Below are 56,280 nucleotides of genomic sequence, written 5' to 3'. Positions count from 1 at the left end.
GATCGCCGGCTTCGAGCGCCAGCGCCAGCGCCTCGTATTCGCGCCCCATCGGCCGGTCGTCATCGAGGCGGGCGACGTGACGGCGCACGAAGGCGTGCGCGGCCTTAGTGCCGCGCCCCAAAGCGATCGCACCGCGCAGATCGACAGCCTCCGCTGCAACCACGAGTTCGATGGCGGCCAGCCTGGTCAGGCGTCTCGCGATGGCATGGGTCTTTTCCACGACGGCCGGGGTCATCGGCGCATAATCCTCGACGCCATCGGCGACGGGCAAGGTCATCGCGCCGAGGGGCAAAGCGAGGTGGCGGATTTCGGCCTCCAGGGCCGAGACCGTCTTCTGCGAGGTTGCAAAGCCCGAATGCGACCCGCCATGCCGCGTCAGGAACCGAGGCAGGTCGCTCATCGAACATGACATCAGCTTGACGATGCGCGCGGCCGAGGTCGCCGCCAGATGCGAGAGTGCGAGCCCGGCGGCTTCAAATGTCAGAGCCAGTTCCGTGGTATCGAAATTGACGCTCGAGAGCATGGCGTCGCGCCCGATCAGCACGGCGGGGCTGTCGGGCGCGCTGGCGAGTTCATCTGCCACCGCCAAGCCCGCAGCCGTAACGGCGTTGGCTGCGTGGCCGCCGACGGGGGCAAGGCAGCGAAACGACAGGGGGTCCTGAACCCGTCGCGCTGCCGCCGGCTCGAACAGGTCGCTGCCATCCAGAACGTTGCGCAGCCATTCCGCTCCCGCGCGGTGGCTTTTCACGGCCCGCAGCCCGCTCAGTCCCTCGTCGAGCGGGGAGAGATTGGCTCGGAAGGCTTCGAGCGACAGTGCCCCGGCCAGGACGCCGGCATGAAGCGCCTTGTTCAACGCATCAGCGGCCAGCGCGGCCAGCCCGACGCATTGCGCGTTGGCATTGAGCAAAGCCAGCCCGTCCTTGGGGCCGAGCGCAGGGAGCGCGATGCCGGCTGCCGCCATGGCCTCGCCGCCCGGCAAGACGACCCCGTTGAATTCGGCTTCACCCTCGCCCGTCAAAGGCAGGAAGGCCTGTGCGAGCGGGCTGAGATCGGCCTCGCCGAGAGACCCTATCTTGCGGACGACGGGATGGACGCCGGCATTGAGCATGTCGGCGATCGTCCCGGCCAGCGCCGGCGACAGTCCCGACGCGCCGTGGCAGATGGCGACGAGCCGCGCGGCCAGCATGGCGCGCACTTCGCAAGTCGAAAGGGCATCCCCGACACCCACGGCCCGCGCGCGGATCGCCCGGGCTTGGAACGCCGGTATGGCATCGACAGAAAGCCGGGTATCGACGGCCGCGCCCAGGCCGGTGGTCAGCCCGTAGACGCGCTCGCCGCGATCGAGCACACGCATGACCACCGCCCGCGCCGCTTCGAGACGCGCGGCAACGCCCGGATGCAGGCACACAGGCGCCTGATCCAGAGCGATCGCCAGAATGACGTCGATGCCGACCGGGCCATCACCAAGAACGATGGTTTTAAAGCAGTCGCCGGCACCAGCCGAGGGAACCTTGTTCAGTTGGCTAGCCCCTTGGCCTTGAGGAAGGCAGCGGCGACCACGCGCGGCTCTTTCTTGTCGACCTCGACCTGGCGGTTCAGCTCCTGCATCGTCGGGTTGTCGAGCGCGGCGCCGACCTTTTCCAGGATACCGACGATTTTGGCGTCCTTGGCGATCTCGGGCCGCACGACCGGGCACAGATAGTAGGGGGGAAACAGAGCCTTATCGTCGTCGAGCGCGACGAACTTTTCCGCCGCGATCTGCCAGTCGGTCGAGAAGCCGTTGGCGACTTCGATCTGCTTCTGGTTCAGTGCCTCGTAGCGAAGCCGCAACGCGGCGAACTGCTTGAACTCAGCGAACTCGGCGCCATAGACCTCCTTCAGCCCGGCGATGCCATCGCGGCGGTCGACGAACTCCGTGCCGGCTCCAAGGCGGAGCTTCGACGAGGCCTTGCCGAGATCGCTCAGCGTTTTGAGGTTGAACTCCTTGGCGGTCTCGGGCCGCACGACGATCGCATAGCCGTTGTTGATGCCGGATGGTTTCAGCCAGGTGAGGTTGAACTCCTTCTCGTAGAAGGCTTTGACAAGGCCGCGCACCTTTTCCGGATCGGTCTCGGTCACCCCTTGCGCCTTCATCACGGCGTTGAGGCCTGTTCCGGTATATTCGGGATAAAGATCGATGGCGCCGCTCTTCAGCGCCTCATGGGCGACAAGCGTGCCGCCGAGATTGATCTTGCGCTCGACCTTGAAGCCGGCGGCCTCCAGGGCGGCACCGTACAGCTCCGCCACGATGAACTGCTCGGTAAAGTTCTTCGATCCGATCTTGATCGTCTGGGCGGAGGCCGCTGAGAGGCCTGCCGCCATCATCGCCGCAGCCGCAAGGACGGTTTTGAAAAGGCGCATGGCTGTGGTCCCTCGGTGGCAGATGGCGGCAGGCTAGCAAGCGGAGCGTCCGATGCAAGTCGCGTGCGAGACAAAGAATAGTGATGTCCCGGACGGCCGACCAGCAGGCAAACCTTGTTCTTCGCGGGGCTTAAGTCAGGGCATCTCGTTCGCCGCCCCTGATCGGAAGCGGGAGACGGTTCTCGGTCGGAGACAGCGGGCAGACCCACGCTTCCGAATAGGCGCAAGAAGGATAGTAGGAGAAATTGAAGTCCAGGATCAGGCGGCCGTCATCGGCGCAACCGAGATCGGCGCTCTTGATCGTGTCGAGCAGATAACGCCCGCCTGCGAAGCTTTCTCGGCCATTCGTCGCATCGCCGAACGGGAGGAACACCCCGCCGCCATAGCCTTCGATCCAGTACAGGGTGAGCTCCTTCCCGAGCGCCGTCTCGAGCCCCCGGGTGAGTGCGAAGGGCGATAGCGACATCAGTCCGTCTCTGCCCAGATCGACACTGATCGCCTCCCGATCGACAGGGGCCGCCAGTTCGACAGTAAAGCGGAGCGCGGGATCGTAAGGAAAACAATCGATCCCCTGAAATTGCGCGCGGCGCGTGGGCGCCAGCGGCGATTGCGCATGGCCGCAGAACAACTCGTCGCGAGCACTTCGCCAGTGCAGCCACCCTTCGGGACCCGGCATGGCCCGCACCGCCGCATAGAGATCGGCGATCCGCCGACGCCAATCATGCAGGCTCGAGAATCGCTCGAATCTCGTGATCTCGGCCTGGCCCGGCTGGGAACTCTTGAGGAGCTGATCCGCCATGATGATCCCAAGCGATTTGCGAGAACAGAGTTACATCAACGCTGCAGACCTCGCCGGGTTGCAGCGGGGGCATCGATGATGTCCCGCCCCGTCATCGGGTGTCAGGGGAGATGCGGATCTGACGGCTCATGCGACTTGCCTCCAAAAGTGGCGCTTTCGACGAGGTCGATGATGTCGCCTGCTCACGAAGGCCTCAGCGGGCTTGGACCGGCGCGATGACCACGGCCTCGCACACGCCGCCGGGCGCGGCCGGCCGGTGTTCGACGCCATGCGGGACGACGATGAACTCGCCTTCCTGAACGGTCTCCTCGCGATCCCGGAACTCGACGACCAGCTCGCCCCTGTGAACGAAGACGAGCTTGTCGTCGTTTAGTTCGAACCGCCAGGCGGAAGGTCCGTCGAAGCGCACGAGCGTGATCGCCATGCCGTTGACGCTGCCGGGGACTGTCGCCTCGCCGGAAGCCGGCAGACCTGCGAAGGAGGCGGCGAGGTTGTTCTTGCTGAACGGCGAGAGGTGGTTGTTCAGCTTCGCGACGTCGCGGATGATCGCCGAAAGCTGGTCCGGCACGCTCTTGCTGTCGGCCGGATACTTCCCGTCCAGCGCTGCGGTGCCGATGGTGAAGCCGGCGGCGCCCGCCTGCTTGACGATAGTGATGCGTTCCGGCGTATCGATCGAACCGGCGATATAGACGGGTTTCGAGACGGCGGCGCAGACCGCTTTCATCAGCGCCGGCACGTCGCCTGTCGAGCGATAGGCCAAAAGGTCGAGGCCATGGACACCGTCGCGCGCGGCCAGTGCTTTGGCGCTTTCCACGATCTCTTCGATGCTGCCTTCCAGCACGCTGGGATGACCGACGATCCGGCCGGGGAAGGGGCAGTACTGGAGCGGCGAGCCGGCGATGACCGGCAGCACGTCCTCGGCGCGGGTGCCGCCGAGCAGCACGTCCACCCCGATCTCGATCGCGGCGCTGGCCGAGGCGATCTCGCTCTGGCGGTCGAGCGAGACGACCTCGAGATAGGAGGTGGCCCCGCCCGCCTTGATCGCGCCGTTCAGCGCTTTCAGCTGCGGGATCGGCAGGCCGATATCCTTGAAACCGATATGCCGGACACCGAGCCCGAGTGCGGTCTGCAACTGTTGCGCGGCGTCCTCGACGGTGCGGTCGTTGCGCGTCAGCATGAAGATGAAACGAAGTCCCATGGCGCGGCCTTTCAGGTCGTGGCGATTGCGGCCCGTGCGGCGACGAGGCGGCGCGCATAGGCCAGAGCGGTTTGAAGCGAGGCGGGGTCGGCAATGCCGCGCCCGGCGATGTCGAAGGCGGTGCCGTGGTCCGGGCTGGTGCGGACGAAGGGCAGGCCCAAGGTGATGTTCACCCCCTTATCCAGGCCGAGATACTTGACCGGGATCAGGCCCTGGTCGTGATATTGCGCGACCACGACATCGAAGCGGCCGTTGCGCGCCTGCATGAACACGGTGTCGCCTGGCCAGGGCCCGCTGGCGTCGATGCCCTCGGCGCGTGCGGCTTCGATGGCGGGTGCGATGATCCTGATTTCCTCGTCGCCGAAAAGCCCTCCTTCGCCGGCATGCGGGTTGAGACCCGCGACCGCGATGCGGGGGGAGGCGATCCCGAGCGCGATGCCACCCTCATGGGCCAGCCGGATCGCCGACATCTGCGCGGCGAAATCGGCCTGCTCGATCGCGGTTCTGAGGGAGGTGTGGATCGTCACTAGCACGGTCCGGATGTCGTCATTGGCGAGCATCATCGCGACGCGCTCGGCGCCGCCGTAATCCGCCAGGATCTCGGTGTGGCCGGGATATTTGATCCCGGCGCGCGACATCGCCTCCTTGTGGATTGGCGCGGTGACGATGCCGGCGATCTCGCCGGCCTTGGCGGCGGCGATCGCGGCCACGATGGCATCGAAGGCGGCCTGCCCGGAAATGGCGCTGATCGTGCCCAGCGGGGGTGGCTCGGCGATCTCAGTGACCTCGATCACGTCGATGCATCCGCTTTTGGGCGCGTCGGTCATCGGACCGTCGACCCGGCGAATGTCGACCGCGAGGTCGAGACGACGCACGATGTCGGTCATCACGGCATGGCTGCCGTAGACGACGGCCTGTTCATCTCGCGTGGCGAGGATTTTGGCGACGATCTCGGGGCCGATGCCGGAAGCATCGCCCATGGTGATCCCGAGCGGTGCGGGTCTGGTCATGATGGCTCTCGTCCTGATGACGGGGGCTGGCGTAACTGTACGATGGCACGCCGCAGGGTTCCGTCGTCGCCGAAGCCGCCGGCCTTCATGCCGAGCAGCAGCGGTGTCGCGCCGAGCACGGCCCGGCCGAGCGGGAAGCCGGGCTCCAGCTCCCGCAGCACCTCGAATTCCCGGATGCCCAGGCGCTGCATGATGGCTTCCATCGTGTCGCCGCCCGTGGCCATGACCGCGCCGATCGAGCCCGCGCGAATCCGCCTGACGGCTTCGTCGGCGATCCGATTCAGGAGAGCGGCGGGGTCATCCTCCCGCTCGCCGGGGCCCTGCAGGACGGAGACGCCGGCCATGCCGCGTAAGGCGGCGGCCTGGCGGTGGCTGCGCGGATTGGCCGAGCCGATGACGACGAGGATTTCCGCCGTGCCGAGACCGACCGCCCCTGCCGGCCTCTCCCCCGGAGCCAGCAGCCGGGACAGCGCGCCGGCCATGCCGGGAGAGCCGACCCAGAGGATCGTCTCGGGATCTCGCTGGGCGGCAATCTTCGCGTCGAGTTCGTCCTGCGTCGAGGCATCGAGCATCACGACGCGCCCGATAGAGGGTAGGATTAGATCGGCGAGTGCGGACCGGCGGGCAGGATGAAGGGGGTCGCGCCCATAGACCGTCTCCGCCACGGGGACGCCGTCAACCAGCTGAATGCCACCGACAGTGGTGCGGCCGGCTGCCGGAAACGCGGGAGCAAACACCAGCGTCTCGCGCCTGCTGGCCTTGAAGGCCGCTTCCAACTCGACCGCGACATGGCCGCGCAAGGTCGAGTCGACCGTCTTGTAGAGAATGTCGCGCGAGGCGAGCTGCGCGGTCAGCGCTGAAACGCGCGCCGCAGCCTGCGATGCGCAAACGGAGCGGGCGCCGCTGTCGACGGCGCAGATCGCCCGTTCCAGCGTCGGCAGCTGACCGCATCCGATCGACGCCGCCAAGCCTCGCATGACGAAGGGGCCGGCGCCGTCCGCGGCGCTGGTGAGATCGTCGGCAAGAATGCCGACCGTCGCCTGTCGTCCGTTCCGCATGGCTCGATGATGACGGCCCGGAGCCAAGCGGAAAAGCGATAGTTTCAGAGCTTTATTGGTGATATGAAGTCACCAATGAAGCGTTCCGATATTCCGTCGCTGGACGACCTCAGGGCTTTCGAAACGGTGGCTCGGCTGGGCTCCGTTCGGAAAGCGGCGGATGCGCTGGCGCTGACGCATGGGGCCGTCAGCAGGCGGGTCTCGAAGCTCTCGGACGATCTCGGCTTTCCGCTGTTCGACAGGGACGGGCGGGGCATCAGGCTGACCGCGGCGGGAGAGATGCTTCACCTGACGGTCGGGCGTTGTTTCGGCGAGATCGCCGCGACCGTCGAAGGGTTGCGCGCGACGCATCAGCCCTCCAACACGCTGGTCCTCTCCTGCGAGCCATCGGTCGCGATGCGCTGGCTCATTCCCCGGCTGCCGAGCTTCCATGAGGGCCATCCTGGCATCGCGGTGCATCTCTCGGTCGGCGGCGGCCCGGTCGATTTCCGGCGCGAGCGCATCGACCTTGCCATTCGCAGGCTGGATTTCGCCGTGCCCGAGCCATGGCACGTGCAAAAGCTCTTCGCCGAACAGGTTGGTCCGGTCATGAGCCCACGCTCCATCAGTGGCTTTTCCGCGGGCAATTACATCGCGCTCGCGTCGCGCACCCGCCCGGACGCCTGGCATCACTGGCTCTCGGCCCATCCTTCAGCGCCGCATCCCAGCGAGATACGGTATTACGACCATCATTTCCTGATCACCGAGGCCGCCGCTGCCGGTCTCGGCGTTGCGTTATGCCCCCGCATCCTGGCGATCGACGACATCGCGCGCGAAAGGCTGGTCGCACCGGAAGGTTTCGACTTCGACGGCAGCGATTATGGCCTCATCTGGATGGGCGAGCAGCCATTGACCGGACGAGCACGGTCGCTGCTGGAATGGCTGCAGGGGCAGGTGCGAGGGCTGGATGGGACCGGTGCATTATAAAAGCGAAATCAGAACGATCTCGCCTTCTGTACGAATAGAAGAGTCCGTCGGATGAGTGAGTTCATCGTGCCGAAGGAATTGGTCCTCGGCGCACTTCCGTAAAATGCACGACAGGCTCGACTGTCTTGAAATACCATGGATAGCGGCCCAATATCGCGATGCTAAGCTTGGCCACCTATCGAATTCAGTGAGGAAACCGAATGTCGGACGCCCTGCGCATTGCGCACGGAGCTTTCGGCCGAGTGGCGCTGCTCGACATGGATCGCAGCCTCGTTCGGCATGCGCACCCGCATTGCCATGTGCTGTTGAAGGTCGATGGCGACGACACGCAGTTTTTGGTCGGGGACCATGTCGCGCCGCTGTCGAACGACCTCGCGGTGCTGGTCAACGCCTGGGAGACGCATGCCTACATTCATGATCCGCGCCGCAAAAATGCGTTGATCCTTGCGCTTTATATCGAGCCGGACTGGCTGCGCGGTTTTCGGCCGAACTGGGCCGCGAGCGGCACTCCCGGTTTCTTCGAGCATTCGGCAGGCGAGGTCACCGCCCATATTCGCCAGACGGCCCTCGATCTCGCCGCCGAGATGGTGCATGCGCCTGGCGCATCGCGAAGGCAGGAAGAGCTGCTCTCCGCGCTGATGATCGCGGTGATCGAGCGTTTCACACCGTGGCGCTCGGTCGGTGCGACCTTGCGGGAGGTCGCACGGTCCAACGCCGTCGATTTCCGGGTGCGCCGCGCCATCGCGCTGATGCGCGCTAACCCGGCCGCCTCGCTTTCGATCGAGAGGCTTGCCAGCGAGGCCGGTCTGTCGCGAGCGCATTTCTTCCGGATGTTCGAGGCTTCGACCGGGGTGACGCCGCATGTCTTCCTCAACGTGCTCAAGGTAGAACTCGCCGTCGGCGCCATCGTCGACGGCGACGAGAGCTTCAGCGCGATCGGCGACCGGCTCGGCTTCAGCGCGCCGGCCCATTTCACGCGGTTCTTCCGGGACCACTGCTCCGTGGCGCCAAGCGAGTTTCGCAGCACGGCCCGCCTCGGGCGCTGACGCCGCTCCGTTATTTGAGACTTTTCGGTAAGTCGCGAGACCACGCGGGATCGAACCCGGCCGCCTGATGACTGAGGCTTGCCCTCAGGCGCCTCTCAAGAGCGCCTTGGGAGCAGAACGCCGGTGAAGGCCGAAACCATCTCGTGGACGGGGCAGTCCGTGGAGCGCGTCGAGGACGCCGCCCTGCTGACGGGTCGCGGACGGTTTATCGACGATCTCGGCGTCAAGCCGGGCACGCTTCATGCCGCGATCCTGCGCTCGCCCCACGCGCATGCCGATATCCTTTCGATCGAAACAAAAGCGGCAGCGGCTTTGCCAGGCGTCGCCGCGATCGTCACCGGGCGCGACCTCGCCAGGCTGACCACGCCGATGCTGGCGGGCCTGAAGATCGCGGCCGAAAACTGGCCGATGGCAGTCGAGCGGGTGCGCTATGTCGGCGAGCCCGTGGCCATCGCCATCGCCGAAAACCGCTACCTCGCCGAGGACGCGCTCGACGCCATCGAGGTCGAATACGGGCCTCTGAAAGCCGTGGTCGACCCGATGGCGAGCCTGCGCGACGACGCGCCGGTGCTGCATCAGACGGTCGGCACCAATCTCGTCAGTGACCGGCATTTCCGCTACGGCGATCCCGAGGCAGCGTTCGCTGATGCCGCCCGGACCGTCTCGGTCAGCATCGCCTATCCGCGCAATACGGGCGCGCCGATCGAGACCTTCGGGGTGGTCGCCGAATATGATCCCCATGAGGACGTCTATGACATCCTCGCCAATTTCCAGGGACCCTTCAGCATCCATACCGTGCTGGCGCGGGCGCTGAAGGTGCCCGGTAATCGGCTGCGACTGCGCATGCCCCCCGAATCCGGCGGCAGCTTCGGCGTCAAGCAGGGCGTCGCGCCCTATGCGGTGCTGATCGGCGTCGCGGCCCGGATCACCGGCCGCCCCGTGAAATGGATCGAGGACCGGCTCGAGCATCTTGGTGCCGCGGTCGCAGCGACCAACCGCGTTACCACGCTCAAGGCCGCCGTCTCCACCGAGGGACGCATCAGCGCACTCGACTGGGACCAGGTCGAGGATTGCGGCGCCTATCCGCGTGCCCCGGAGCCGGCGACGCTCTACCGGATGCATGGCAACATGACCGGCGCCTACGACATCCGGCATGTCGTGATGCGCAACCGTGTCGTGCTGACGAACAAGGCCCCGACCGGGCTGGTGCGGGGCTTCGGCGGCCCTCAGGTCTATTTCGCCCTGGAACGGCTGATGCAGCGCATCGCCATCGAATTACAGCTCGATCCGCTCGATGTCATCCGGCAAAACCTGATCCCGGCCGGCGCCTTTCCCTATCGCACCGCGACCGGTGCGCTCTACGATTCCGGCAACTACCAGGCGGCGGTCGACGGGGCCGTTGCCGGCCATCTCGCCGATCTCGAACGGCGCCGCGACGAGGCGCGAGCGGCCGGCAGGCGTTACGGCATCGGCTTTGCCGCAGCGGTCGAGCCCAGCGTCTCCAATATGGGCTATATCACCACGGTGCTGACCGCCGGGGAGCGGCGCAAGGCCGGGCCGAAGAACGGCGCGCAGGCGACGGCGACGATCTCGATCGATCCGACCGGCTCGGTCAGCGTCCATGTCGCCTCGACGCCGCAAGGCCAGGGGCACCGCACCGTGCTGGCGCAAGTCGTCGCCGACATATTCGGCTTGCAGCATCGCGAGATCAGGGTCGTCGCCGATCTCGACACCGGCAAGGACGCCTGGTCGATCGCGTCGGGCAATTATTCCAGCCGCTTCGCCGCGGCGGTGGCGGGTGCGGCGCATCTCGCGGCGACAAGGCTGCGCGACAAGCTGGCACAGATCGCAGCCCGACAGTTCGAGGTCGAGCCCGAGGAGATCGGCTTTGCCGCCGGGGCAATATTTGCCAGGGGCACGCCGGAGAAGGCCATCCCGTTTGGCCGCATCGCCGGGTTGAGCCATTGGTCTCCGGCGCTCCTGCCGAACGGCGTCGACCAGACCATTCGCGAGACCGCCTTCTGGACGCCGCCGGAGCTGACCGCGCCCAGCGACAGCGACGAGGTCAATTCCTCGCTTTGCCACGGCTTCATCTTCGACATGGCTGGCGTCGAGGTCGATCCCGTCAGCGGCAAGGCGCGGATCGATCGTTACGTCACCATGCATGATTGCGGGCGGATCCTGCATCCGGGCATGGTCGAGGGCCAGATCAGGGGCGGTTTCGCCCAGGCGCTCGGCGCGACCTTTTTCGAGGAACTCGCCTATGCGGAGGACGGCGCCTTCCTGACCGGAACCTTCGCCGATTACCTGCTGCCGACCGCGACCGAAACGCCAGATGTCGAGATCCTGCACATCGAGACGCCATCACCCTTCACGCCGCTCGGCGCCAAGGGCGTCGGCGAGGGCAACTGCATGTCGACGCCGGTTTGCCTGGCGAATGCGGTCGCCGATGCACTCGGCATCGCCGAGATCAACCTGCCGCTGACGCCTGCCAAGCTCGCCGCGCTCGTCGCCGGACCGGAACCCGTCCAACCGAAGACGAGCGGCTCCGCAGCCCCAGCGGCCAAGGCCGGCGACCGCGCTTTGCGCGGTGAAGGTCAGGCCAAGGTCGCGGCAGCACCGGAAACGATCTGGACGATGCTGCTCGACGTCGACGCGCTCGCTTCGATCATCCCGGGCTGCCACGGGGTGCGGAAGCTTTCCGACACGCATTTCAAGGCCGAGGTTACGCTCGGCGTGGGCCCGGTGAAGGGGCGCTACAAGGCCGAGATCAAGCTGTCGGACCTGGACGAGCCGAGCGCCGTGACGCTGACCGGCTCGGTCTCGGGGGCGCTCGGCACGGGCGGCGGGGCCGGCCGCGTGACCCTGACGCCGGACGGGGCAGGCGGCACCGTGATCGGATACACCTACGAGGCTGCGGTCGGCGGCAAGGTCGCGGCCATCGGCGGGCGCCTGCTCGATGGCGCGGCCAAGGCGATCATCGGCCAATTCTTCGCGGCGCTGGCGCGCAAGGCGTCGCCGGCAAAGCCCGGCTTCTTCGCAGGACGTCTGGCCCGCCTGCTCGGGAGGCGCGCATGAAGCCCGCGCCCTTCGACTATATCCGAGCTGGTGACCTCGACGAAGCCCTGGCTGCGCTGGCCGAGCACGGCTCCGAGGCGCGTATCATCGCAGGCGGACAGTCGTTGCTGCCGATGCTGAACATGCGGCTCGCCAAGCCCGCCGTGCTGATCGACATCATGGGCATTGCCGGGCTCGATCAGGTCCGCCGCGAGGGCGAGATGCTCGTCGTGCCCGCCGGCATGCGCCAGGCCGCGTTGCTCAGGCGGCCCGGACTTGGCCGCGATCAGCCGCTGCTTGCCGCCGCCCTGCCTTGGCTTGGCCATTACCAGACCCGTGCGCGCGGCACCGTCTGCGGCTCGGCCGCCCATGCCGATCCGAGCGCGGAGATTCCGCTTTGCCTCGTCGCGCTTGATGGGGAAATCCGCCTGCGCTCTCGGCGCAAGCGCCGGACGGTGAAGGCCGTTGATTTCTTCTCCGGCATGATGGTGACCGACAAGGCCGATGACGAACTGATCGAGGCGGTCGCCTTTCCTACCGCCCGGCCTGGCACCGGCGCGGCCTTCAACGAGGTGGCGCGCCGCCACGGAGATTTTGCCATCGTCGGCTGCGCGGCCTTGGTCGAAGCCGGGCAAATCCATCTCGCCGTCGCAGGGGTCGCTGACAAGCCGGAGCGTCGCACCTGGCCGTCTCTCGAAGGTTCGGCGCTCGACGACGCGCTCAATGCCTTTGCCTGGGAGCTCGACGCACGAGAGGACCTGCACGCGACGGCGCGGCTGCGGCGCGACCTCGTCCGCAGCCTCGGGCGGAGCACGATCGAGGAGGCCGCGCGATGCCTCGCCTGACCGCCGCCACCCGGCATCCCATCGGCTTCACGCTGAACGGCAAGCCTGTCTCGGTTGAGGCCGAGCCGCGTCTGCTCGCCACCGATGCCCTGCGTCATGGCATCGGCGCCACCGGCACCCATGTCGGCTGCGAGCATGGCGTCTGCGGCGCCTGCACCATCCTGATCGACGGCCAACCTGCCCGTGCGTGCCTGACGCTGGCAGTTCAGCTCGAAGGCTGCGACGTCACCACGGTCGAAGGGCTGGCCCCGGCGCAGGACCGCCTTTCGGTTTTGCAGGCCGCCTTCCGGCGCCACCATGCGCTGCAATGCGGCTTCTGCACCGCCGGTATCCTGATTTCGCTCGAGGCCTTCCTCCGCGAGCGGCCGGATCCGAGCGAGCGGGAGCTGCGCGAGGTCGTCGGCGGCCACCTCTGCCGTTGCACCGGTTACACCCCGATCATCGCTGCCGCGCTCGAAGCCGCCGCCATCCTGCGCCAGCCCGCCACCCCATCGATAGACCCGGAATCCGCCCATGTTTGATCTCGGGACAAGCTTCACCGCAAGCGTGGCGCGCGAGCCCGACGCGCTCGCGATCGTCGATGGCGATGTCCGTCTGAGCTATGCGCAATGGCTGGCGCGCATCTCTTCGCTCGTCGCCGCCTTCGACGATATGGGTCTGAAGCCCGGCGACCATCTCGTTACCGTGCTCCAGAATCGCTGGGAAGCGGCGACACTGCATTGGGCCTGCCAGTTCGCCGGTATCATCATCGCGCCGATCAACTGGCGGGCGAAGCCGGACGAAATCGATTTCGTGCTGGAGAATGCCGGCGCGAGAGCGGTCGCCTTCGAGTCCGTCGCGGCCCCTGCCATGACCGGGAGCGCGCTTGCGGGCACGATGCCGCGCATCGCGGTGGACGCCGACGCCGGCCCCTCCGAGCTGACCTTCGCCGAAATGACGGCCGCGCTCGCACCGATCGCGACGCCACGCGCTTCGGCCGAAGGCTGGTCGCTGATGCTCTATACTTCGGGCACCACCGGCAAGCCGAAAGGTGTGCCGCGGCGCCACCGGGCCGAGCGCATGGCCGCGCTCGCCCATGTCGCGCAGAACCTCTACGGCAATGGCGAATGCACGCTCGGCGTCATGCCGCTCTATCACACGATGGGGGTGCGCTCGCTGCTGGCGATGTCTCTGATCGGCGGCACCTTCGTCTGCCTGCCGCGCTTCGATGCGGCGCGCGCGCTGGAGCTGATCGAGGCCGAGCGGGTCAGCAACCTCTATCTCGTGCCGACGCTTTATCACGACGTCGTCCACCATCCGCGCTTCACCGCCAGCGACGTCTCGTCCGTGCGCAAGCTCGGCTTCGCCGGTGCGCCGATGACCGACGGGCTGCTCGGCAAGCTGACCGATGCCTTCCGGCCGGAGCTCTTCGTCAACCATTACGGCTCGTCCGAGATCTACACCTTCACCGTCAACCAGAAGGCCGCGGCAAAGCCGGGCTGCGCCGGCAAAGCCGGGCTCAACCAGCTGATCCGCGTGGTGAAACTCGGCGCCGACGGCCCAGACGATCTCGCCAGACCCGGCGAAGAGGGTGAGATCATCGCGCTCGCCGCAAGCGACGAGGCTTTCGAAGGCTATTGGCTGAGGCCTGATTCCGACGCCAAGTCGCTGCGCGACGGCTGGTACTTCACCGGCGACACCGGATATTTCGATGGTGACGGCGATCTCTACGTTAGCGGCCGCGTCGACGACATGATCATCACCGGCGGCGAGAACGTCTCGCCGGTCGATATCGAGAGCTGCCTGTCGCTGCACCCCGCCGTCTCGGAGGTGGCCGTGGTCGGGCTGCCGGACGAGCGCTGGGGCAAGATCGTCGTCGCCTTCGTGCAGCGCTCCGCCGCCGTCACGGCCGAGCAGCTCGACCAGCACTGCAAGGTCTCCGGCCTCGCCAATTTCAAGCGCCCGCGCCGCTACGAATTCGTCACGGCGATCCCGAAATCGCCGGTCGGCAAGCTGCTGCGCCGCCAGCTCGTCGCCGGCGAATACGAGCCCGAACGGCCCGATCTTGCGGCCGAATGACCCTCACTCCCAGCAATCGAGAACGACCAGCATGAACCCAGCCAGCCCGACCCACCCCGATCTCTCCGGCCTCGACGGTTTCCGCGTGGAGATCGATCCTGCCCGCGAGCGCGCCGACATCATCCTCGACCGCGCCCCGATGAACACCGTCTCGATGCCGCAGCGCGACCAACTGCGGAAGGCATTCGAGGCGCTGGACGAAGACGACCGCGTCCGCGTCATCGTGTTGCGCGCCATCGGTGAGCATTTCTCCTCCGGCGGTTATATCAAGGGCTTCCTCGAGGCTTCCCCGGAGCATGTCTCGAAGCTCGCCTGGAACATCGCCGCGCCCGCGCGCTGCTCCAAGCCGGTCATCGTCGCCAATCGCGGCTATGCCTTCGGCGTCGGCTTCGAGATCTCGCTCGCCTGCGACTTCCGCATCGTCTCGGAGACCTGCCAATACGCGCTGCCGGAGCAGAAGCTCGGGCAAATCCCCGGTTCGGGCGGCTCGGCCCGCCTGCAGAAGATCGTCGGCATCACCCGGACCAAGGACATCGTGATGCGTTCCAGGCGCATTCCGGGCCGGCAGGCGCTCGACTGGGGCATCGCCACCGAATGCGTGCCGGACGCCGACCTCGAAGCCGCGACCGATCGGCTCGTCGACGAGCTGCGCTCCTTCTCGCCGATCGCCCAGCGCACCGCCAAGAAGCTGCTCAACGATACCGAGGATTCGACGCTGGCGATCGCGATCGAGCTGGAAGGGCATTGCTATAGCCGCCTGCGCCAGTCCGACGACTTCCGCGAGGGCGTCGAGGCCTTCCACGCCAAGCGCGCACCGAACTTCACCGGGCGCTGATCCCGCGATGACCCGCACGGGCGACATCGCGCGGGTCATCCGAACCGACACTGCAAAACAATAATCAAAACCGAGGGAAACGACCATGAAGACAAACGGATATCTCGCTGCTGCCGTTGGCCTGCTCGCCGCGACGACAGTCACCAGTGGGGCACTCGCTCAGGGCAGCCCGATCAAGGTCGGCGTCGTTACGCCGCTGTCGGGAACCTACACCCCGATCGGCCAGCAGGTGCGCTGGGGCCTGGAGCTCGCCGCCAAGCAGATCAACGCCGCCGGCGGCATCGCCGGCCGGCAGGTCAACCTGCTGTTCGAGGACGAGGAGGCCAACCCTTCCGTCGCCGTGCAGAAGGCCGAAAAGCTGTTCCAGGTCGAAAAGGTCGATTTTCTGACCGGGACGGTCAATTCCGGCTCGACGCTCGCCGTCGCGCAGTTGGCCGAGCGCAACGCCAAGCTTGCGGCGACGACCGTCTCCTTCGCGGACTCGATCACCACCGACAAATGCTCGCCGAACATGTTCCGCGTCAACGCGCGCGCCGAACAGCAATCGGTCGCGCTCGCCGCCTGGCTCGCCAAGGAAAAGCCGAAGGCTAAGGTCTATTATCTCGGCCCCGACTATGAGATGGGCCGCTCGACGGTCGCGGCGTTCAAGAGCAGCGCCGAGAAATCGGGCGCGCCGAGCGGTGGCGAGGTGTTCGCACCGCTCGATTCCAAGGATTACACCCAGTATTTCGGCCAGATCCGCGCCTCGCGCCCGCAGGTGCTCTACACCTCCGTGGCCGGCAACGACACGGTCCGGCTGCTGACCCAGCTCCAGGATTTCGGCCTTCTGACAAACCTGCAGGTCGTCGGCGCTTCCGGGACGGTGACTTCGCAGAACATCGGCGCGATCGGCGATGCGGCTGAAGGCTTCGCCACCGGCGTCGGCTATTCACCGCAGATCGACACGCCGGAGAACAAGGCCTTCGTCGCGGCCTTTCGCGAGGCCAACAAGGCCGATCCCGACCTCTACGGGGCCGACAGCTACGGCCTGCTTTTCGCCTACAAGGCCGCTGTCGAGAAAGCCAACTCGACCGAGACCGACAAGGTCCGCGAAGCGCTGCGCGGGCTGAGCTGGCAGACCCCGCAGGGCACCAAGACCATCCGCGCCGGCGACCATCAGGCGATGCAGCCGATGTATGTGGTGCGCGTCACCAAGGGCAAGTTCGACATCATCGACCGGGTCGATGCCGACAAGGCGATCGGCCCCGACACCTGCACCCGGTTCTGACGTCCGCATCCCGGTTCTCAAGACAGGCGCCGGCCCCTCCCTTCACACGGGAGGGGTCCGGCCGCCCCTCGCGAAAGCACTTGCCATGAATGCCGTTGACTACTTCCAATTCGTGCTGGCGCCGCAGGTCGTCAACGGCCTCTCGCTCGGGGTCGCCGTCGTGCTGGTCGCGCTCGGGCTGACGATCATCTTCGGCATGCTCGACGTCATCAACATGAGCCATGGCGAGTTCTACGCCATCGGCGCCTATGCGGCGCTGGCGCTGGGCGCGGCCGGGATCAATTTTTGGTTTCTGCTCGTGCTGGTGCCGGTTCTCATGGTGCCGCTCGGGATGGCGACCGAGCGTCTGCTGATCAGGCCGGTCTTCGACAGCCAGGACCGGCATGTCACCACGCTGCTTGTCACCTTCGGCCTCTCGCTCATCGTGGAGGACCTGCTCAAAGTGGTCTTCGGCCCGAACACCCTGCGCCCGCGGACCCCGATCCCGGGGGCAACCGAGCTCGCCGGCATCATCGTGCCGAACTACCGGCTCTTCCTGATCGTGGTCGGCGCGGCGATCGTCGCGGGCGTCGCTTATGTCGTCTACCGCACCCGCCTCGGCGCGATGGTGCGCGCCGCCGCCTTTGACCGCAATATGGCGGCCTCGCTCGGCGTGCCGGTGGCCCTGGTCTATGCCGGCACCTTTGCTTTCGGCGTAGCGCTGGCGGGGCTCGCAGGCGTGCTTCTCGCGCCGATCTACTCCGTCTTCCCGACCATGGGGCGCGATTTCATCCTGCTCGCCTTCACCGTGGTGATCGTCGGCGGCATGGGCTCGATCTGGGGGGCGGTCGTCGCAGGCCTGCTGCTGACGCAAGTCCAGGCGCTGGCGAGCCTCGTCATCTCGCCGGTCTGGACCGACCCGATCGTGTTCGGGACCATGGTCGCCTTCCTCGTTTTCCGCCCGCAGGGGCTGTTCGGGAGGCTCGGACATGCGTGACCGGCTGACGCAATCGATGCGCGCGAGCCATGTGCTGGCGCTTGCCTTCGTCGTCGGCGCGGTGGCGCTCGCCGCCATCGGCGCCGCGACGGGGGACACCTTCTATCTCCGGCTCGGCACGGAGGCGCTGATCTTCGCGGGGCTGGCGCTGTCGGTGGATTTGCTGCTCGGCTATTCCGGGGCACTCTCGCTGGGTCAGGCGCTGTATTTCGGCATCGGCGCCTATGTCTCGGCGCTGACCTTGCTGAAGGTGCCGTCATTCTGGCTGGCGATGTCTGCGGCGGGCGGCGTCACGCTCGCGGCCTCGATCATCGGCGGGCTGATCGCCAACCGGGTCCGCGGCGTGTATTTCGCGCTGATCACCTTCGGCTTGGCGCAGGTCGTCGCCAAGGTCGTCTACAACACCCGCGATCTCGGCGCCTCCGACGGGATGATCGGCATCCCGGTGATCGACATCGGCTTCGGCCCGGTCTCGGTTTCGGCCGGCAACCCCGTCGGGTTCTTCCTGATCGTGCTGGCGATCATCATGGGACTTTACGGGCTGACCGCCTATCTGCTTGGCACCCCGTTCGGGCGGGTTTTGACCGCGCTCAAAGCCAATGAAAAGCGGGTGCCTTTCCTCGGCTATTCGGTCTGGCGGGCGCGGATGTTCTCCTATGTGTGGGCCGGACTGATTGCAGGGCTCTCGGGGGCGCTCTATCCGATGCTGCGCGGCTTCGTCTCACCCGAGCTGATGTTCTTCGCCACCTCCGGCAATGCCGTGATCTCGGTGATCCTCGGCGGCGTCGGCACGCTGATCGGCCCGATCTACGGCTCGGTCCTGCTCGTCGTGCTGAAATCGATCATCGGCAGCTGGACCGAACACCACCTCATCGTGATCGGCCTGCTGTTCATGGTCTGCGTGATGTTCCTGCCCAAGGGGATCGTCGGCTTCGTTCGTCCGCGCATCGAGGCGCGCCTGGTCGGCGGGGCACCCGAACCCGGTCTCGCCGCAACCGACACGCTGGAGCCCGAGAGCACCACGCCATGACAAACCCCACCATGAGTCAGCCGGTGCTGGAAATCCGCGACCTCGGCATCGCCTTCGGCGGGTTGAAGGCGGTCGACGGCGTCAGCTTCAGCGCCGAGCGCAACCGCATCACCACCGTGATCGGACCCAATGGTGCGGGGAAATCGACGCTGTTCAACCTGATCAGCGGCGCGCTCAAGCCGAAATCGGGGCGGCTCCTGATCGACGGCGTCGACATGACCGGCGCCTCGCCCGCCCGCACCAAGGCAGCCGGGCTGTCGCGCTCGTTCCAGATAACCAATCTGTTCCCCGAGCTGACGGTGGCCGAGAACCTGCGGATGGCAGCACAGGTGCTGGAGCCAAAGGCGCGCGCCTTCCTGCCGATCGGCCGCTCGACACGGGCGCTCGCCAAGGTGAGCGAGATGCTCCAACGCTTCCAGCTCGGCCACAAGCGCGACGAACTCGCCGGCAATCTTTCGCATGGCGACCAGCGACGCCTCGAGATCGCGGTCTGCCTGGCCTCGGAGCCGAAGATCCTGCTGCTCGACGAACCGACGCAGGGCATGAGCCATGCCGACACGACTGACACGGCCAAGCTCGTGCGCGAACTCAGCCGCGACGTCAGCGTGCTGCTGATCGAGCACGATATCGGCCTCGTCATGAACCTTTCGGACCATGTCGTCGTCATGCATCAGGGCCGCAAGCTCGCCGAGGGCCCCCCCGCCACGGTGCGCGCCGACCCGGCCGTGCAGGCCGCTTATTTCGGACATCCCTGACATGCTCGCGATCAACGGACTGCACAGCCATTACGGCCTGAGCCACGTCATTCAGGGCATCGACCTGTCGGCCGCGCCGGGCGAGGTTATCGGCATCTTCGGCCGCAACGGCGTCGGCAAGACGACGCTGCTCAAGACCATCGCCGGCTGGGTCAAGCCTAGCCAAGGCGCGATCACGCTGGGCGGCAAGCCCCTCACCGGGCTGTCGCCCGACCGGATTTGCCTCCTGGGCGTCGGGCTGGTGCCCGAGGACAGGCGCATCTTCCCCGGGCTCACCGTCGAGGAAAACCTTCAGCTCGGTCTGCTGCAGGTGCGAGGCCGGTCGGCCAAAGCCGAGCGAGCCGCGGTCGAGCTGATCTACGACCGCTTTCCCCGTCTCGGCGAAAGGCGCCGCCAGTTCGGCACGACGCTGTCGGGCGGCGAGCAGCAGATGCTCGCCATGGCGCGCGTTCTGGTCGGCGAGCCTCGGCTCGTGCTCGTCGACGAACCCAGCGAGGGGCTGGCCCCGATGATCGTCGCCGAGGTTTTCGCCATCGTGCGCGAATTGCGCGAGCGCGGTTGCATCGTGCTGCTCGTGGAGCAGAATGTGCATGAGGCCTTGTCGGTGACCGACCGCTTCGTCGTGATGGAGCGCGGGCGGATCGTGCTCGCCGGTGACGCAGAGGACGAGGCTGATCGAGAACGACTCCTGGCGGCGCTGGCGGTCTGATGCCGAGGCGCTATGTCCCAGGCCAGCGGGATCTCTTGACGCGGGAGGACAGGGCAGCGGGCAAAGGTTGGAACAGCCTGCTCTGATGACGCTCAATTTTAGCAAGCAATTGTCGATTGTCGATCCTCGGTCAGATTGCGACGGCTAAGGATCTGTGCGAAGTTTTGACGTCATTACCATCCGTCAAGGCTACGATGTCCACCGAGCGCCCAAACGATCCCGCCGCCGATATCCAACGGCATGTGGCGGCTATAGAGCCGCGGTTGATCGCCATCCGTCGCGATATTCACGCCCATCCCGAAATCGGATTCGAGACGGTGCGGACGGCCGAGGTTGTCGCGCAGGAGCTGGAACGGATCGGCCTTTCCCCGCGGCGTGGCGTCGGGCGCACCGGCGTCGTCGCGGAGATCGCGGGCGGGGCGCCCGGGCCCTGCCTTCTGATCAGGGCGGACATGGACGCGCTGCCGATGGAAGAACTCACGGGGCTCCCTTTCGCCAGCACCATACCCGGCAAGATGCACGCCTGCGGTCATGATCTCCATACCGCGACGCTGCTCGGCGTCGCGTCCGTCCTGCAGACGATGGCGCCGCAGTTTCGCGGCAGCATCCGGCTGGTCTTCCAGCCGGCGGAGGAGACGGTGGAAAGCGGAGCCGCGGCCATGGTCGCCGACGGGGCCGCCGATGGCGCGACCTTTGCACTCGCCTTCCACAACCGTCCGGAAATCCCGGTCGGCCGCTTCGGCTATGTCCGGGGCGCCTCGACCGCGTCCAGCGACGAGTTCGATGTCGTCGTGCGCGGCAAGTCCGGTCATGCCGCCCGCCCGCATTCGGCGCTCGACCCGATCGTGGCAACGGCTGCGATGATCATGCAGCTGCAGACCGCGATCTCGCGCGTCATGGATCCCACCCGCTCGGCGGTGCTGACGATCGGCCATGTCCAGGGCGGCTCGACGCATAACATCATCCCGGACGATTGCCTCTTTCAGGGCACCGTGCGCTGCCGCTCGCCCGAGAGCCGCGATGCGATGGAAGCCGCCTTTCGCCGCATCTGCGAGGGTGTCGCCGCCGCCATGGGCGTCACCTGCGATATCGACTACAAGCGCGGCGCTCCAGCTCTGGTCAACGACGACGGCGTGGTCGATGCGGTGATCGGCTCGCTCGCGGCGCAGTTCGGAGCCGACAGGATCGACCAGCTCGAGGGCCGCTTCGGCGCCGAGGATTTCTCCTATTTTTCGGAACGCATCCCGTCCTGCCAATTGCTGGTCGGCTCATCGCAGCCCGGCCGAGACGACCGCGTCCACAATTCTAACTACCAACCGGATGAGCGCTGCATCGGGCTGGGCGTCGCGGCACTTGCCCGCACCGCGCTCGACCTCCTGTCCTGATTCCGCGCCCTTGCGACAAAGCCCTGGAGAGCTCGCCATGACGATCAACCGCTCCGATTTCCTCAAGCTCGGCCTCGGCGCCGCCGCCGGTCTTGCTTTGGGCGCGACCCCCCGATCCGCCGCCGCCAAGGAGTGGAAGGTGATCCGCGTCGCCACCGAGGGCGCATTTCCTCCCTACAACATGCATGCCCCGGACGGCCGCCTGATCGGCTTCGAGCCTGAACTGCTGCAGGAGCTGTCGACCCGCATGGGCATCAAATGCGAGATGATCGCACAGGCTTGGGACGGCATGATCCCCGGCCTGACCGACGGCAAATACGATGCCATCATGGACGCTGTTTCGATCACGCCGAAGCGCGAGGAGGTCATCGCCTTTTCTCGCCCCTACGCCTCGGCCGGTTCCGGCTTCGCGATCATGAAGGAAGGCAGCATCAAGTCGCTGCCTGGGACGGGCGCCCCGCGTGTTCCCTTCGCGGATGAGGCCGCCGCCAAGAAGGCGATTGACGAGCTCGCGAAGGGACTGGCCGGCAAGACCGTCGCCGTGCAGGTCTCCACCATCCAGAACGACGTCCTCAACCGTTATTTCAAGGACGTCGTGACCATCCGCACCTATTCGTCCGGACCGGACACCTTCCTCGATCTCAAGAGCGGTCGGGTCGACGCGGTGATGGCCTCGCAGATCAACATGCAGGCCAACGCCAAGAAGTCGAACGGCGAGATGATCCAGTCCGGTTATCTCTTCACCGGCGGCCTGCTCGGCGTCGGGTCGGCGGTCGGCTTGCGCAAGGACGACCCGGAGCTGAAGGAGATGTTCGACAAGGCGCTGAAGTCGACCATCGACGACGGCACGCTGAAGAAGCTGGCGCTGAAGTGGTTCGAGATGGACATCACGCCCGCGAGCTGACGAAGACGGGCGGGACGGGATGGACGACAGCCTGACATTGCTCGGCTTCGGCCCGGAGGGCTGGGGCCAGGCGCTGCTGAACGGCGGGTTGATGACGCTCGCCGTCTCGGCCTGCGCCTTTGCGATCGGGCTCGGGCTCGGCACGCTTCTCGCCTGGGCCCGTCTCGCCGGTGCGGCCCCGGTGCAGCGTCTCGCCCAAGGCTACGGCGTGGTGATGCGCGGCATCCCGGATCTGCTGGTCATCTATCTGTTCTACTTCGGCGGCCGGCAGATCGCCTCGGTCGTCGCCAGGCAGTTCGGGCACGTCGGCCCGGTCGAGATCAGTGGCTTCGCCGCCGGCTGCCTCGCCATCGGCCTTCTGTCGGGCGCCGCGCAGGCGGAGGTCCTCCGCGGCGCCTTCCATGCCATCGCGCCGGGTACGCTCGAGGCCGCGCGGGTCACCGGCATGGGGCGCTGGACCATGTTCCGGCGCATCATCGCGCCCCTGGCCCTGCGCACCGCGCTGCCCGGCCTCGGCAATCAGTGGCAATCGGTCATCAAGGAATCGGCGCTGGTTTCGGTGACCGGGCTGGTCGAGACGCTGCGGGCGGTAACGGTGGCCGCGAATTCCACCGAACTGCCCTTCCTGTTCTTCCTCGCCGGGGGCGCGATCTATCTCGTCATCACCACCATCTCCGGCTTTGTCTTCCGCATCGCCGAATGGCGCTCCATGCGCGGGCAGCCCGCCGCGACCGGCCGGGGCTGAGCGATGGACATCGCCTTCATCGCCCAGGTTTTCCCCAAGCTGCTTGCCGGCCTGCCGCTAACGCTGCTGCTGGCGGTGCTGTCCCTGCTCGGCGGCGGCCTGATCGCGCTCGGACTTTCCGGTTTACGGGCCTCGTCCTGGGTCGGCGCGCGCATCACCGATTTCTATGTCTACATCTTTCGCGGCACGCCGCTGCTGATCCAGATTTTCCTGATCTATTACGGGCTGGCCCAATTCCCGGCAGTGCGCCATTCCGTGCTGTGGCCCCTGCTGCGGGAGCCCTATGTCTGCGCCTTGCTCTCGCTGATGCTGAACGATGCGGCCTACACCTCCGAAATCCTGCGGGGCGGGCTTCGGGCGGTGCCGGCAGGCGCGATCGAGGCCGCCCGCGTCGCCGGGATGACACGCCTCACGATGCTGCGCCGGATCATTCTGCCGCTGGCCTTCCGCCAGGCTTTGCCGGCCTATGGCGCGGAGGTCACCAGCATGGTCAAGGCCACCTCGCTCGCCAGCGTGGTGACCCTGATGGAGATCACCGGCATCGCGCGCGCCGAGGTATCCGAGACCTATCGCGCCATCGAAATCTTTCTCTGCGCGGCGGCGATCTATCTCGTGCTGGTGACGGTGATCGCGCGGGCGATCGACCTGCTGGAACAGCGCCTCACACCCTATCGCCGCCCGACAAGCGCCCGGAGCGTGGCATGAAGCCGATCACGGTCAAGCTGAGCCAGATCCGTAAGAGCTTCGGCGGGCAGGAAGTGCTGCGCGGAATCGATCTCGCCGCCCGCGACGGCGATGTCATCGCGATCATCGGTGCCAGCGGCTCCGGCAAAAGCACGTTGCTGCGCTGCATTCCGCTGCTCGAAATCCCGGATCAGGGGGAGGTCAGCGTCGGCGATGCGCAGATTCGCATCAAGGATGCGGGCCACCGTTTCTCGCGTGCCGAACGGCAGATGGTCCGCAGGGTAAGAAGCCAGCTCGGTTTCGTCTTCCAGAGCTTCAATCTCTGGCCGCACATGACGGCGCTGCAGAACGTCATGGAAGTGCCGCTGCACGTGCAGGGGCGCCCGCGCGCGGAATGTCGCGAGGAGGCTGAGGCCATGCTCGCCAAGGTCGGGCTCGCCGACAAGTTCGACGCCTGGCCGGCGCATCTGTCCGGCGGCCAGCAGCAGCGCGTTGCCATCGCCCGCGCACTCGCGATGCGGCCCCGCGCCCTGCTCTTCGACGAGCCGACCTCGGCGCTCGACCCGGAGCTGGTCGGCGAGGTGCTGCGCGTCATCCGGGCGCTGGCCGAGGAAGGGCGCACGATGCTGATCGTCACCCACGAGATGGCCTTCGCCCGCGAGGTCTCCAACCACGCGATCTATCTGCAGGATGGGCACGTCGAGGAAGAAGGCCCGCCGGAGCAGGTCTTCCTCGATCCGCGCTCCGAACGGACCCGCCGCTTCGTCGGTATGCAGCGCGGAGGCTGAGGGCGGGACCTTGCCACTGACCGAGGATCAGCAGCCGATCGAGCGCCTGAGCCTGGCCGATGTGGCCATGCGCCGTTTGCGGGACGAGATCGTGCATGGCCGGCTCCCACCGGATGAGGTTCTGACCGAGATCGCGCTGGCGGGCCGGCTCGGTGTTGGGCGCGGCACAGTGCGGACCGCCTTGTTCGCGCTGGAGGCCGATGAACTCGTCGTGCGCGCGCCCTATTCGAACTGGCGTGTGGCGAGCCTCGACGGCCAGGTCATCTGGGAAATCTATACCCTGCGAGAGGCGATGGAGGGGCTGGCGGCCCGCATCCTTGCCGAGCGAGGCGAGGAGCGCGGGCTCAGCCTGGTCGCTGCCGCCTTCGTGCGGCTGGCACCGGCGGAGACAGGCTCCATCGACGAGCGCCTCGCGGCCGATCTCGGCTTCCACCGGGCGATCGTCGAGGCCACCCATCATCGCCATCTGATCAAGCGCTACGGCGCCCTCTCCGCCAAGATGGAATGGCTCTATCGCTGGTCGGAGACGCATTGGCCCGCGCGCTTCCCGCTCGAAGCCGATCATCGCGCCTTGTTCGAGGGTGTGACGCGCGGCACGTCCGACGAGGCCCAACGCGCGGTACGAGCCCATATCGATCCCAGCCTGGCGGCCGATCTCGATGGATATCGGGGGCTCGTTGCGGCGCGCAGTCAGAACCTTGAAGCAGCAGTCGGAAAAAGCGAGCGGCAATGACGGACAAGGTGGTCGTTCTCGATGGCGGCATGGGCCGTGAACTGAAGCGCATGGGCGCCCCGTTCCGCCAGCCGGAATGGTCGGCGCTCGCGCTGATGGAAGCGCCTGAAACCGTCATCGCCGCCCACCGCGCCTTCATCGAAGCCGGCGCGGAGATCATCACCACGAACAGCTATGCGGTCGTGCCCTTCCATATCGGCGAAGAGCGCTTCGTGCGGGACGGGGCGCGGCTGGCCGCTCTTTCGGGCGAACTCGCGCGGCGTGCCGCCGATGAGGAAAGGCTGCGCAGCGGCCGCACAATTTCGGTCGCGGGTTCGTTGCCGCCTTTGTTCGGCTCCTATCGCCCCGATCTGTTCGATGCTGCCCGCGCGCCGTCCATGCTGGCGGTGCTGGTCGCGGCGCTGCTGCCATCCGTCGATCATTTCCTGGCCGAGACCCAGAGCTGCATCGCCGAGGCGCTGGCGGCCTGCGCGGCCGTGCGCCCGACAGGCAAGCCGATCTGGATTTCCTTCACGCTGCTGGATCAGGACGCGGCCACGGGCTCGCCTGCGTTGCGCTCCGGTGAAAGCGTCGCAGACGCCGTCGCTGCCGTTCGGGATGCCGGCGCTGCTGCCGTGCTCTTCAACTGCAGCCAGCCGGAGGTCATGGGTCCGGCCGTCGATATCGCCCGCCTTGTGCTCGGCGAAAACGGCATTCCGATCGGCGTCTACGCCAACGCCTTCCCGGAAAAGACCGGGGACGCCGCGGCGAATGAGGGACTGAGCGACCTGCGAGACGATGTCGGGCCGCGACGCTATCGCGACTTCGGACGGGATTGGCGCCGCCGTGGCGCCAGCATCATCGGCGGATGCTGCGGCATCGGCCCGGACGCGATCTGCGCGCTCCACACGGAATTCCGAGCTGATTGAACGTCAGCCCCGGTGTCCGTCAGCTTCGCTGATGGACACCGGGGCGGTGCCCGTCCAACCGCCCCGGACCGGCTGGCTGGACTATCGCCTCTTGTCGAAGAAGGCGCGGACCATGGCGACCGTTGCGTTCGGATTTTCCTCCATGATCCAGTGTCCTGAATTCGGGATGACGCCTTCGGTGACGTCCGTTGCCGCGGCCCGCATCACCACCGCCATCATCGTGCCGAAGGACTTCTCACCACCGACCGCCAGCACCGGCATGGTCAGCTTCCCGCCGGCGGCGAGATAGGCGCGGTTGTCGATCGCGTCCTGGTCGAAGGCAGCGAACTGGGCAAACCCGGAATGCATCGCGCCGGGCAGGGCATAAAGCTTGGCATAATGCTCGCGCGAGGCCTCGCTGAAGCGGGCGGGAGTCGCCGAGAACTCGTTCCAGAAGCGGTCGAGATAGATGCGCTCGCGCCCTGCGACCAGCCGCTCCATGTCCGGCCCACCGAAGCGGAAATGCCAGAGCAGCGGGTTCTTCAGGATCTCCTCCCAGGGCCCGACGCCGGGCACCGGCGCGTCGATCAGGACGAAACGTCCGACGCGCTGCGAATGCTGCGCCGCGAAGGCGAAGCCGACCATATTGCCGATGTCATGCGTCACCAGATCGGCGCGTTCGATCTTGAGCGCATCGAGCACGCCGGCGACATCCCCGGCCTGGGTCTTCTTGTCGAAGCCGGAAGCCGGTTTGGACGAGAGGCCAAGCCCGCGCAGATCCGGCACCACCACCATGTGGTCCCGCGCCAAATCGGCCGCCATCGGCGCCCACATGTCGCCGGTCTCGCCATAACCGTGCAGCAGCACCACCGCCGGACCTTGGCCGCCGACGCGGACATGAAGGGTGGCGCCGTTGGTGGCGATCTCCTGCGTCGTGAACGCGGCCGGAAAATCGGGAACCTGCGCGACCGCAGGCCCTGCAAAGACAAGAGCACCAAGCGTCAAAACGATTTTAAACATAATCTATCCCCCTCCACCGGGAGGGCGGTCGCTCATGACCGTCGCTGTCAGCCCCGTTGGCTTGAGGCAACGTAGCATTCGCCTTTCGTTCGGATTAGCATCGTGCGGACGAAAATGAAGTCCGGAAAAACCGAACGATGTTGAAGCTCGACGGCATCGCGACCTTCGTCGCCATCGCGGATGCCGGCTCGTTGAGCGAGGCCGCTCGTCGATTGCGCCTGTCGAAATCGGTCGTCAGCGATCGCCTGGCCGAACTGGAGCGCAGCCTCGGTGCCGCGCTTCTTCATCGCAGTGCCCGCAGGCTGACGCTGACCGAAGACGGCACGGCCTTTCTTGAACGCGCCGTGCGCATCACCCGCGAGGTCGAGGAAGCTTCGGCCGACATGACCGAGCGCCGTGGCACGCTGGCCGGGCCGCTGCTGATCTCGGCGCCCGTCACCTTCGGCCGCATGCATCTCGGCCCCGCGATCTACCCTTTCCTCGCACGGCATCCTGACATCGAGCTGACGCTCGATCTCGACGATCGGCGCGTCGAGGCCGGCGCGGACAGCTATGATGCTGTGCTGCGCCATGGCCCGATTGCGGATTCCCGCCTTGTCGCCTGGACGCTGGCCCCAAGCCGCCGAGTGCTGGTCGCCGCTCCGGACTATCTGAAGCGGCGCGGCAGCCCGGCCTCCGTGGCGGAACTCGATCGGCATGACGGCATCTTCTATACGAACCGGGGCAGCGGCGACTGGCGCTTCCAAAGCCCGAAGGGGATGGTCAGCGTGCGCGGGCGCTCCAGCCTGCGGGTCAACAATGGGGACATGATGCGGGATGCCGCCCTGGCGGGGTTAGGCATCGCCCTGCTGCCGCTGTTCATCGTCGGAGCCGAGATCCGCAGCGGCCGGCTCGACCTCATCGATATCGGCGTGCAGCCGGAGATGGAAGCCATCTACCTGGCGCACCCCGAGGGCCGAAGGCCATCAGCCAAGCTCCGGGCGTTTGCCGATTGCCTCCGTCAAGCTTTCGGCCAACCCCCTTACTGGGAGCGTTTCGAATCTCATGAATGCGCTTCAACGGACTGACATGTCCGTTGGCATCGAGCCAATCGAGCCTGAGTGTGATCGATCCCGTTAGCGGTGACCTGTCCCTTCGCCCCGCAATTCCTGATGGAGTTCGACGGCGGAGAGGCGGCCCAGATCGAGCGCTGGCAGCAGATCATTGTCCATGCGGAATCTACGGGCACAGATGGCGTCGAACAGCGCGATGCCGGCCTCGTGCAAGGGCAGCGCGACGCCCGTCACTCGCCCCAGCACCTCCAGAGGGACCAGCCCGAAAGGCACGTCCTCGGTGATGAAGCGCGTCTCCAGCGTCTTGGGGCCGAGAAGTTCCGGGCGGTTCTCGTAGACCGCCGCAGCCATTTCGCCGACGGGGCCGGGGGCGACGCCGAAGGAATGGACATAGTGGTCCTGCACGCTGCGGACCGAAAGGCCGAAGGCGTCTGCCAGCATCAGGCGCTCGACATCCATGGCATCGACGATGCGGCCGACGCCGGTGGTGATCGAGCCGTAGTTCGGCCAATCCTCCCCGCGTTCGGCGCGCGTCAGGTTGCCGAGCATGTTGGCGACATGGGCCGGGGGGTTGAGATTGCTGAGCATGATCGCGAGCACATCCTCGCGCGGCTCGAAGCGATCCCCGAACAGCGTGCGACAGGTCTCGAGGCCGGTTTGCGCGTGGCGGACGGGCAGGGTGGCGACATCGAGCTTCGCCCGCAGACCTGAGATATGGACGCTGCGACGCCCGCTTTTGCGCGCGGTCAGCGCGGTCGTCGCCCAGACCGCGATCGGGACGTCGATGTCGCGTTGCCGCAGCAGGCGGTGCAGATAAAGCGCCGCAAACGAGCAGTGGGCGCTGACGATGACGATCTGCCCGGCGGTCAGGCACGGGGCGATCGCATCGAGCACCATCTTGAAGCCATTGGCCTGCACCGCGACGATGACCGCGTCCGCGCCATCGATGGCCTCTGCGCAATCGGGGACGATGTGCAACGGCACCACGGCTTCGAGCTTGCCAGTGGCGGTCAACGGCGCATCATCGCCAAAATCGTCAGCCGCCGCGCCGCTGGGCGACCAGATGACCGGCTCGTGCCCCTGAGCCGTCAGGTAGGCGGTATAGCCACGCCCGATTCCGCCGAAGCCGATGATGGCAACACGCATGGGTGGTTTCCTTGCGATCAGACGGTTTCGAGGCCGCCGAGCACATGCTTGCGCACGATGGCCTGTAGACCGGGCCCGTCGCGCTCGCGCAGGCGCTCCACGATCTCATAATGCTCGCGCACCGTGTTCGCGAGCAGCGCCGCGGTGTTCTTTTCACGCGTCAGCGTGACGGGAACGCGGCTGCGCAAATCGAAGATCATCGAAACGAGATCGCCGTTCGGACAGAATGCGAGCATCGCCGCATGGAAAGCGGAGTTTGCCTCTTCCTGCGCGACCACGGTCCCCGTGCTGACGGCCTCGGCGAAGTCGTCCGCCCGCTGCCGCAACCGAACCAGCCCGGCTTCGTCGATATGCCTCAACACCTCCGCGGCGGCCGCGACCTCGAGGATCGCGCGAATGGTCACGACGTTGCGGAAGCGCTCCTTGTCGAAAGTCTCGACACGGTAACCGCGATTGGCCTCCAGCTTGACGAAGCCTTTTTCTTCGAGCCGGTCCAGCGCCTGCCGGATATCAAGCCGTGAGGCGTTGTACTGCGCTTCGAGATCGACCTGCTTCAGCCAGGAGCCGGCGCTGAGCCGGCCGGTGCTGATGTCCTTCTCGATCAGCCTGGCGAGGTCCCGGGCGCGCGACGCGCTGCCTCCCGCCATCCGTGCGCTGCGCGCCTCAGTGCCGGTCCCGCCGCCTTGTCCCGTATCCAAAGTCATCAGCGCCATGTTTCCGCAGACGGATCCCTGCATTTCGCGGCCATCTTCACCTGCTTTGCCGTTGGTCTGCAATTCGTCGGCCGCCTCATTGAGCACGGCGGAGATGAATTCTCCTGAGCTGCACCTTCATTGAGCAAAGCATCCTCCGACCAACGATTGACAGAAGCCAATCACGAACGCAACATTGGCGCCAAAGTCAGGAACAGGGGATTGTCATGCGAGCCAAGGCCTTCGCTCACCCGCTCTTCGCCGCCATCGCGTTCGGTGTCGGTTCCGCTGCCCTGCTCATGCCGGCGTCGGCGCGCGATCTGACCATCGCCCTGTCGAGCAACGTCAACACGCTCGATCCCGACAAGTCGACGACCGTTGGCACCGATCTTAGCGTCGCCGCGCATATCTACACGCCCTTCGTCGACCGCGGCCCGGACCTCAAGCTTCGCCCGGGCCTTGCAACGAAATGGGAGGCGATCGGTGACACGGCCTGGCGCTTCACGCTGCGCGAGGGCGTGACCTTCTCCAACGGCGAAAAGCTCGATGCGGAGGCGGTGAAGTGGAATGTCGAGCGCGTTCTCGACCCCAAGACCGGCGCGCGTAACAAGCCGTGGTTTGCAGCCATCGGCGAGGTCAAGGTCATCTCGCCGACATCAGTCGAATTCGCCACCAAGGGCGCTTATCCCGACTTGCCCGACCAGATGTCGATGTTTTTGCTGATGCCGCCGAAATGGACGGCGGAGAACAACCCCTCCGTCACGGCGCTCGGCAGCGGTCCCTACGAGCTGGTGCGCTTCGCCAGCGGCGACCGCGTCGTGCTGAAGGCGCGTCAGGATTACTGGGGCGAGAAGCCCGCTTTCGAGAACGTCACTTTCCGCATCGTCCCGGAAGATTCCTCGCGCATCGCGGCACTGCAGGCGGGCGACGTCGACCTGATCACCGGCTTCCCGACATCCGAGATCGCCCGCATCAGAGCCGGCGGCAAGGCCGACGCCAGCTCCGTGGCCGGCACCCGCGGCATGTTCATCAAGCTCAACGCGCTCAAGGCCCCCTTCAAGGACAACCCTAAGCTCTGGCGCGCGCTCAATCTCGGCATCGACCGCAAGGCGATCAATGACGGTCTCCTCGACGGCCTCGCCGAGGTGAGCGCCTGTCAGCCGCTCTCGCCCGTGTATTTCGGCTATAATCCCGAGCTGAAGCCGGCGCCCTATGATCCGGCCCAGGCAAAGAAGCTGCTGGCCGAGGCCGGCCTCGGTGGCGGCCTGACGATGGATCTGGAGGTGCCGACGGGGCGATACATCCAGGCCTCCGACATCGCGCAGGTCGTCGCCTCCCAGCTCGCCGACATCGGCGTCACCGTGAAGCTGCGCGAGATGGAATTCGGCGCCTTCATGAACAAATACATCGTCGCCAAGAACCTCGGCGATTCCGCCTATTTCGGCCTGGGATGGCCGACACTCGATGCCGGCGGGCTCCTGAATTTCTGGGAGAAGGAGAACCCGCAATCCTATTGGGACAATGCGCGCTTCAACGAGGACGCCAAGGCCGCGCGCTCGACCAACGACGCCGCCAGACGCACCGAACTCTACCGCAAGCTGACCAGGCAGCTCTGCGAGGAATCTCCCTCGATCTTCATGTTCTTCACGCCGATCACCTACGCCCAGTCGAAGGGCATCGCCTGGCAGGCGCGCGGCGACGACTGGGTCCGCGCGATCGACATCAAGACGCGCTGATACCCCCGATACGGCGACCTCGATGGCAGGCTTAACCGCCTGCCGACGGGGCGGCTTTGTCTGACCTTACGATCAACCGGATCGCCATCACGTCATGACCGCTCAAGACCAAACCGCCCTGAAGCTGCGCATCGGCGTCGATTCAGGCGGCACCTTCACCGATGTCTGCATGTTCGACGAGACGCATGGCGAAATCCATGTCTGGAAGGTGTCGAGCACACCGCAGGACCCTTCGCTCGGCATCGCCGGCGGCATCGAACAGGGCGTTGCCGAGGTCGCCAAGGCAACGGGGCGGCAGGTCGAGGTCGTCTATTTCGGTCATGGCACTACCGTCGCGACCAACGCGCTGATCGTGGGGCGCGGGGCCGAGACGGGGCTGATCACCACCAAGGGCTTTCGCGACGTGCTGGAGCTGCGCCGGCAGAAGCGCGACTCGCTCTATGACATCCAGACGCAGAAGCCTCGTATCCTGGTGTCCCGCGACAAGCGGCTCGAGGTCAGCGAGCGGGTCCGCTTCGACGGCAGCATCCACACCGCGCTCGACGAGGATGAGGTTCGTGCCGCCGCCCGCAAGCTCAAGGCGGACGGCATCACGACAGTCGCAGTCTGCTTCCTGTTTTCTTTCGTCGAGCCGGCGCATGAAAAGCGCGTCAAGGAGATCCTGGCGGAGGAGATGCCCGGCGTCTTCTTCTCGATCTCGCACGAGGTCGCGCCCGAGTTCCGCGAATATGAGCGGCTCTCGACCACGGTCGTGAACGCCTATCTCGGTCCGATCATGAAGTCCTATCTCTCAAAGCTGCAGCCGCGGCTGGCCGAGATCGGCATCCACGCCCATCCGCACCTGACGCAGTCCAATGGCGGCGTCATCTCATCGGAGGTCGCGCAGAACTTTCCCGCCCGCACCGTGCTCTCCGGCCCGGCCGCCGGCGTCATCGGCGCCTTGTCGGTCGGCGGGCTCGCGGGCTTCGACAATGTCATCACCTTCGACATGGGCGGAACCTCCACGGACGTGTCGCTGATCGATCGCGGCCGGCCGCAAATGTCGAACGACGCCGTCGTGCATGGCTATCCGCTGAAGCTGCCGATGCTCGATATCCATACGGTTGGCGCTGGCGGCGGCTCGATCGCCCACATCGATGCCGGCGGCCTGCTTAAGGTCGGCCCGCGCTCGGCTGCCGCCGATCCCGGCCCGGTCTGCTACGGTCGCGGCAACGAGGAGCCGACGGTCACCGACGCGAACGTCGTGCTACAGGTTCTGAACCCGACGCATCTCCTGAACGGCCGTATGAAGATCGACCAGGCCCGCGCCAAGGCCGCGATCGGCCGCCTGGCCGACACGCTCGGCCTGGGCGTGATGGAGACGGCACAAGGGATCATCAGCGTCGTCATCGCCAACATGGCCAAGGCGATCCGCGTGATCTCGGTCGAGCGCGGCTATGATCCGCGCGATTATGTCATGCTCGGCTTCGGCGGTGCCGGCCCGATCCATGCCTCCAGGCTCGCTCGCGAGCTGGAAATACCTCGCCTCGTCGTCCCGAAATATCCGGGCATCATGTGCGCGCTTGGCCTGTTGCTGACCGATTTGCGGACCAATCTCTCGCTGACCCGCCTCCTGCCTCTCAGCCCCGATGGCGCGCCGGGCATGGAAAGCGGCTTCGCGGGACTGGAAGCGCGCGGGCAGGACTGGTTCACCCAGGAAGCGATCCCGCAAGAGCGGCGCTCGCTGCTGCGCTCGGTCGACATGCGTTATGGCGGCCAAGGCTACGAGCTTACCGTACCCTGTTCCACCGGCCGGATCGACGCCGAGGCTCTCGTCACGCTGCGGGCGGAGTTCGAGCGCATTCATCAGCAGGTTTACGGCTATATCGCCGCCGAGGAGCCAGTGCAGGTGACGACGTTGCGCATCGAGGCGGTCGGTCTCGTACCGAAAGCCGACCTGAAGGCCTACCCGCCAGCGACGGGCCCGGCCGAGGCCGCTGTCACAGCCCATCGCGAGGTTTGGCTGCCGGAAAGCGGTGGCCTCACCCAGTGCCCGATCTACGACCGCGCTTTGCTCGGTCCCGGCCATGCGGTCGCGGGTCCCGCCATCATCGACCAGATGGACTCGACCACGCTGGTCCTGCCGGGACAGGTCGCGACGGTCGATGCCTATCTCAACCTCATTATCGAGGGCTGACCATGCTGGACAAAGTCAAGACGAAGCTCGACCCGATCACTGTCGAGGTCATCGGCAGCGCGCTCACCACCATCGTCGAAGAAATGGGCAAGGCGCTCATCCGCGCCGCCTATTCGACCAATATCAAGGAGCGGCAGGACTGCTCGACCGCGCTGTTCGACGCAGCCGGGCGCACCATCGCCCAGGCCGAGCATATCCCGGTGCATCTCGGCTCGCTGCTCGGCATCGCCGAGCACGTCTTCAAGAAGCATGATCTCTCGACTGTGCGGCCGGGAGACGTCTTCGTCGGCAACGATGCCTATACCGGTGGCGGCACCCATCTCAACGACATCGTCTTCCTGGAGCCGATCTTCCATGGCGACACGCTCGTCGCCTGGGTGACGAACCTCGCCCACCATTCCGACTTCGTCGACCGCGGCCACGCCCATATCTTTCAGGAAGGCCTGCGCATCCCGCCGGTCCGGCTCTATCGCGAAGGCGTGCTGCAGGACGATCTGATGCAGCTTATCCTGCTGAACTGCCAGGTCCCGCGCGAGCGCATCAATGACTTCCGGGCCCAGATGGCGGCCAACCGCCTCGGCGTGCAGCGCTACCAGGCGCTCTGCGACAAATACGGGGCCGAGACGGTGCGCGCAGCCGGCGCCCAGGTGCTCGACTATACCGAGCGGCGCACACGGGCCGGTATCTCGCAGATCCCGGACGGCACCTACAGCTTCCGCCACGACTTCGACAGCAACCTGATCGATGGCGTGATGGATTTGAAGGTGGTGATCGAGATCAAGGGCGATGAGATCTTCATCGACTTCCCCGATGCGCCCGAGCAGGTCCGCGCGCCGATCAACATGGTCTATACGGCGCTGCTGGCGACCGTGTATTTCGCCGTGAAGGCGATCGTCGATCCCGATCTGCCGGCCAATGCCGGCTTCCACCGGCCGATCCATGTCTCGGCACCGCTCGGCTCCGTGCTCAATGCGACGCCCCCAGCTGCCGTCTACAGCCGCACCGATATCGGCCAGCGCCTCGTCGACATGATCTTCGCCGCGCTCGCCGATGTCGTTCCCGAGCGGATCGCGGCCGCCTCGACCGGCGGTACGCTTTTGACCACCAGCGGCATTCATCCGCGGACCGGCCGCTTCTACGTTTATAACGAGATGCATGGCGGGGGCATGGGCGCGCGCGCCGACAAGGACGGGCTCGATGGCGTCCAGGTGAACACGACCAACACCGCCAACCTGCCGATCGAGGCGCTTGAGATCGAGCACCCCGTCATGGTGAAATGCTACGAGCTGGTGCAGGATTCCGGCGGGGCCGGGCAATATCGCGGCGGCATGACCTTGCGGCGACGCGTCGAGATGCTCGACCATACCGCGCGCATCTCGGCCGGCGGGACCAACAGCATTGTGCCACCCTTCGGGCTCAAGGGCGGCCAGGATGGCCTGACCGCGCGCGTCGAGCTTTCGCCCGGTGCCAAGCCGCTCGACCGCCGCGCGGGCATCCTGCAGCCGGGCGAATGGGTCGGCATGGTGGCGGCCGGCGGCGGCGGGTTCGGCGACCCCAAGCAGCGCGACCGCGCGCTCGTCGAGCGCGACCTCCGCGAAGAGCGGATTTCGCGCGAGGCAGCCGTGGAAATCTATGGGCTCAAGCTCTGAGGATCGCGTGACCATGGAGGCCGCCGGATGCCGCGCCACCTGACGACCCGCCTCGGCGAAGGCCTGATCGCGATCTGGGGCGTGGTCACGATCGTCTTCGTCGTTTCCCGGCTCCTCGGCGATCCCGCCGTATTGCTGCTGCCGATCGGCGCGACCGAAGCGCAAATGCAAGAGCTGCGCACGCAGCTTGGGCTCGATCAGCCGCTGCTTCAGCAATATCTGACCTTCCTGCTCCATGCGCTGAAGGGCGATTTCGGCCAGTCCTTCCAGTTTGCCCGCCCGGCGCTCGAGGTCGTGCTCGAAAGGCTGCCGGCGACGGCGCTGCTTGCCGGCTGCGCGCTGGCGATCGGCGTACTGGTCGGTGGCATGGCCGGAGCGCTGGCCGCGATCTATCGCGGCTCCGCGATCGAGGGGCTGGTGCTTCTGGTGGCATTGCTCGGCCAGGCCACGCCCTCGTTCTGGCTCGGCATCATGCTGATCCTGCTCTTCGCGGTACAACTCGGCTGGTTCCCGACGGGCGGGTACGGCGAATGGCAGAACCTTGTCCTGCCCTCCGTGACGTTGGCCTGCTTCACCACGGCCAGCATCGCCCGCCTGCTGCGCTCCTCCATGCTCGACGTGATGCGCGACGACTATGTCCGCACGGCCTATGCGAAGGGTCTCAGCCCCCGCCGCGTCTATATCTGGCATGTCGGCCGCAACTCGCTGATCCCGGTCATCACCATGACAGGCATCCTGGCCGGCGAGCTTCTCGGCGGCGCCGCCGTGACCGAGACCGTCTTCTCCTGGCCGGGCGTCGGGCGGCTGATCGTGCAGGCGATCGAGACCAAGGACTTCCCGGTCGTTCAGGCCGGCGTCGCCATGATCTCGACGATCTTCGTCGTCGTCAATCTCCTCGTCGATCTGCTTTATACCCTGATCGATCCGCGCATTCGGCAGGCATCATGAGCTTGCTCTCGTTCTTGCGGCGGCAGAAAGCGAACCGGCTCGGCCTCCTCGGCGCGACGTTGCTGGTGGTTCTGTTGGCGCTGGCTCTTGCGGGTCCCTGGCTCGGCTTGCCCGATCCGACGCGCGGCGATCTGCGCGCGCGAATGCTGGCGCCGACGATCTCCTGGGCCGGGCTCGGTGCCCACCCTTTCGGCACCGACCAGCTTGGTCGCGACATCCTGAGCCGTATCATCGCGGGCAGCCGGGTCACGCTGACGATCGCGGGTTCCGCCGTGATCCTCGGCGGCGTCGTCGGCGTGCTGCTGGGGCTTATCGCGGGGTATTTCGGCGGCTGGTACGACCGCGTGCTGATGCGCTTGGTCGATATCCAGCTGGCCTTTCCCTTGATGCTGCTGGCTCTGCTGGTGGTCGCCGCGCTTGGCCCCGATCTGCATAACCTGATCGCGGTGCTCGCCCTGACGAGCTGGGTCCGCTATGCGCGCATCATCCGGGCGCAAGTCCTGACCGTTCGCGAGCGGGAATTCGTTCAGGCCGCACTGGCGATGGGGGCCGGGCACACCCGCGTGATGCTGCGTCATATCCTGCCCAACGTCCTGACGCCGGCCCTGGTGGTGGCGACGCTCGAACTGGCGCGAACGATCGTCCTGGAGGCCGGGCTGAGCTTCCTCGGCCTCGGCATCCAGCCGCCGTCGCCAAGCTGGGGACGGATGCTCGCCGACGGGCGAACCTATATCGCCAGTGCCTGGTGGATCATCACCCTGCCGGGCATTGCCCTGATGCTGACCGTGTTCAGCATCAATCTCCTAGGCGACTGGCTGCGCGACTGGCTGGACCCGCAAGCGGATCGCCACTGACTGTCAAACCGCCGTCATCGGAGCTGGCACCGGGATGCGGCCATCAAAGCGTGCCTTCGGCAAGCATTTCGCGGGTGAGCCTCAGCCTGGGCACGGCTTCGCTCAATCATCGTTCGACGAGTTGAGCTCCCCCGGCTTCAGGCCCTCGCCGACAGTCGGCATGGCCTGGCGCAGGACCTGATTGATGCGGTCCTGCCACCCGGGGCCACCATCCTGGAAATGCGCGAGCACCTCGCTGTCGATCCGAAGGGTCACCATTTCCTTCGCGCCGGGGACCACGATCCGCTTCTCGGCAGCTGGCGCGGATATCTTGGGCGCGGAAGGCTTGAACAAGGCTTCCGCATTGTCGCGGGCGCTGGTTGGGCGGCGTGTCGTCCTGTCGTTATTCATCGATCGTCCTTCTCCGTTTGCGGAACATATGGGCCTCTGATCCTCAGCGAGTAAATGCCGACCAGTCCGGTCTCGGGGCCGGATTGCCTGATCTCTCGGCTTCGAGGCGCGGAGTTGATGACGAATTGGCCGCTCAGTTCGTCATCGGAGCGAGGGCCGCAGACATCACGATGAAGGCTCGCTGCGCATTGTGACGGTTCGAGGCTCGATTAATATTCGATTTTGGCAAAGTTGCGCCGTGCATCTGGAAATACTTGCCGCTTATAGCTGTCAACAACATCGGATATATTCGATCGATGCCATTTGATGCAATGGAAGCAATTTCAAAGAGGCGAACCTCTCTCTTGGCAATCCAAATAACAACGGTGGAACTTAAAGTAGACCCACGCCGTTGAACAACCGACGCTTTTGCGGCCCACCTCGTATCTTTTTTAAAAATGACCAGCGTTCGCGGGATTGTCGTCGATAGCTTCGATGCCAATCGCCGTTCGGCGCGTCGATGAATGGAACGGAGCGACAGTTGCGTATCGGTATCGTCGCTCACCTGAAGCATGCCATCCGCGAGCCGTTTGCGGGCGGTCTCGAAATGCACACCTCTATGCTGCAGCGTATGCTGCAGAGGCGTGGTCACGAGGTCACGGTTTTCGCCTCATTGCGTTCCGAGCCTGCGGAATGCGTCGAAGCGATCTGCGACGAAACCTCGCTCCTGGAGGTCGGGTGCGACGAGGCGCCCGACAAGGCGTTCTTTCAGGAACACCACGCCTATCTGTCTTTGATGAACGGCTTGCGTCACCGGGCCTTTGACCTGATCCATAACAACTCTCTGCATTACTTGCCTGTCGCGATGGCTGATGCCTTGCCGATGCCGATGGTGACGACCCTGCATACGCCGCCCTTCGCCTGGCTCGAAAGCGGCGTAAGACTTTGCAAGGCCCCGAATGCGACCTTTGTCGCCGTCTCCGAGTCGATCCGGCGCTCCTGGAGCCGGGTCGCGCCTATCGACCATGTGGTGATGAACGGCATCGACCTCGGTCGGTTTGCGTTCCAACGGGTTCCAGCAAGCGAGCCCTACCTTGTCTGGTACGGCCGCATTGTCCCCGAAAAGGGTCTGCATCATGCGATAGCGGCCGCGGACTTGATCGGCGCGACTTTGTTGATAGCCGGGCCTGTCTCCGACCAGGATTATTTCGACCGCGAGGTGTCGCCCCGTCTCAGTGACCGGGTGCGCTATCTCGGTCACCTGCCGCATGCGGAGCTCGCCGGGGTGATCGCCGGGGCTCGCGCCTTTTTGTGTACGCCCTGCTGGGAAGAGCCCTATGGGCTCGTCGTGGCGGAGGCCTTGGCTTGCGGCGTCCCGGTTGCGGCGTTCGCACGGGGCGCCATCCCTGAATTGCTCGACCGCCATTGTGGGGTGCTTGCCATTCCCGACGACGCAGCGTCGCTGGCAGCGGCCGCCTTGTCGGCGCAACAACTGGACCGGGAAGCCTGTCGCCAGCGTGCGGAGCAGCGCTGCGACGCCGAACGAATGATCGACGAATATGAAGCCCTCTACGCCAGAGTAATCGGCAAAGCCGCCGTCGCAAGTGTCGAGACCCAGTTTGCCGCCTGACACGTTTCCGGAAGGGCGAACCTCATGACCACACCCGCGACCAGCCCCGTATGAAGTGCGCTGACCCAAGAAAGCCCACGCGCCCATTTTGCGTGTGTGTCCCGGCGCGGAACGAAGAGCAGCGGCTACCGCTTCTTCTCGATGCGTTGGCCAAGCAGAGCCTCAAGGGGCCGATTGCCGTCGCGATCTGCCTCAACAACACCCGCGACGGCTCGGCGGGGGCGGTCGGCGCGGCGGTGGCCCGCCACTCCCGTTTGAAGATCACGCTCGATATCCGCGAATTTCCGCCGGAACTCGCTCATGCCGGCTCGGCACGAAATGCCGCGATGGCGGTCGGGCTCGACCAGCTTGGCGAATCCGGCGGTGTTCTGGTGACGACGGATGCCGATGCGCGGCCACCATCCGACTGGCTTGCGGCCAATCTCGCGGCAATCCGAGCCGGGGATGAGATCGTCGGAGGCCGGCTTCAACTGGACGAACAGGACGCGATCCCTGCCGGGATCGTGGCCGGCCGCGCCTTGTGGGACCGTTACTGGGCCGCGGTGCGAGCGATCGAGGACGAGTTCGATCCCGTGCCTTGGGATCCGTCGCCGCGTCACGGAGACCATACGGGAGGCAGCCTCGCCATGACGGGCGAGCTCTATCGGAAAGCCGGCGGCGTTCCGTTGCTGGCGAGCGGCGAGGATCGCGCGCTTGTCGAGGCCGCGATCGCTGCAGGAGGCCGGCTTGTCCATCCGATGTCGGTCTGGACCCGTGTTTCGGCGCGCTCTCAGGGGCGGGCCGCCGGCGGCATGGCCTTGATGATGAGCGAAATGGAAGCGTCGCTGTTGCGCGGCGAGCCGTTGAGAGCGCCTTCGCTCGACCATTGGCGGCAGCGAGCGCAGTGGCGTCGCGGCCTGCGCGACGCGCTCGCCGATCCGGCGACGATCATAGCGGCAGAGCGGACATTGCCGCCGATGCCGCATGACTGCGATCTCGCTCTGATCGGACTGCGGCCATGACGCGCCCGATCGGCTATTATGTGCATCACCACGGCGATGGTCATCGCCAGCGTGCGCTCGCGATCGCGCGTGCCGCACCGGGCCTGCTGACGCTGATCGGCACTGGCCTGGCGGGGCGAACTCAGGACGTCGCGTCTATCGATCTGCCGGACGATCGGCCCGTCGGCAGCCGCGCGTTTGATGGGCGGGACGATGCGCCCGACCGGCCCTTGGCCTTGCATTACGCGCCGCTCGACCATGACGGCGTTCGCCGACGTACGGCGCTGGTCGCAGCCTGGATCGAGCGCGAGAAGCCCGCTCTTCTGATCGTCGACGTGTCCGTCGAGATCGCGATGCTGGCGCGTCTCGCGGCCACCCCGACGGTGTATGTCCGGCTGAGCGGGTTGAGGGACGACGCCGCGCATCTGGAAGCCTTTCGCGGCGCCCGCGCGCTGTTGGCGCCGTTTCATCGCGATCTGGACGAGCCCGCCACACCCGATTGGGTCCGTCGGAAGACCATCTATGCTTCAGGTTTGGGCGGCAGGGTCCCCGCGGTGTCGCATCCCCAGCTTCGAACCATCCTCGTGGTTTACGGCAAGGGCGGGCCGGACGGCAGCGGCGAGGATTTGGCTAAGGCCGCCCGCGCGACGCCGAAATGGCGATGGCGCGCGATGGGCCCGATCACGCCGCCGTCCGACACTCCAGACAATTTGACCCTGCTCGGCTGGGTGGATGACCCGGCATCGGAGATCGCCGCAGCGAGCGTGGTCGTGGGTGCGGCGGGGGACGGTCTTGTCAACGCCGTGCTGGCGCACGACCGTCCCTTCATTTGCCTGCCGCAGTCGCGCCCCTTCGACGAGCAGCGCTCGAAGGCGCGTCGTTTGAAGGCGCTGGGTTCGGCCATCGTGCTCGATGACTGGCCGCAGCCCTCGCGATGGCCGGAGCTGATCGCCGCAGCGCAGGCGCTTGACCCGCAATCCCGGCAGCGCCTGCGCGATCCGGATGGGCCGGCCAAAGCAGCGCGATTTCTGGTCGCGACAGCCGCAGGAGAGACCGTTCATGGCGATCACTGAACACGGCCGATCTCAGTCCCATGCGGGCTCATCGACCCCGGTGCATGACTTCATGCCACGAATACGTGCCCTGTTTCCGCGTCTCATTGAGTCTGGCGCGCGCTATGACGCTGCGCCGCTCTTCCCGCTTGAAAGCGTCGAGGCGTTGCGGTCCGCGAAACTGCACCAAATTTTTGCGCCTCCCGAGAGCGGCGGCGAGACTTTTGTCGATGCCCGCGCCGAAAACACCGCGATGATGAACGCGCTTCGTTTGGTCGGGCGCGCCGATCTCAGCCTTGGCCGGATTTTCGAAGGCCACATCAATGCGATGAAGCTCTTTGCCTGGTTCGGATCCCCGCATCAGAAGACGCAGCTGGCGCGAAGCCTCCAGGCAGGCGCCTTCTACGGCGTCTGGGCAACCGAGCCGCCGCCCGGCGTCGCCTTGGCACGAGACGCCGAGGGCTGGCTGCTTTCAGGCTCGAAAGCCTTCGCCACAGGGGCAGGCGGCCTCGCTCATGCCATCGTCACCACGCGCACCGCAAGCGGCGCAACGCGCCTGGTCGTCGTGCCGGCCGATCAGCCCGACCGGGCCGATCTGACGCGGTGGCGCGTGCGGGGTATGCGCGCAACCGGCAGCGGCAGCTACGATCTCACCGGCTTCAGACCCGGTGACAGCGAGCTTCTGGGCGGGGAAGGCGATTATGGCCGGGAGCCGCGCTTTACCGCAGGCGCGTGGCGCTTTTTGGCAGTCCAGCTCGGCGGCGTCGAGGCTTTGTTGGCCGAGACGCGGGCGGCGATGTCCGATCCGGCGCGCGCCGATCCGCTACAGCGGGTCAAGTTCGCCGAGGCCGTGGTGGCGGCGCGCACGGCCTATCTCTGGGTCCGCGAGGCGGCACAGCGCGCGGCGGACGACGCGCCTGATGCCCCGGAGTTCGTTCGCATGACGCGCGGCGTCGTCGAACGCGCGGCGCTGGACGTGATGGAACTGGCGGCCCGGATCGTCGGCACGCGCAGCGCGTTCGACGGCCAGCGCATCGACAAGATCATTCGCGATCTCAGCCTGTACCTTCGTCAGGCCGGGCCCGATTACGCCCGCGATCAAGCGGCGATCGCCTGGCTCGATCACGACGTCTGGGGAGAGGATGACCGCTTGTGGTGATGCCGGCTCTCTCCGCTCGCCGCCTCGACGCGTGCTCGATGGCGCGCGTGCGCTGGCTCGTGATCGCGCCGCATGCCGACGATGAGACGCTAGGCTGCGGCGCCTTGATCGCGCAAGCGGCGAGCCGCAACACGCTGGCGGGCGTGGTGGTCCTGACGAATGGCGCGGGATCGCACAGCCATGACGATCAGGCCTCGCGCGCAAGGTTGATCGCGGCACGACGCCATGAGGCTTCGCTCGCCGTCCGGCATCTGGCAGGGTCACAGGCGCCGCAGCCGGTGTTTCTCGACTGGCCGGATGCGCGGCCCTTTACGCCTGGCTCGCCCGACTTCGAAAGGACACGCCGGACGCTGGTGGGGTTCTGCCGGCGCCATCGCGTCGACGCCATTGCCGTCACGGCTCGTCACGAGCCGCATTGCGATCACGAGGCAGCCTTAGAATTGGCGAGGGCTGTCGCGCAGACGGCGAGACGGCCGGTCTCGATCGTCGAGTACATCGTCTGGGCGAGCACGCCGCCGGGCGCCGGCTATCGCACGATTCGCACGGCGCCGATGCCGCTCGGCCAGCGAAATCGCGCCTTGGCCGCCCATCGCAGCCAGATCACGCCGCTGTTCGGAGAGGGCTTCCGCCTCTCCGCCGAGAAGCTGCGGATGCCCGCCTTCGACCTGCTGTATCAAAGGATCGGACGATATGCGCGCGCCGACTAGCCTGCCGCCGAGCTATTTCGAGACCATGTTCGCCGGCGATATCGACCCCTGGCGGTTCGAGACGAGCCCTTATGAGCAGGCCAAATATGCCCATACGATCGCCTCGCTAGGAGGCCGCCGTTACCAAAACGCTTTCGAGATCGGCTGCGCCACGGGCGTCCTGACCGAACGCCTGGCGGCGCATTGCGACAGGCTTCTGGCGGTCGATGTCAGCGAGACTGCGCTCGCCCGCGCACAGACGCGCTGCGCATCGAGCCATCATGTCGCCTTCGCCCGGATGATGTTTCCGCGCGAGGCACCCGGTACAGGAGGGTTTGATCTGACAGTGCTGTCGGAGGTTGCGTATTACTGGGACCAGCCGGATCTGGCGCTCGCCGGGCAGCAGATCGCCCGTATCCTCGAGCCCGGCGGTGATCTGGTTCTCGTGCACTGGACGGGCGAGACGGACTATCCTGTGACCGGAGATGACGCGGTCCAGGCATTGGGGCGATCGCTCGATGGCCGGGTCGACGCGATCATCAGCGAGCGAACGACCCAATACAGGCTCGATGTCTGGCGCCGGCGCCCGGAATGATCAGCGTTCTCACTCTGGTCAAGAACCGTGAATCCCATCTGCGGCGCCTGGTCGAAGGATTGGAACGCAGTGTGGAGCGTCCGGCCGAGCTGGTCATCGTCGATATGAGCGACACCCCGATCGCCTGTCCCGTCACCGGCTTTCCAACCGTTATGATCCGTCACGAAACCAGCGGCCTGCCGCTGGCGCAAGCGCGCAACCTTGCGGCCAGACGGGCGACCTCGCCGCGTTTGCTGTTCCTCGATGTCGATTGCATTCCCTCCAGAAGCTTGTCGGGCGTCATGGACGACGCGCTCTCGCAACAGGATGCGCTGATCTGTGCCGAAATCCTCTATCTCGGCCCCGACGATCTCGGAGACGGGCCTTGGAACGAAGAGGCACTGGTTCAAGCCGGCGTGCGCCATCCCATACGCGCCTTCCCGGCGCGGGGACTGGCCCGCGAAGACAATCCAGGCCTGTTCTGGTCGCTGGCTTTCGGTGTGAGCGCAGACACCTTTTGCCGGCTAGGCGGCTTCGACGAGGCGTTCTCGGGCTATGGTGCCGAGGATACCGACTTCGGTTTTGCGGCGCGAAAAGCGGGGGTCGATCTGCTCTTCCTTGGCGGCGTGCCGGTCTTTCACCAGTATCATGGGGTCGTCGACCCGCCGCTTCAGCATTTTGCCGACATCATCCGCAACGCCACGATCTTTCATCGGAAATGGGACGTCTGGCCGATGGAAGGCTGGCTCAATCAGTTTCGCGACCAGGGCCTGATCGTCTGGAATGAAGCGAGGATCGAGATCCTCAGGCCACCGACTGCGGAAGACCGGGCCAAGGCCGCCGGCAAGCCCGGCGCCAGATTCTAGCAGCGCGCGAGGCATGCAGCGCCTCGCAGACTGGGCCGAACATAGTGGCGGGCGAAGCAGCTTGAGCCGAACGCATGAAAAAGGCCCCGGTGTCGCCACCGGGGCCTTGTCGATTATCCGCAGCCTTTAGACGACAGGCGGACGATAGGGACCTGCGTTTTCGTCGAAGCGGTCCCAGCCGCCGGCGCGATAGTCGGCTTCGCGCGTCGTCCGGTCGATCGGCGTTGCGCCATCGAGGATGGCTTCGACCGTGGCTTCGTGCTCGGGCGCGGTGCGGACGGACACGACCGAGCCGCCACGGCGAACCGTCTCGGCGTAATATTCGGCCTCGTCCTTGTCGTGCCCTTCCTTGACGAACGAGCCCACGAGCCCACCGGCGGCGGCGCCAGCGACAGCGCCTACCGCGGTCGAGGCGAGCCAGCCGGCAGCGACGACCGGTCCTATACCGGGAATGGCGAGCATTCCGAGGCCGGCAAGCAGGCCTGCCGCGCCGCCGACCCCCGCACCGATCCCGGCGCCCTCCGAAGCATTGGTTTCGTCAGCCTCGCCATTGCGGCCGACCACGCTGATGTCGCTGCTGGAGATGCCTGCGGCCTCCAACTGCTCGACAACGGCGCGAGCGGTTTCATGGTTATCGTAGGAACGGGTGATGGTCCGGGTCATGTCAGTCTCCAATTTTCGGGGTGCGAGCGGCACGGGTCAGTTGCGGACAATGTTGCCGCGGTAATCGACGGAGACGTTGACCTTGGCCCCGGAATGCATGGCCATCCCTTTCCAGATGCCGTTGTCGTCCTTCTTCAAGGCGCTGACGTCGGAATAGCCATTCGCTTCGAGCCGGCTTTTCGCCTGGCCCTCGGTAAAGCTGTTGGCACCGGGAAGCGGCGCATTCTTGTCGGCGTCAGCCTTCGGTGCGGGCGTCGGAGCCGTCGTCGATGTCTGGGCCAAGGCGCCAAAGGACGTCGCAGAGGCGATCAGCGTGGCGATAATGAGCTTTTTCATCGATGTCTCCTGAGCAGATGCGGTGTTGCCGCAGTGATCAGAAAACGGGCTTGCGGCTGATTCTGTTCCGAGGAAATGAATGTCGCCGGCTAAAAATGGCAAGCTGTGGTCCTGACCGCCCGCGTTTCAAGCATTCGATCGCGAGTACGCGCCGTCTGCAGGGTACGACGTATTCGGCGGTGCTTCCGACCAGCGCTGCTGATCGTACGATGACGCACGCAGTGCACGAGGCGTGCAACGTCGTTCGGTCGGAGCAGGTTGCACCATTGACCCGCCGGTTCTTGCGCCGGGTGGCGGCCCTGATGTGGGGCCTGCGACAACCATTCCTGCGGCTAGGCCATCGGCCTGCTGCCATCGCTTCGGGAGATCGAGCATGTTCCTACGTGTCGACAGACTTCAGATTGAACTGCCAGCTCCGCTGAAGCCGGACCCCAATGCCGCAGCCGCCCTGCAGGAGTTGCTCGGCGGCAAATACGGCGAGATGTCGACGCTCGGAAACTACATGTTTCAGAGTTTCAATTTTCGCTCCAAGAGCAAGCTGCGGCCCTTCTACAGCCTCGTGGCGGCCATCACGGCAGAAGAGCTTGGACATGTCGAGCTGGTGAGCAACGGCGTCGCCATGCTGGCCAATGGACCGGACGTGCCGGACGGCGATGAAGGGGATGGCGGCGACATCTCCGATGCCCCGTTTGAGGCCATGACCGATATGCGGCTGGCCGGCGCCTTCTACTCGAATGGCGGCGGCGCCATGCCGGTCAACAGCAACGGCATGTCTTGGAATGCCGACATGGTGACAACAACCGGAAATGTGGTCGTCGATCTCCTACATAATTTTCATCTCGAATGTGGAGCGCGGCTGCACAAGCTGCGGGTCTATGAGAGCCTGACCGACCCGACAGGCCGCGAGGTCTGCGGTTATCTGCTGGTGAGGGGTTCTGTTCACGCGCACGCCTACGCGCTGGCTTTGAAGAAAATAACCGGTGTCGATCTCGACAAGTTTCTTCCGACCCCGAACATCCCTCTCGACAAGATACCCGAGTGCCAGAAGTACCTGGCCGAGGGCTCGCACCGCAGGCTCTACACCTTCAGCCAGGACGACTATCAGGAGATGGCCGGTATCTGGGGCAACGGTGAAGTTGCGCTGCCGACCGACCCGCCCGGCGAACTGGAGATCGTGGAAGGCATGCCCGATGGCGGCAAAATACACGACCTGACCGGCATTCCGTCGGCGTTCACACCGGATTATGCCCCCGAAGAAATGTTCGAGATCGCGCAGAAGCTCTACAAAAAATCACGATGATGTTCGAAGCGCCGGGTACAGGTGCCTGTCACCGGCAGCGAATGGATCCCTGTGACGGCGGAAGCGCGCGGGGCGCTTCCGCAAGCGGTGATCGTCTATATGTTTACTCGTAGAGCGGCCTGAGCAAGGCGACGCCGGTCAGACGATCTCGCCGGCTCGCCTAGGCGCCGAACCGCATCTCCGGCAGGCCGCTGATGCCGAGGTCATAGATCGCGAACAGCGAGCCACGCTGCGCGCCGTCGCCGGGGAAACGCGGCAAGGGCGGCTTGGCCATCGATGTGACGAAGAGGATATCGAGGTTCGGGCCGCCGAACATGACGCTCGTCACTTTCTTGACCGGCATGTCGATGATGCGGTCGACGCTGCCGTCCGGCGCGTAGCGGAAGAGGCGCCCGTCATAGACCAGAGCGTTCCAAAGAAAGCCCTCGGCATCAACGGTCGAGCCGTCCGCCGCGCCGCCCTTTGAGGTATCGACCTTGGCGAAGACCCGGCGGTTTGTCGCCGCGCCCGTCTCAAGATCGTAGTCATAGGCCCAGATTTCGCCCGACCATGTGTCTTGGAAATAGAAGGTCGCGCCGTTCGGGCTCCAGCACGGGCCGTTCGAGCAGACGATGCCGGTGTCGAGCTTCGTAACCTTGAAGTCGGTCGAGAGGCTGTAGAGCGCGCCGTTGGCGCCTTCCTCCTGCGTGTCCATTGACCCCGCAACGAAGCGGCCCCGCCTGTCGACCTTGCCGTCGTTCAGGCGGTTCGCGGGCTGGTCCGGCTCCGGGTCGTGGATCGGCGTGACCTCGCCGGACTTGAAATCCAGCGTATGGAAGCCGCGTTGCAGCGAGACGATCGCGCCTTGCCCGTCCTTGCGCAGCGCCATCGAGCCGATCTTCTGCGGCACGTCCCATGCGCGGACCTCCCGCCCATCGACGGTCGAGCGGAAGACCCGGCCATCGAAGGAATCGATCCAGTAGAGCCGCTCCTGCTCGACATCCCAAAGCGGGCCTTCGCCGAGCGTCGTCTTGACGTCGACCAGCACTTCGATGCGCATATCCGTCTCCTGTCCTATCCCTTGTCCTGCATCGACCTGTCCCGAAAACCGCGCTCCGCGCTTCGGGTCGATGCGTTCAGAACGCGACCTTGTCGCCGCCCTTGAGGTTCAGCATCTCGCGCGCCTCGTCGGGCGTCGCGATCTCCAGCCCCAGCCCTTCCAGGATCATCCGCACCCGGCGCACCTGGGCGGCATTGGTCTCGGCCAGCCGTCCCGGTCCGAGCCAGAGACTGTCCTCCAGCCCGACGCGGACATGGCCGCCCTGGGCTGCGGCGATGGCGGCGATGTTCATCTGGTTGCGGCCCGCGCCGAGCACGGACCAGCGGTAATCGTCGCCGAACAGCCGGTCGGCCGTGCGCTTCATATGGGCGATATCGTCGGGGTGGTTTCCGATGCCGCCCTGCAGGCCGAACACGGTCTGGATGAAGAGCGGCCCCTGCACCAGTCCACGATCGAGGAAGTATTTCAGGTTGTAGAGATGGGCGGTGTCGTAGCACTCGAACTCGAAGCGCGTGCCGCTGCCGGCGCAGGTCGTCAGGATGTGCTCGATCTGGCCGAAGGTGTTGCGGAAGATGATTTCCTTGTTGGCGAGATAGGTCCGCTCCCACTCGTGCTTCAGGTCCTTGAACCGGTCGAGCATGCCAAACAGCCCGAAATTCATCGAACCGAGATTGAGCGAGGCGAGTTCCGGCTTGAAGGTCGCGGCCGGCTTGACCCGCTCCTCAATCGTCATGGTCGGTGCGCCACCGGTGGTGATGTTGACGACGCAGTCGCTGCGCTGGCGAATGATCGGCAGGAAGCGTGCGAAGGCCTCCGGCGTCTGGTCCGGCGCGCCAGTCTGCGGGTCGCGCGCATGGAGGTGGACGATCGCGGCGCCGGCCTCGGCCGCGCCGATCGCGGCGTCCGCGATCTCCTCCGGCGTTACCGGCAGAAAAGGCGACATCGAGGGCGTATGGATCGCGCCGGTGACGGCGCAGGAGATGATGACCTTGCGGGGCTTCGCCATGATGGGCTCCTATTCTCCGATGTCGCGCGCGGCGGCGCGCTTGTGGGCAGCAAGCGCCATCAGGCGCCGGTCCCGCCAGATCTGGCGCTTGTCGAGTTCGTCGCGGGAGAGGCGTGCGGCACGCTGACCCTCGACGGTGTCCATCAGCGGCCCGGTCCAGTCGGCGCGGCGGCCGGCGAGCTCGTCGGCGATGCCGCTGTAGATGTGCTGGTAGCGCTGGGCGTAATCGCGCACGCCGCCGGGCGCATTGAGGTCGATCGTCTCGAACGGCCCGATGAAGGACCAGCGCAGCGCCAGCCCCTCGCGAATGCCGATGTCGACATCCTCGACATCGGCGATGCCGTCTGCCACGAGCCTGAAGGCTTCGTCGAGGAGCGCGCCCTGCATCCGGTTCATGATGAAGCCGTCGATTTCGCGCTTCATCACCAGCGGCTGCTGACCGCAGTCTCGCATGAAGGCTGCCGCGCGCTCGACGGTATCAGGCGCCGTCCAGGGCGAGGGGCAGATCTCGACGGCCGGCACGAGATAGGGCGGATTGATCGGGTGGCAGACCAGGCAGCGCGCGCGGCTTGCAACCTGCTCCATGAACCGCGAGGGCAGGATCGCCGAGGTCGAGCTGGCGATCACGGCGCCGGCCGGCGCCACCCGGTCGAGCTCGGCGAAGATCTCCCGTTTGCTTTCAACGATTTCGGCCGTGCTTTCCTGCACATGAATCGCATCCGCGACAGCATTAGTGAGGTTCGTGACCGGCCGCATCCGGGCCAGAACCGTGGCCGGCTCCTGGCCGGCGAGAAGGTCGTTGGTCGCGAGTTCCGGGAGCATAGAGGCGGCGAATTCCAGGGCCGCCTGGGGCGCGCGCCGATCACGATCCCACAGGGCGACTTCGTACCCGGCGCGAGCGAAGCTGATCGCCCAGGAGCGGCCGATCAGGCCCGATCCGACGATACACGTCTTCATAGCGACTCCAGATTGCCGTCGACGGGGAAGGACTGGCCGGAAAGGTTCTCGCCCGCCGGCGTCAACAGGAACAGCGCCATCGCCGCGACGTCCTCGGCCTCTGTCATGCGACGCAGCGAGATGCGCTGGAGATACTGTTCGCGCATGGCCTCGAATGAGACGCCGACCTGCTCGGCCCGCGCCTGGATGACACCGTCCATGCGCGGCCCCTTGATGATGCCGGGCAGGATCGCGTTGACGCGAATGTTGGACGGGCCCAGCTCCTTGGCGAGAGACTGCGTCAGTCCGATGATACCCCATTTCGCCGCCGAATAGGGGGTACGGAAAGCATAGCCGAAGCGCCCGGCCGATGAGGACATGTTGACGATGGCGCCGCCGCCCGCCGTCTTCAGCATCGGCACGGCGAGCCGAGTGCAAAGGAACTGGCCGGTGAGGCAGATGTCGATGGTGCGCCGCCACTCGGCCGGGTCGATCTCGTCGACGCCACAGGTCGGACCGGCGATGCCGGCATTGTTGATCAACGCATCAAGGCCGCCCAGAGCCGTCTGCGCTTCGTCGAAAAGCCGGGCGACATCGGCGTCATCAGCGACGTCGCACCGCGTCGCGCCGTGGCCGGGATGCGCGGCGCGGAAGTCGGCGAGGTGGCCCTCGTCGATATCGCAGATATGGACCCGCGCCCCGTTCTCGATCAACAGGTCGGCGATGGCGCGGCCGATGCCGGAGGCGCCGGCGGTGACGACGACGCGAAGGCCGGGCTTGAGCGCGAGTGCGGACATCCTCGGTCGTCTCCTTAGTGCGAGCGTTCGCGCAGCGCCACGACGGCGCCGAGCACCACCACGCCGTAAAGAATGGCGCGGATGGCATAGGGAAGGGTGGTTCCGGCGAGCAGCGTCTGGAGCGCGGTGAGCAGCAGAACGCCGCCGAGCATGCCGAGATACGAGCCGCGCCCGCCGGTGATGAGCGCGCCGCCGACCACCACGACCGCGATGGAGGGCAGCAGATAGTCGTCGCCCATGCCCAGACTAGCCTGTCCGGAAAAGCCGGAGAGCAGGATGCCGACCAGCGCCGCGCACAGGCCCGACAGCATGTAGACCTTGACCAGCGTGGCCTTGACGGGGACTCCGGAGAGTTCGGCCGGCCGCTCGCCATTGCCGATGGCATAGACGCGCCGTCCGAAAACCGTGCGACCGAGCAGGATCGCCGCGCCGGCGGCGAAAAGCGCGACGAAGGGCACGATCGGCGTGAGGCCATGGACTTTAGCCGTCATAAGCCAGCGCAGGGCGGGGGACGCGAAGCCGCTCGGCGTGCCGCCCGAATAGACCAGCGCCGCTCCTTGCAGGATTCCGTTCATCGCCAGCGTCATCACGATCGGCGAAAGGCCCAGCGCCACGATGCCGAGCCCGTTGACCAGCCCGATCAGCGCACCCAGCGCGAGCACCGCAGGCACGGCATAGACCAGTGCCGCATCCGACCCTGAAAGCAGCCCGGCGCAGAGGATACCCGACAGCCCGATCGTCCAGGGGAGAGAGAGGTCGAGCCCGCCGGTGAGGATCACCGCGCCCTGGCCGAGAGCGAGGATCGCGAGGAAACAGCCGAGCACGATCAGCGAGTCGTAATAGGGCCACGCCAGGATGGTGTTGCCAAGGACGAACTGGGTCACCACCAGCACCGCGACGAAGCAGAGATAAGCCGGCAGCCCGTTGCGCAGCGCTTCGCCGTGGCGGCGCCACCAGGCGGGTCGCTCGACGGCCGGGTTGCTCATCGGCAGCGAAATGCGCGCTGGCGGCAGGTCGAGCTGCCGCGGCAGCAGGCCGGCTCGCCGAGCTCCGGCGCGGGCGACGGACTGCCTTAACGTCCGCAGCAGGACGGACTCCCGGGCGAGAGAGGAGGCGAGCACCGCCAGCACGAGGATGAGCCCCTCGACCACGGAGGAGTAAAAGGCCGGCACGTTGAGCACGAGCAGGATGTTGACGACCAGCATCAGCACATAGGCGCCGAAGATCGTGCCGACGATGCCGCCGCGCCCGCCGCCCAGCACCGTGCCGCCGAGCACGACCGCCGCGAACATCTGCAGCAGCATCGGATTGCCGACCAGGGGATCGCCCGAGCCGGTCTGGGCGCTGATGAAAACGCCCGCCAGCCCATAGAGCCCGCCCGCCAGCACATAGGCGAAGAACTCGTGCAGCCGGATACTGAGACCCGCAGCCCGCGCGGCCTCCCGATCCGAGCCCAACGCCGGCAGGGCCTTGCCGAACAGCGTGTTCTTCAACGCGAGCCAGAGCGCGATGAGAAGCGCGAGCAGCAGCACCGGCGTAGGCAGCAGGCCAGGGATGGCGTCCCCCGTCAGCACTTGGGCGAAGCCGGACGGGATCTGCCCGCCGGGCTTGTCCATCACCAGCAGCGTCACGCCCTGCAGGATGAACATGGTGGCGAGCGTCACCACGATCGGCTGGAGCCTCAGGCCCGCAATGAAGAGCCCGTTGAAGGCGCCCGTAGCGGCACCGATCCCGATCCCGAGCACGACCCACAGCGCGATCGAGCCGGGGCTGTCCTGCATCTGGCCCGCGAGCGTGACGTTGACCAGCGAGATCACGGCGGCAGCCGACAGATCGAAGCCGCCCGTCAGGACGACGAGGGTCTGGCCGCTCGCGGCGATGGCGAGCGTCGCGCCGCCGGCGGCCAGCGTGCCGAGCTCGTAATAGCCGAGCGTGCCGCCGCTGAGCCAGCGCACGAGCCCGAGGCAGATCAGGAAGACGCCAACCGCGATCAGCGGCCCGCGCAGTCGATCCGGCCAGTTCCGAACGCGGGACGAAGCAAGGATCTGCGGTGCCGTGGCGGCAAGGGCGCTCATCGTGCGGCCTCCAGAGCGGGAGCCGGCTCGTCGGCAACCACGATTGAACCGCTCCCAAGCATGGCGCGCAGGATCGCATCCTCGGTGATGGCATCGCCTTCGAGATTGGCTGCCAGCCTGCCGCGATAGAGCACCAGTACCCGGTCGCAGAGATGGTCGAGCTCGGCCGTCTCGGTCGAATGGAACAGGATCGAGCCGCCGGCCGCTGCGAATTCACGCATCAGCGCATAGATATCGTTCTTGGTGCCGACATCGATGCCGCGCGTCGGGTCGAATAGCAGCAGGATGCGGCTTTCGGCGAAGAGCCATTTCGCCACGGCGATCTTCTGCTGGTTGCCGCCGGAGAAGGCCTTTACCGGCGTCCACAGTGCCCGCATCTGAACGTTGAGACGGGCCATCACACGGGCGACCGCTGTTTCCTCCTGTCGGAGGTCGACGAGGCCGAAGCGGCTATAGCGCTCGATCACCGGCAGAGAGACGTTGCAGCGGCCGTCGAGCTTGAGAAAGAGAGCCTCGGTCTTGCGGTCCTCTGGAACGAGGCCGATGCCGACGCCGGCATCGAGCGCGTCGCGCGGAGAGGTCAGGCTGACCGGGCGCCCGTCGATCCGGATTTCGCCCCGGCTCTCGGCCGTGCCGAAGAGCGCCGAGAACAGTTCGAGCTGGCCCATGCCCTGGAGCCCCGCGACTCCGAGAATTTCGCCTTGGCGGAGGTTCAGGTCCAGCGTGTCGAGCCGGTTGCCGACCGAAAGCCCGCTCGTCGCCAGCACGGCATCGTCGGACAGGAGGCTGCGCGGCGGGCGCGGGGGGAAGGAGTGGCCGCCGCTGCCACCCGCGATCAGCCCGATCAACTCCTCGTCCCCGACCTCGGCAAGCGGACGCGTCGCGATGTGCTTGCCGCCGCGAAGAACCGTGACGCGGTCGCAAAAGGCGCGCACCTCGCGCATGCGGTGTGAGATGAAAACGGTGGTGACGCCTTCGGCCTTGCAGCGGGCGATGATCTCGCCGAGCCAGTCGATGTCGCTGCCTGACAATGTCGAGGTCGGCTCGTCGAGCAGGAGAATGCGCGGCTTTCGGAAAAGGGCGCGCGCGATCTCGATCTTCTGCCGCTCGTTGAGATCGAGGTCGCGAATTTCCGAGCGCGGATCGATCGCCCCCAGACCCAGCGTGTCGAGATGGGCCTCGACTGCGTGGCGCGCCTCCCGGCGCCGGATCAGGCCGAGCGGCCCGCATGGCGGCGTCGGCAGCAGCATGTTGTCGAGCACGCTGAGATCGCGGACGAGGCTGAGTTCCTGAAAGGCAGTCCGGATGCCGTGGCCATGGGAGGCGGCCGGAGAATGCAGCTCGGCACGCGTGCCGAAGATGTCGAAGCCGCCAGTGGTCGGCCGCACCAGCCCCGAGAGCAGCTTGACCAGCGTCGACTTGCCGGCGCCGTTCTCGCCCAGCAGCGCATGAGTATCGCCCTCGACGATATCGAAGCCGACATCGTTGAGGGCGATCGTCGCGCCATAGACCTTGCGCAGGTCACGGGCCGAGACCGCGATGCGCGCGGCGCTGGAAATCTCGCGCTGAAGCACGGGCGGCCGTCCTTCCTGCTTTGTCGAGGTTCGGAAGCCCGGACGGCGCGGGGGCCGCCCGGCGCGGCGATCAGTTCTCGGGCTGCCCGACAAGGGCGGCGTTGAGGCCGATCTCAGGGGTCTCGCTCGAGAAGATCGAGGCGAACCAGCCCGGATTGGTCACGATCGAGGGCTTGAAGGCGTTGCAGCCGGCTTTCATCTCCTCCCAGGTGCCTTCCTGGCAGAGCTTGATCGTCTCGTTGGTGACGACGGGTAGCGGCAGGACCGTCTTCTTCGCGACCTCCTTGCCTTCCAGCTTGGCGATGGCGAGCTTCAGCGCCAATGCGCCGGAATAGGGCGGGGACGCGTAGGAGATGCGCGGCGCGGCCATCGGCTTGTAGGTGCCGTTGGCGCCTTCCACCTCGGTGCCGGTCGGCAGCATCTGCACGCGCCCGCCATTCGAGCCCTCGCCGGCGCAAGGCTTCAGCTTGTCCTCGGGGATGCCGGCCTCGAGCTGCATCGTGTTGGCGGTGTAGCAGCCGACCTGCATCCACAGCCCGTCGACCTGGTCCCATTTGCGGGTGGCCAAAATCTTGGAGAGCTCGGTGCGCGCGACCGCCTGGCTCCACATGCCGACCGCCTCGTTGACGATCTTGATGTCGGGGTGCTTGGTGAAGACCTCCTTCGCCGCCTTGGTGCGCAGCGTGTCGACCGATGTGCCCGGCACGCCGGTGATGGCGACGATGTTGCCCTTGCCGTTCAACTTCTTGACCAGCCATTCGGCGGTGACACGACCGGCCTCTTCCTGGTCGATCGCGACGTTGTAGGCACAAGGCTCGGTGATCTCGCCATCATAGGCGATGACGGTCACGCCCTTCTCGCAGGCGTTCTTGACGGCCGAATTGAGGGCGGTCGGGGAGATCGGGAAGACAATGATCGCCTTGGCGCCGGCCTGGACCATAGCGTTGATCTGCTGGATCTGGCGCTGGGCGTTGGGACCGGCCACCTGGACCTGCAGGTCGACCTTGTCGGCCATCGTCTTCGACGCGGCCATGGCCTTGATCATGTTGGCGGCCTCGCCCTGCCAATCGTTGCCGATGAAGCTCATCGACAGGAAGATCTTGTGCTTGGCGGGCGTCTGGGCGGTCGTGATGCCTGCGGTCGCAGACAACGCCAGCGCGGCAGCTGCCGCGACAAGGTGCTTCTTCTTCATGATGGACGTCCTCCCAGACGCTGCGCTGTTCAACCGGCAGGGCATCTCTTTCGATGCCTCATTATTTTTGATCAAAGATCACAAATCAGATATCAAGGCAATGCCGATTTGATGTCGCCGCGGTCGTCGCTATGGTCCGGGCAGATGAACACCTCGGATTTCAAGACAATGAGCCTCGCGCGCCCGCAGGAGCTGCCCTATTCGCCGATCTCCCGCGCAACCATCCAGGAGAATGTCTATGGCCGGATCCGGGAGATGATCCTGAACGGCGACATCGAGCCCGGCCGCACCGTGACCGTCAGCAGCCTATCGGAGGCCTTCGGTGTCAGCGCCATGCCGGTGCGCGAGGCGATACACCGGCTGGTGGCCGAAAAGGCCTTGAAGGTGGTGGCGGGCCGCTCCGTCGGCATTCCGCCGCTGAGTGCCGCGCGGCTGGAGGACCTCAGGCGGGTCCGGTGCGAGATCGAGGGCATGGCAACCCAATGGGCAGCCGCTGCGATCACGCCGTCCGATCTTCGCCACCTCGACGAACTGATCGAGGTCATGGAGGCGGCTAAAGCGGTGAAGGACCGGCCACGCTTCGTGCCGGCAAATCGCGACTTTCACTTCACCATCTACAAGGCGGCCGCCTCGCCGGC

General features: G+C 66.1%; 54 protein-coding genes (2 of these 54 only partly in view). 34 read left to right on the top strand and 20 right to left on the bottom strand.

Annotated elements, in window-relative coordinates; genetic code table 11:
- The 6 genes from AC1DR6_RS12660 to AC1DR6_RS12635 all read right to left on the bottom strand — a co-directional run.
- Window positions 1–1,435, bottom strand: the 5' portion of a protein-coding gene (locus AC1DR6_RS12660; RefSeq protein ID WP_476829701.1) for an HAL/PAL/TAL family ammonia-lyase. The gene continues 44 nt to the left of window position 1, outside the view; the window shows 1,435 of its 1,479 coding nt (coding positions 1–1,435); it begins with the start codon at window positions 1,433–1,435; its stop codon lies off the left edge, out of view.
- A gap of 80 nt (window positions 1,436–1,515) precedes the next feature.
- Window positions 1,516–2,400, bottom strand: a complete 885-nt coding sequence (locus AC1DR6_RS12655) for a glycine betaine ABC transporter substrate-binding protein (protein ID WP_476829588.1) — start codon at window positions 2,398–2,400, stop codon at window positions 1,516–1,518.
- 130 nt (window positions 2,401–2,530) lie between these two features.
- A complete protein-coding gene (locus AC1DR6_RS12650) occupies window positions 2,531–3,199 on the bottom strand; it encodes a DUF1684 domain-containing protein (RefSeq protein WP_476829587.1) in 669 nt (222 codons plus the stop codon).
- A gap of 193 nt (window positions 3,200–3,392) precedes the next feature.
- Window positions 3,393–4,397 (bottom strand): cupin domain-containing protein, encoded by a 1,005-nt coding sequence (locus AC1DR6_RS12645; protein WP_476829586.1) that lies wholly within the window; start codon window positions 4,395–4,397, stop codon window positions 3,393–3,395.
- A gap of 11 nt (window positions 4,398–4,408) precedes the next feature.
- Window positions 4,409–5,407 (bottom strand): 4-hydroxythreonine-4-phosphate dehydrogenase PdxA, encoded by a 999-nt coding sequence (gene pdxA / locus AC1DR6_RS12640; protein WP_476829585.1) that lies wholly within the window; start codon window positions 5,405–5,407, stop codon window positions 4,409–4,411.
- Window positions 5,404–6,465, bottom strand: coding sequence for a four-carbon acid sugar kinase family protein (locus AC1DR6_RS12635; protein WP_476829584.1), 1,062 nt, complete (start codon window positions 6,463–6,465; stop codon window positions 5,404–5,406). The genes pdxA and AC1DR6_RS12635 overlap by 4 nt, the downstream gene beginning before the upstream one ends.
- Before the next feature lie 75 nt (window positions 6,466–6,540).
- On the opposite strand from AC1DR6_RS12635, the gene AC1DR6_RS12630 reads away from it, so the two are divergent.
- The 19 genes from AC1DR6_RS12630 to AC1DR6_RS12540 all read left to right on the top strand — a co-directional run bounded on the left by AC1DR6_RS12630 (window position 6,541) and on the right by AC1DR6_RS12540 (window position 26,156).
- Entirely contained in the window at window positions 6,541–7,431 is an 891-nt protein-coding gene (locus AC1DR6_RS12630) for a LysR substrate-binding domain-containing protein (protein ID WP_476829583.1), read from the top strand.
- A 200-nt stretch (window positions 7,432–7,631) separates the two neighbouring features.
- Window positions 7,632–8,477, top strand: coding sequence for a helix-turn-helix domain-containing protein (locus AC1DR6_RS12625; RefSeq protein ID WP_476829582.1), 846 nt, complete (start codon window positions 7,632–7,634; stop codon window positions 8,475–8,477).
- A 123-nt stretch (window positions 8,478–8,600) separates the two neighbouring features.
- Entirely contained in the window at window positions 8,601–11,555 is a 2,955-nt protein-coding gene (locus AC1DR6_RS12620; RefSeq protein WP_476829581.1) for a xanthine dehydrogenase family protein molybdopterin-binding subunit, read from the top strand.
- Complete coding sequence (locus AC1DR6_RS12615) at window positions 11,552–12,379, top strand: FAD binding domain-containing protein (protein WP_476829580.1); 828 nt, start codon at window positions 11,552–11,554, stop codon at window positions 12,377–12,379. The genes AC1DR6_RS12620 and AC1DR6_RS12615 overlap by 4 nt, the downstream gene beginning before the upstream one ends.
- Window positions 12,367–12,900: a (2Fe-2S)-binding protein gene (locus AC1DR6_RS12610; RefSeq protein ID WP_476829579.1), complete on the top strand. Its 534-nt coding sequence runs from the start codon at window positions 12,367–12,369 to the stop codon at window positions 12,898–12,900. The genes AC1DR6_RS12615 and AC1DR6_RS12610 overlap by 13 nt, the downstream gene beginning before the upstream one ends.
- On the top strand, window positions 12,893–14,437 hold the full coding sequence (locus AC1DR6_RS12605) for an AMP-binding protein (protein WP_476829578.1): 1,545 nt from the start codon (window positions 12,893–12,895) through the stop codon (window positions 14,435–14,437). The genes AC1DR6_RS12610 and AC1DR6_RS12605 overlap by 8 nt, the downstream gene beginning before the upstream one ends.
- A 31-nt stretch (window positions 14,438–14,468) precedes the next feature.
- Window positions 14,469–15,272 (top strand): enoyl-CoA hydratase/isomerase family protein, encoded by an 804-nt coding sequence (locus tag AC1DR6_RS12600; protein WP_476829577.1) that lies wholly within the window; start codon window positions 14,469–14,471, stop codon window positions 15,270–15,272.
- A gap of 85 nt (window positions 15,273–15,357) precedes the next feature.
- A complete protein-coding gene (locus AC1DR6_RS12595; protein ID WP_476829576.1) occupies window positions 15,358–16,539 on the top strand; it encodes an ABC transporter substrate-binding protein in 1,182 nt (393 codons plus the stop codon).
- Between the two features lie 85 nt (window positions 16,540–16,624).
- Window positions 16,625–17,515, top strand: a complete 891-nt coding sequence (locus tag AC1DR6_RS12590) for a branched-chain amino acid ABC transporter permease (protein WP_476829575.1) — start codon at window positions 16,625–16,627, stop codon at window positions 17,513–17,515.
- Window positions 17,508–18,545, top strand: coding sequence for a branched-chain amino acid ABC transporter permease (locus tag AC1DR6_RS12585; protein ID WP_476829574.1), 1,038 nt, complete (start codon window positions 17,508–17,510; stop codon window positions 18,543–18,545). Before AC1DR6_RS12590 ends, AC1DR6_RS12585 begins: the two co-directional genes overlap by 8 nt.
- Complete coding sequence (locus AC1DR6_RS12580; protein WP_476829573.1) at window positions 18,542–19,300, top strand: ABC transporter ATP-binding protein; 759 nt, start codon at window positions 18,542–18,544, stop codon at window positions 19,298–19,300. The genes AC1DR6_RS12585 and AC1DR6_RS12580 overlap by 4 nt, the downstream gene beginning before the upstream one ends.
- Window position 19,301: 1 nt before the next feature.
- Window positions 19,302–20,009 carry an ABC transporter ATP-binding protein gene (locus AC1DR6_RS12575; RefSeq protein ID WP_476829572.1) on the top strand — a complete coding sequence of 236 codons (708 nt, stop codon included), beginning with the start codon at window positions 19,302–19,304 and terminating at the stop codon, window positions 20,007–20,009.
- A 263-nt stretch (window positions 20,010–20,272) separates the two neighbouring features.
- On the top strand, window positions 20,273–21,394 hold the full coding sequence (locus AC1DR6_RS12570) for a M20 metallopeptidase family protein (protein ID WP_476829571.1): 1,122 nt from the start codon (window positions 20,273–20,275) through the stop codon (window positions 21,392–21,394).
- A gap of 37 nt (window positions 21,395–21,431) precedes the next feature.
- A complete protein-coding gene (locus AC1DR6_RS12565; RefSeq protein WP_476829570.1) occupies window positions 21,432–22,298 on the top strand; it encodes a transporter substrate-binding domain-containing protein in 867 nt (288 codons plus the stop codon).
- A 19-nt stretch (window positions 22,299–22,317) separates the two neighbouring features.
- The gene (locus AC1DR6_RS12560) at window positions 22,318–23,043 is read left to right on the top strand and encodes an ABC transporter permease (protein ID WP_476829569.1); all 726 of its coding nucleotides are present in this window, start codon (window positions 22,318–22,320) and stop codon (window positions 23,041–23,043) included.
- A 3-nt stretch (window positions 23,044–23,046) separates the two neighbouring features.
- Window positions 23,047–23,748 (top strand): ABC transporter permease, encoded by a 702-nt coding sequence (locus AC1DR6_RS12555; protein WP_476829568.1) that lies wholly within the window; start codon window positions 23,047–23,049, stop codon window positions 23,746–23,748.
- Window positions 23,745–24,515, top strand: a complete 771-nt coding sequence (locus AC1DR6_RS12550) for an ABC transporter ATP-binding protein (RefSeq protein ID WP_476829567.1) — start codon at window positions 23,745–23,747, stop codon at window positions 24,513–24,515. The genes AC1DR6_RS12555 and AC1DR6_RS12550 overlap by 4 nt, the downstream gene beginning before the upstream one ends.
- 10 nt (window positions 24,516–24,525) lie before the next feature.
- Complete coding sequence (locus AC1DR6_RS12545) at window positions 24,526–25,248, top strand: GntR family transcriptional regulator (protein WP_476829566.1); 723 nt, start codon at window positions 24,526–24,528, stop codon at window positions 25,246–25,248.
- A complete protein-coding gene (locus tag AC1DR6_RS12540; RefSeq protein WP_476829565.1) occupies window positions 25,245–26,156 on the top strand; it encodes a homocysteine S-methyltransferase family protein in 912 nt (303 codons plus the stop codon). Before AC1DR6_RS12545 ends, AC1DR6_RS12540 begins: the two co-directional genes overlap by 4 nt.
- An 81-nt stretch (window positions 26,157–26,237) precedes the next feature.
- On the opposite strand, the gene AC1DR6_RS12535 is transcribed toward AC1DR6_RS12540, so the two are convergent.
- On the bottom strand, window positions 26,238–27,155 hold the full coding sequence (locus AC1DR6_RS12535) for an alpha/beta fold hydrolase (protein WP_476829564.1): 918 nt from the start codon (window positions 27,153–27,155) through the stop codon (window positions 26,238–26,240).
- Between the two features lie 137 nt (window positions 27,156–27,292).
- Here AC1DR6_RS12535 and AC1DR6_RS12530 point away from each other — a divergent pair, with 137 nt between their 5' ends.
- Window positions 27,293–28,222 carry a LysR family transcriptional regulator gene (locus AC1DR6_RS12530; RefSeq protein WP_476829563.1) on the top strand — a complete coding sequence of 310 codons (930 nt, stop codon included), beginning with the start codon at window positions 27,293–27,295 and terminating at the stop codon, window positions 28,220–28,222.
- A gap of 48 nt (window positions 28,223–28,270) precedes the next feature.
- Here AC1DR6_RS12530 and AC1DR6_RS12525 read toward each other — a convergent pair whose 3' ends face one another.
- On the bottom strand, window positions 28,271–29,353 hold the full coding sequence (locus AC1DR6_RS12525; protein ID WP_476829562.1) for an NAD/NADP octopine/nopaline dehydrogenase family protein: 1,083 nt from the start codon (window positions 29,351–29,353) through the stop codon (window positions 28,271–28,273).
- Between the two features lie 17 nt (window positions 29,354–29,370).
- Window positions 29,371–30,057, bottom strand: a complete 687-nt coding sequence (locus AC1DR6_RS12520) for a GntR family transcriptional regulator (RefSeq protein ID WP_476829561.1) — start codon at window positions 30,055–30,057, stop codon at window positions 29,371–29,373.
- A 215-nt stretch (window positions 30,058–30,272) separates the two neighbouring features.
- On the opposite strand from AC1DR6_RS12520, the gene AC1DR6_RS12515 reads away from it, so the two are divergent.
- The 5 genes from AC1DR6_RS12515 to AC1DR6_RS12495 all read left to right on the top strand — a co-directional run bounded on the left by AC1DR6_RS12515 (window position 30,273) and on the right by AC1DR6_RS12495 (window position 37,408).
- Window positions 30,273–31,781, top strand: a complete 1,509-nt coding sequence (locus AC1DR6_RS12515) for an ABC transporter substrate-binding protein (RefSeq protein WP_476829560.1) — start codon at window positions 30,273–30,275, stop codon at window positions 31,779–31,781.
- Between the two features lie 94 nt (window positions 31,782–31,875).
- Window positions 31,876–33,957, top strand: a complete 2,082-nt coding sequence (locus AC1DR6_RS12510) for a hydantoinase/oxoprolinase family protein (RefSeq protein WP_476829559.1) — start codon at window positions 31,876–31,878, stop codon at window positions 33,955–33,957.
- Window positions 33,958–33,959: 2 nt separating this feature from the next.
- Window positions 33,960–35,606 (top strand): hydantoinase B/oxoprolinase family protein, encoded by a 1,647-nt coding sequence (locus tag AC1DR6_RS12505; protein ID WP_476829558.1) that lies wholly within the window; start codon window positions 33,960–33,962, stop codon window positions 35,604–35,606.
- A gap of 27 nt (window positions 35,607–35,633) precedes the next feature.
- Complete coding sequence (locus AC1DR6_RS12500; protein ID WP_476829557.1) at window positions 35,634–36,554, top strand: ABC transporter permease; 921 nt, start codon at window positions 35,634–35,636, stop codon at window positions 36,552–36,554.
- Entirely contained in the window at window positions 36,551–37,408 is an 858-nt protein-coding gene (locus AC1DR6_RS12495; protein ID WP_476829556.1) for an ABC transporter permease, read from the top strand. Before AC1DR6_RS12500 ends, AC1DR6_RS12495 begins: the two co-directional genes overlap by 4 nt.
- A 102-nt stretch (window positions 37,409–37,510) precedes the next feature.
- Here AC1DR6_RS12495 and AC1DR6_RS12490 read toward each other — a convergent pair whose 3' ends face one another.
- Together AC1DR6_RS12490 and AC1DR6_RS12485 are read right to left on the bottom strand one after the other, a co-directional pair.
- A complete protein-coding gene (locus tag AC1DR6_RS12490; RefSeq protein ID WP_476829555.1) occupies window positions 37,511–37,798 on the bottom strand; it encodes a BrnA antitoxin family protein in 288 nt (95 codons plus the stop codon).
- Window positions 37,799–37,931: 133 nt separating this feature from the next.
- Entirely contained in the window at window positions 37,932–38,342 is a 411-nt protein-coding gene (locus AC1DR6_RS12485; protein ID WP_476829554.1) for a hypothetical protein, read from the bottom strand.
- Here AC1DR6_RS12485 and AC1DR6_RS12480 point away from each other — a divergent pair.
- From AC1DR6_RS12480 to AC1DR6_RS12450, 7 genes are read left to right on the top strand one after another with little or no spacing between them, the layout of a single operon-like run.
- Entirely contained in the window at window positions 38,319–39,407 is a 1,089-nt protein-coding gene (locus AC1DR6_RS12480) for a glycosyltransferase (protein ID WP_476829553.1), read from the top strand. The genes AC1DR6_RS12485 and AC1DR6_RS12480 overlap by 24 nt on opposite strands.
- A 50-nt stretch (window positions 39,408–39,457) precedes the next feature.
- Window positions 39,458–40,408 (top strand): glycosyltransferase, encoded by a 951-nt coding sequence (locus AC1DR6_RS12475; RefSeq protein WP_476829552.1) that lies wholly within the window; start codon window positions 39,458–39,460, stop codon window positions 40,406–40,408.
- Window positions 40,405–41,460 carry a glycosyltransferase gene (locus AC1DR6_RS12470; protein ID WP_476829551.1) on the top strand — a complete coding sequence of 352 codons (1,056 nt, stop codon included), beginning with the start codon at window positions 40,405–40,407 and terminating at the stop codon, window positions 41,458–41,460. The genes AC1DR6_RS12475 and AC1DR6_RS12470 overlap by 4 nt, the downstream gene beginning before the upstream one ends.
- Window positions 41,447–42,598: an acyl-CoA dehydrogenase family protein gene (locus tag AC1DR6_RS12465; protein WP_476829550.1), complete on the top strand. Its 1,152-nt coding sequence runs from the start codon at window positions 41,447–41,449 to the stop codon at window positions 42,596–42,598. Before AC1DR6_RS12470 ends, AC1DR6_RS12465 begins: the two co-directional genes overlap by 14 nt.
- Window positions 42,598–43,305, top strand: coding sequence for a PIG-L deacetylase family protein (locus tag AC1DR6_RS12460; RefSeq protein ID WP_476829549.1), 708 nt, complete (start codon window positions 42,598–42,600; stop codon window positions 43,303–43,305). The genes AC1DR6_RS12465 and AC1DR6_RS12460 overlap by 1 nt, the downstream gene beginning before the upstream one ends.
- Entirely contained in the window at window positions 43,289–43,879 is a 591-nt protein-coding gene (locus tag AC1DR6_RS12455) for a class I SAM-dependent DNA methyltransferase (RefSeq protein ID WP_476829548.1), read from the top strand. The genes AC1DR6_RS12460 and AC1DR6_RS12455 overlap by 17 nt, the downstream gene beginning before the upstream one ends.
- Entirely contained in the window at window positions 43,876–44,724 is an 849-nt protein-coding gene (locus tag AC1DR6_RS12450; RefSeq protein WP_476829547.1) for a glycosyltransferase family 2 protein, read from the top strand. The genes AC1DR6_RS12455 and AC1DR6_RS12450 overlap by 4 nt, the downstream gene beginning before the upstream one ends.
- Before the next feature lie 126 nt (window positions 44,725–44,850).
- On the opposite strand, the gene AC1DR6_RS12445 is transcribed toward AC1DR6_RS12450, so the two are convergent.
- Window positions 44,851–45,387, bottom strand: coding sequence for a hypothetical protein (locus AC1DR6_RS12445; protein WP_476829546.1), 537 nt, complete (start codon window positions 45,385–45,387; stop codon window positions 44,851–44,853).
- A 36-nt stretch (window positions 45,388–45,423) separates the two neighbouring features.
- The gene (locus AC1DR6_RS12440) at window positions 45,424–45,825 is read right to left on the bottom strand and encodes a PepSY domain-containing protein (RefSeq protein WP_476829545.1); all 402 of its coding nucleotides are present in this window, start codon (window positions 45,823–45,825) and stop codon (window positions 45,424–45,426) included.
- Between the two features lie 271 nt (window positions 45,826–46,096).
- On the opposite strand from AC1DR6_RS12440, the gene AC1DR6_RS12435 reads away from it, so the two are divergent.
- The gene (locus AC1DR6_RS12435; RefSeq protein ID WP_476829544.1) at window positions 46,097–47,023 is read left to right on the top strand and encodes a manganese catalase family protein; all 927 of its coding nucleotides are present in this window, start codon (window positions 46,097–46,099) and stop codon (window positions 47,021–47,023) included.
- A 160-nt stretch (window positions 47,024–47,183) separates the two neighbouring features.
- Here the strand turns inward: AC1DR6_RS12435 and AC1DR6_RS12430 are convergent, their stop codons facing one another.
- From AC1DR6_RS12430 to AC1DR6_RS12400, 7 genes are all read right to left on the bottom strand, one after another.
- Window positions 47,184–48,062, bottom strand: coding sequence for an SMP-30/gluconolactonase/LRE family protein (locus tag AC1DR6_RS12430; protein ID WP_476829543.1), 879 nt, complete (start codon window positions 48,060–48,062; stop codon window positions 47,184–47,186).
- Window positions 48,063–48,138: 76 nt separating this feature from the next.
- A complete protein-coding gene (kce, locus tag AC1DR6_RS12425; RefSeq protein WP_476829542.1) occupies window positions 48,139–49,068 on the bottom strand; it encodes a 3,5-dioxohexanoate:acetyl-CoA acetone transferase in 930 nt (309 codons plus the stop codon).
- Window positions 49,069–49,077: 9 nt separating this feature from the next.
- Window positions 49,078–50,025, bottom strand: a complete 948-nt coding sequence (locus tag AC1DR6_RS12420) for a 3-hydroxyacyl-CoA dehydrogenase (protein ID WP_476829541.1) — start codon at window positions 50,023–50,025, stop codon at window positions 49,078–49,080.
- A complete protein-coding gene (locus AC1DR6_RS12415; protein WP_476829540.1) occupies window positions 50,022–50,801 on the bottom strand; it encodes an SDR family oxidoreductase in 780 nt (259 codons plus the stop codon). Before AC1DR6_RS12415 ends, AC1DR6_RS12420 begins: the two co-directional genes overlap by 4 nt.
- Before the next feature lie 14 nt (window positions 50,802–50,815).
- Entirely contained in the window at window positions 50,816–52,876 is a 2,061-nt protein-coding gene (locus tag AC1DR6_RS12410) for an ABC transporter permease (protein WP_476829539.1), read from the bottom strand.
- Window positions 52,873–54,450: a sugar ABC transporter ATP-binding protein gene (locus AC1DR6_RS12405; RefSeq protein WP_476829538.1), complete on the bottom strand. Its 1,578-nt coding sequence runs from the start codon at window positions 54,448–54,450 to the stop codon at window positions 52,873–52,875. The genes AC1DR6_RS12410 and AC1DR6_RS12405 overlap by 4 nt, the downstream gene beginning before the upstream one ends.
- 70 nt (window positions 54,451–54,520) lie before the next feature.
- A complete protein-coding gene (locus AC1DR6_RS12400; protein WP_476829537.1) occupies window positions 54,521–55,642 on the bottom strand; it encodes a sugar ABC transporter substrate-binding protein in 1,122 nt (373 codons plus the stop codon).
- Between the two features lie 168 nt (window positions 55,643–55,810).
- Here AC1DR6_RS12400 and AC1DR6_RS12395 point away from each other — a divergent pair, with 168 nt between their 5' ends.
- Window positions 55,811–56,280, top strand: the 5' portion of a protein-coding gene (locus tag AC1DR6_RS12395; RefSeq protein ID WP_476829536.1) for a GntR family transcriptional regulator. Its footprint extends 208 nt past the window's final position; the window shows 470 of its 678 coding nt (coding positions 1–470); the start codon lies at window positions 55,811–55,813; its stop codon lies off the right edge, out of view.

The sequence above is a fragment of the Allobosea sp. P5_A5 genome (genome assembly GCF_056400625.1).
Note: the sequence above shows the minus strand (reverse complement) of the source record. Positions and strands in the feature narration are given on the sequence as shown.

Coding starts and splice junctions, on each gene's coding strand:
- AC1DR6_RS12585 (WP_476829574.1), top strand. CDS start 17,508: ATGCGTGACCGGCTGACGCAATCGATGCGCGCGAGCCATGTGCTGGCG.
- AC1DR6_RS12555 (WP_476829568.1), top strand. CDS start 23,047: ATGGACATCGCCTTCATCGCCCAGGTTTTCCCCAAGCTGCTTGCCGGC.
- AC1DR6_RS12635 (WP_476829584.1), bottom strand. CDS start 6,465: ATGCGGAACGGACGACAGGCGACGGTCGGCATTCTTGCCGACGATCTC.
- AC1DR6_RS12455 (WP_476829548.1), top strand. CDS start 43,289: ATGCGCGCGCCGACTAGCCTGCCGCCGAGCTATTTCGAGACCATGTTC.
- AC1DR6_RS12505 (WP_476829558.1), top strand. CDS start 33,960: ATGCTGGACAAAGTCAAGACGAAGCTCGACCCGATCACTGTCGAGGTC.
- AC1DR6_RS12530 (WP_476829563.1), top strand. CDS start 27,293: ATGTTGAAGCTCGACGGCATCGCGACCTTCGTCGCCATCGCGGATGCC.
- AC1DR6_RS12575 (WP_476829572.1), top strand. CDS start 19,302: ATGCTCGCGATCAACGGACTGCACAGCCATTACGGCCTGAGCCACGTC.
- pdxA (WP_476829585.1), bottom strand. CDS start 5,407: ATGACCAGACCCGCACCGCTCGGGATCACCATGGGCGATGCTTCCGGC.
- AC1DR6_RS12520 (WP_476829561.1), bottom strand. CDS start 30,057: ATGACTTTGGATACGGGACAAGGCGGCGGGACCGGCACTGAGGCGCGC.
- AC1DR6_RS12465 (WP_476829550.1), top strand. CDS start 41,447: ATGGCGATCACTGAACACGGCCGATCTCAGTCCCATGCGGGCTCATCG.
- AC1DR6_RS12500 (WP_476829557.1), top strand. CDS start 35,634: ATGCCGCGCCACCTGACGACCCGCCTCGGCGAAGGCCTGATCGCGATC.
- AC1DR6_RS12610 (WP_476829579.1), top strand. CDS start 12,367: ATGCCTCGCCTGACCGCCGCCACCCGGCATCCCATCGGCTTCACGCTG.
- AC1DR6_RS12590 (WP_476829575.1), top strand. CDS start 16,625: ATGAATGCCGTTGACTACTTCCAATTCGTGCTGGCGCCGCAGGTCGTC.
- AC1DR6_RS12655 (WP_476829588.1), bottom strand. CDS start 2,400: ATGCGCCTTTTCAAAACCGTCCTTGCGGCTGCGGCGATGATGGCGGCA.
- AC1DR6_RS12595 (WP_476829576.1), top strand. CDS start 15,358: ATGAAGACAAACGGATATCTCGCTGCTGCCGTTGGCCTGCTCGCCGCG.
- AC1DR6_RS12400 (WP_476829537.1), bottom strand. CDS start 55,642: ATGAAGAAGAAGCACCTTGTCGCGGCAGCTGCCGCGCTGGCGTTGTCT.
- AC1DR6_RS12580 (WP_476829573.1), top strand. CDS start 18,542: ATGACAAACCCCACCATGAGTCAGCCGGTGCTGGAAATCCGCGACCTC.
- AC1DR6_RS12630 (WP_476829583.1), top strand. CDS start 6,541: ATGAAGCGTTCCGATATTCCGTCGCTGGACGACCTCAGGGCTTTCGAA.
- AC1DR6_RS12560 (WP_476829569.1), top strand. CDS start 22,318: ATGGACGACAGCCTGACATTGCTCGGCTTCGGCCCGGAGGGCTGGGGC.
- AC1DR6_RS12495 (WP_476829556.1), top strand. CDS start 36,551: ATGAGCTTGCTCTCGTTCTTGCGGCGGCAGAAAGCGAACCGGCTCGGC.
- AC1DR6_RS12470 (WP_476829551.1), top strand. CDS start 40,405: ATGACGCGCCCGATCGGCTATTATGTGCATCACCACGGCGATGGTCAT.
- AC1DR6_RS12475 (WP_476829552.1), top strand. CDS start 39,458: ATGAAGTGCGCTGACCCAAGAAAGCCCACGCGCCCATTTTGCGTGTGT.
- AC1DR6_RS12615 (WP_476829580.1), top strand. CDS start 11,552: ATGAAGCCCGCGCCCTTCGACTATATCCGAGCTGGTGACCTCGACGAA.
- AC1DR6_RS12415 (WP_476829540.1), bottom strand. CDS start 50,801: ATGTCCGCACTCGCGCTCAAGCCCGGCCTTCGCGTCGTCGTCACCGCC.
- AC1DR6_RS12450 (WP_476829547.1), top strand. CDS start 43,876: ATGATCAGCGTTCTCACTCTGGTCAAGAACCGTGAATCCCATCTGCGG.
- AC1DR6_RS12410 (WP_476829539.1), bottom strand. CDS start 52,876: ATGAGCGCCCTTGCCGCCACGGCACCGCAGATCCTTGCTTCGTCCCGC.
- AC1DR6_RS12535 (WP_476829564.1), bottom strand. CDS start 27,155: ATGTTTAAAATCGTTTTGACGCTTGGTGCTCTTGTCTTTGCAGGGCCT.
- AC1DR6_RS12490 (WP_476829555.1), bottom strand. CDS start 37,798: ATGAATAACGACAGGACGACACGCCGCCCAACCAGCGCCCGCGACAAT.
- AC1DR6_RS12445 (WP_476829546.1), bottom strand. CDS start 45,387: ATGACCCGGACCATCACCCGTTCCTACGATAACCATGAAACCGCTCGC.
- AC1DR6_RS12600 (WP_476829577.1), top strand. CDS start 14,469: ATGAACCCAGCCAGCCCGACCCACCCCGATCTCTCCGGCCTCGACGGT.
- AC1DR6_RS12430 (WP_476829543.1), bottom strand. CDS start 48,062: ATGCGCATCGAAGTGCTGGTCGACGTCAAGACGACGCTCGGCGAAGGC.
- AC1DR6_RS12550 (WP_476829567.1), top strand. CDS start 23,745: ATGAAGCCGATCACGGTCAAGCTGAGCCAGATCCGTAAGAGCTTCGGC.
- AC1DR6_RS12460 (WP_476829549.1), top strand. CDS start 42,598: ATGCCGGCTCTCTCCGCTCGCCGCCTCGACGCGTGCTCGATGGCGCGC.
- AC1DR6_RS12525 (WP_476829562.1), bottom strand. CDS start 29,353: ATGCGTGTTGCCATCATCGGCTTCGGCGGAATCGGGCGTGGCTATACC.
- AC1DR6_RS12650 (WP_476829587.1), bottom strand. CDS start 3,199: ATGGCGGATCAGCTCCTCAAGAGTTCCCAGCCGGGCCAGGCCGAGATC.
- AC1DR6_RS12510 (WP_476829559.1), top strand. CDS start 31,876: ATGACCGCTCAAGACCAAACCGCCCTGAAGCTGCGCATCGGCGTCGAT.
- kce (WP_476829542.1), bottom strand. CDS start 49,068: ATGGCGAAGCCCCGCAAGGTCATCATCTCCTGCGCCGTCACCGGCGCG.
- AC1DR6_RS12435 (WP_476829544.1), top strand. CDS start 46,097: ATGTTCCTACGTGTCGACAGACTTCAGATTGAACTGCCAGCTCCGCTG.
- AC1DR6_RS12645 (WP_476829586.1), bottom strand. CDS start 4,397: ATGGGACTTCGTTTCATCTTCATGCTGACGCGCAACGACCGCACCGTC.
- AC1DR6_RS12540 (WP_476829565.1), top strand. CDS start 25,245: ATGACGGACAAGGTGGTCGTTCTCGATGGCGGCATGGGCCGTGAACTG.
- AC1DR6_RS12420 (WP_476829541.1), bottom strand. CDS start 50,025: ATGAAGACGTGTATCGTCGGATCGGGCCTGATCGGCCGCTCCTGGGCG.
- AC1DR6_RS12515 (WP_476829560.1), top strand. CDS start 30,273: ATGCGAGCCAAGGCCTTCGCTCACCCGCTCTTCGCCGCCATCGCGTTC.
- AC1DR6_RS12565 (WP_476829570.1), top strand. CDS start 21,432: ATGACGATCAACCGCTCCGATTTCCTCAAGCTCGGCCTCGGCGCCGCC.
- AC1DR6_RS12605 (WP_476829578.1), top strand. CDS start 12,893: ATGTTTGATCTCGGGACAAGCTTCACCGCAAGCGTGGCGCGCGAGCCC.
- AC1DR6_RS12625 (WP_476829582.1), top strand. CDS start 7,632: ATGTCGGACGCCCTGCGCATTGCGCACGGAGCTTTCGGCCGAGTGGCG.